Consider the following 56,372-nt stretch of genomic DNA (forward strand, 5'->3'; position numbering starts at 1 on the left):
GCGGCGCGGTTGGAACGCATTCACGCCTGTCGAAGGACCGGCATCGTCGGCGATGACCTGGTCATGGCCCATTGAGGGCTCCGCCGTCCGCGCGGGTCGACCGGGGAGCAAGGAGTCGTCTGCGGGCCGGGCGCCGGGCAGACATGTCCCCACGTACACACCGATGGCCGCCTTCGGGGCCGACGTGTCGCAGGCCGGCGGCTGGGCACTTGCACCAGGCGGCCGGAAGTCCGGCCGCAGCCGGTGGACGGGGCGGTCGGCGACGACCTGGGGAAGCCCTTGACCGTTCTGGAGGTGCACCGTATGACCGGTCCCGATGACCGGTCCCGCGACGCCACGACACGGCGCATCGACGGCCTGCGCAACACCCTGTGGTTCTGCCGGCTGCGCCGCCCGGCGCCCTCCGCGCTCCGCCGCACCCTGTTCCTCGCCCGTACGGTCCCCGCGACCGCACGTCGTTGCGCGCCGTCGGCGCAGCACTCACGGGCCCCCCGGGTGATCCGTGAAAGGCGCGTCGTACCACCGGCCATCGAGCAGCGGCTGACGCTTTTCGAGAAGGTGCAGCGGCACTCCACTGCCCGCCGGTACGTCGGCTGATCCGGCGAGACCCGACCCGGCACAGCGGCGGTCGTACCTCTTCGACGGAACGGGCTGCTGCGCCACAACGCGGAAAGGGGGCACGACGTGCGGCATCGAGGCCGGGGCGGTGCACTCGCCCACCCCCGCGAGGGCGGTGCGTTGTGGCGCAGCCCCCGGGGATCATCGCCGCAGCACGACCGGGACATCGGTGCGAGCCGCGGCGGTCTCGTTCGGACGGATCGGGAGGCGGGCCGGGTGGAGCGGCTACGACTCGTAGTCCTCCGGCTTGACCCCCGCCTCTTCCATCGCTTCGCGCATGGTGCGGCCCGAGGCGTCGGGGGTTTCCCTGCCCGTCTCCTTCTTGTTCCTGTTCTCGTCCTCGATCTTCTCCGGGCGGGTGATCACATCGTCGGTCGTGCTGGTCTTGCGCCGGTTCTCCTCGGGTACGGTCATCTCTCTCATTCCTCAGGTACGCAGGCGGTTCGTCGGCCGGGTACCCGGCCGACAAGGTGCCGAACACGCGAGGGGCGCCCGGCTCGGCGTGCGCACCGGCGGCCGCCGTACCACCCGTCGGCCCGTCGCGTACGGTCGGCACCACCACTGCGGCCGAGCCGACCGGGGCCGTGCCGAGGGGGTCGGAGATTGCGTCTTCCCCGGTGGGAAACCTCTGCACGTCCTGCCGCGAGAAGCGCCACCGGCCCTTGCGGACATCAACACCGGGGCGCAGACCGGCGGCAGCACCGCCCAGGGGGGCGACGCACCGGACCACGTCCGCGCTGCCGGCCGTCGCGTCCGACTCCCGTATGCCCGGCTCCAGACGGCCGGAGGCGGGCCTTTGCCCGGGCCGGACGCCCCCGGGCCGGGGCCGGTGGGTGTCAGGACCGGTTGTGCTCGACCTCGTGGCCGGATCGTTTCGCGGGTTCGTCCTTGTCGGCGGGGATTCCCGCGACGTCCTCGACGTGGAAGAGGCGGGCGATCGGGACGTCGGTACTGCTGTGGGCGATGATCGAGGCGGCGATGCAGACGGCGATCAGCGTGTACGCCTCCTGGCCCTGCGGGATGCCGGCCTGCAGTACGAGGAGTCCGTAGACGACCGAGGCGAAGCCCTTGGGCCCGAACCAGGCGGCGACGAGCCTCTCCCTGCGGTCGAACCCTGTCCCGAGCAGGGAGACCAGCATGGACGCGGGCCGGATCAGCACGATCGCCAGGAACACCACGACGTAGCCGCCGAAGGAGAGGTCGCCGAAGAGCTGCGGGGTCAGCAGTGCGCCGAAGACCAGGAGGGCCGCGAACTTGGCGAGTTCCGCGAGCTGCTCCCCGAGCGGTTCGAACGCGGTCTTCGCCTCGGCGGGCGCCACTGCGGTGAGGACGGCACCCGCCGAGAACGCGGCGAGGTAGGGGTTCGCGTGCGTGAGGTGGCACAGCCCGTACAGGATGATGCCGATGGCCAACGGCAGCAGCGGCTGGAGCTTGGGCTCCGCACCGAGCAGCCTGAACCGCAGCAGTCCGATGACGAGCAGCGGCAGCACGATGCCGAAGGCGAGGCCGAGACCGAGCTCGAGGCCGATCATGCCGAGTGACGACTCGGCGTGCCCGGCGGTGGGGCCGGCGGCGGCAATGAGGATCAGGACGATGGGCAGTGCGAGGCCGTCATTGATGCCGCTCTCCACGTTCAACAACTGGCGTAGCCTGGAGGGCACTTCCTTGCGACCGACGATCGCCGAAGCGAACACCGGGTCGGTGGGGGCCAGCACGGCGCCGACGAGGAACGATGTCGTCCAGTCCAGACCCACGAGGAAGTGCGTGATCAGCGCGACGCCGACCAGGGCGAGCGGCATGCCCAGCCCCAACGCACGCGCCGGGCTCTTCCAGTTGGCGCGCAGTTTCGGGAACGAGACGTGCATCCCGTCGGTGAAGAGCACCGCGAACAGGGCGAGGTCCGCCGTGACGGAGACGATGCCGCTGTCGGGCGTGATGTGGATCAGACCGAGGAATCCGTCACTGACGATCGCCCCGCCGACGAGGAAGAGAAACGAGGTGGAGAGGATCGTGCGGGCGGCGAGCCCGGACAGGAGTACGGCGATGAGCAGCGCGACTCCGAAGACGGCTACGAGCACCATGACGAGAATCCCCCGATCAGCTAAGACACTTGTCCCGAATTCGCCGACCAGGCTTCCCGGCACTCCGCCGCTGACTCTACATGGGTGCCGTACGGACTCCGGGAGCCCCGGATGCCGCCGTCATCCGGTCATCCTTGTTGCCGGGACTCGGCAGACGGCGCGGACGAACCTACGGCGCCGACAGCGTCCTGTCCATTGTGGGGTGCGGTCGTCCCGGACAGGCAGCCTGCCGGAAACGTGCGCAGAGGGAACCTGCGCCGGCCGACGGGGGCGGCGGGCGGCTCGACGTCAACGGGGCGCACGGCCCTCCCGGTTCACGTCGTGCCTTGCGTGTGCGTCAGCTGTCGGTCCGCCCGGCGCGGCCCCCGCTCGGCGTTGTGTCGGGTCGGGACCTCGATCATGCGTACGGGACACAACGCATCGACGGTGGAACCGTCTGGCGCGCGATGGGCGGCCGGGCGGCCCAAGTCGTCACAGGACTCGATGATTACGCACCCGCCGCACCATCCGGAGAGGGCCGTTCGTCCCAGGGTGTTCCTCGGCTGCCACGATGGACCCGCGATGTTCTCGCGCGGCCTTCCGCCCTGATGACAACGCACGGGCAGTACCGTTGCATCACAGCAACCTCATCCATCCGCGGGTGCCCCCGCGATTTCGGGAGACCGACATGACGTCCACGACCAACCCGGCAGGCAGCATCACCGAGGCGACCGCGCTGCTCCAGGCGGAGTTGCCGCAGTTGGAGGAGTACCAGCGGACACTCGAGAAGGAACTCGCCTCCGTCACCGAGCGACTCGAGTCGGTGCGCGGCGCCCTCACCGCTCTGCAGGCGCTGTCCGCCACCCCGATTCCGGCACCCCGCGAGGCGGAGAGTGGCAATGCCACCGTGACCGGCTCCTCGTCGGCGGTCGCGGAGGAGGCGGTGTCCGAGCCGCTGCCCTCGGTGGAAGCCGAAGAAGCCGTGGCAACTCCCGCACCCGAGGACTGGTCCGGGCAGAAGGCCGAGCCGGCGGCGCGCACCAGGGCGGCGGGCACGCGCCGGGCGAAGACGGCCCCGGCCGGGAAGCGGACGCAGGCCAAGAAGACCGGAAAGCAGACACCGGACGGGAAGCAGGCACCGGTGCGGGACAAGAAGGCACCGGCCGGGAAGCAGGCACCGGTGCGGGACAAGAAGGCACCGGCAAAGAGCCAGGACGCCGCGGCGAGCCCCGCCCTGGCGGACGCCTCCGGGTTGACCGACCAGGTGGTCGCCGTCCTGACCCGCAACGCCGACACACCGCTGCGTGCGCGTGACGTTGCCCAGGCCCTGGGCCGTGACGACTCCACCGGCAGCGTCAACACCGTACGCAGCACGCTCGACCGCCTCGTCGCCACGTCCCGCGCACACCGTGCCGGCCGTGGGCTGTACCAGGCACCCCGTAGCTGATCCGCCGCTGGAGCGGGCCGACTCCGCACCGGCGCCCGCCGCGCTGTGTCGGCGCTCCGCGGCGCAGCCGTCCGCCGGCCCTCACCATCCCGTGGGACCCGACACTGCGTCGAACACATCGCCGCCCACGTCGGCTCGGACTTCCCACCGCGCTACGCGACGCCTCCCACGACCACTGCGAACGCACCGCCGGGTGCCGACCCGCGCACCTGTCGCGACCGATTCCGGACCTGCGCATGTCGCGGCCGGGTGCCGGTCCGCGCACCTGCCGCCGCACCTTCGGCTGCGTGGTCGCTCAGCCAATGCGCGGCGGCAGGTCGGCGCGATCCTCCGGCGACGCGGCGGGAACCGGCGCGCGGCGGCCGTCAGGCGGCTCGGGTGAGTTCGGCGCGGCCGAAGAGCAGGCCGTATCCGCCCGGCAGTTGCGCGAGGATGCGGTCGATGAGGTGGGGGCCGGCGAGGTGGGTGACGACGTTGAGGACGGCTCCGGTGTCCCAGCGCGCTGTGGCCGGGGTGCCGCCGATGCGGGCGGCGAGGTCCTTGACGAAGCCCCAGCCGGTGAGGGGCTGCGTGGCGGGGACCTCGGAGGTGAAGGCGCGGGCGGCCTCGAGAGGGAGGCAGGCAGCGAGGTCGACGCGCTCGTCGCCTGTGATCTGGCGCCCGAGGGCGGCCAGCACGGCGCGGACGGTGTCCTCCGCCCGCTCACGCGTGGGATAGGCGCCTTCGTAGCGGACTCGCTCCAGCATCTGGTCGAACGTCATACCCGATACGGTCGGGCTCGGTGCCTGCTGGGTGAGCATGATCGGGTGTCTGCCTTTCTCGTCACGGGACTTGTCCGTCACGGAACTCATTCGTCGGTCTTGCGCGTCGGTCTTGACGCATCGGTCCTACGCGTCACGGGTGCGGGCCGCTGCCGGCCGGGTGCGTGTCCCCCGGCCGGCAGTCGGTCCTCGCCTGCACACCGCGTGTCGGTCATGTGCGCGTGGGGCGGCCGAAGAGAAGGTCGTACCCCGGGGGCAGTTGGAGCAGCACGCGGCGGGTCAGTTCGTCGCCCGCGGCGTCGGCGGTCACACTCAGCACGGCGCTGACGTCCCACGTCGCGGTCCTTTCGGTGGCACCTTCGATCCATGCCGCGGTGGCACGGACGAACCGTTCCGGTGAGAGCGGTTCAGCGGCCTGCAGCGGGTTGAGCAGGATCAGCGCGAAGGTTTCCGGGAGCCGGGAGGCCAGCCGGGCCCGCACGTCGCCCACCAGATGCGCGCCCAGCAGGGCGAGCACGGTGCGTGCCGCCCGCTCCGCCTCCTGAGGTGTGCCGTACTCGCCGCGTTCCTGCACCTCTTTGAGGAACGCGTCCCATCGCATCGTCATCGAAGCCCCTTCCTCTCCCGGCCGGAAGCGGAGGGCGGGACGGGAAGGGGAACCGGTTCCCGTCCTCCGCCGCGGCGCGGGCCGGTGCGGGTCAGCCGCTGATCTCCTTGCGGCCGGACTCTCCGCCGATGGTGATCTTGCGCGGCTTGGCTCGCTCGGCGATCGGGATCCGGAGCGTCAGGACGCCCGCCTCGTAGTCGGCCGTGATGTGCTCCGTATCCAGGGTGTCGGCCAGCACGACCTGGCGGGAGAACACACCCAGCGGCCGTTCGGACAGTTCCATCTGTCCATCGTCGGCCTTGGCGACGGGCCGGCGCTCGGCCTTGACGGTCAGCATGTTGCGTTCGACGTCGATGTCGATCGCCTCGCTCGTGACACCGGGAACGTCGAGGGCGATCACATACTCGTCGCCCTCCCGGTAGGCGTCCATCGGCATCGCCGAGGGCCTCGACCACGTGCCACTGGTCCCCAGGAGCTGCTGGGTGAGGCGGTCGATCTCGCGGAAGGGGTCGGTGCGCATCAACATCGCGAAAACACCTCCAGTCGGTTCAGGCAGAAACTGCCAATGCGCTGCACCTGACTCCGTTGTAACATGTCATCGAACCGATGACAAGCGAATCGTCATCAGTGCGATGACAGCGAGAAGTGTCATCAGTAGGACGACACAGTGAAGGGACTCCTGTGAACGCAGCCGAGCAGCCCCGCGAGCCCGGGCCGACCCCGGCCTCGTTCCTCGCCGCAGCAGCTGCGCTGACGGCCATCGACGAGGCCGTGCGCGCCGCCCAGGCCCCGCATCCCGAACAGGGATCCCCACCGGAGCAGGCCGGATCCCGGCAGGCGCTGGCAGCCCTCCTCCTGTTGCGGCAGGTGCGCGACCAACTCGCCGGATGGGAGCCGGGCCTCATCGAGAGGGCGCGCGAGGCGGGCGCGAGCTGGGCCGAGCTCGCGCAGCCCCTCGGCGTCGCCAGCCGCCAGGCCGCGGAGCGCCGCTATCTGCGTCTGCGCCCCGGTGACGCGGGAACCACCGGTGAACAACGCGTGCAGGCCACCAGGGACCGCCGCGCGGCCGACCGCACGGTCACCGCGTGGGCCCGGAGCAACGCGTCGGACCTGCGCCAGCTCGCCGGCCAGATCACCACGCTCGCGGACCTGCCCCCCGCCTCCCGTGCGCCCCTGGCGGAAGCGCTCGGCGACAACGACCCGGCCGCCCTCCTCCGCCCGCTGATCGACACGCACTCCCACCTCGAGAACCTCCACCCGGATCTCGCCGCCCGCGTCCATTCCGTCACCAGGCACACCGATCACCTGCGCCGGCGCAGCGGCGAGCGGCAGCGTCCCACCACGTGACGCCGCCCAGCCGCGCGCACCGGTGCTCCCGCCAGGGGGCGGCGGTGGGCGTCCCGGCGGACGTTTGCGCCACCCGGGCCCGGAGACCCGGTCGGATGTCGACATGCGTGGAGGCAGTCATGGCAGTGTCCGCACAGATCAGCGACGAGCTGTGGAACGAGTTCCACGCCGTGGTCAACATGACGTCACGGGAGTTGCGGGAATGGCTGAGCGTGGAAGCGGCCGGCGAGGAGACCGAGGAGGTTCCCGACCGAGCCGGAAAGCCCACCGGCCGGCGCGTCCTCGATGTCCTCGGCAAGCGTCGCACCGACCTCACGCAGACTGATGTGGAGGTGATGGCACGAGTCTGCGAGATCGTCCGTTCGCAACGGGACCCCTCGCTCGATCCGACGGCCGGCGGCACGGATTGGCGGCACAGCCTGATGGACATCGGCCACGACCCGCTGAAACCGGCGTGAGACCGCCCGGTCCCGAGCCCCGCGTCTTCCGCGTCATCGACCGCTGAAGAGAGGCGGAGCCGATGCGCTCCTCAATCACCGGCTTGCGGGGCCGGAGCCGGCGGCACCACGCGTCGTCCGGGCCGCGCACCGGGATCCGACCGATGTCCTCGTCCCGGCCCTGCCGCACGGCGGTGTGCCGGTCGCGGCCGAGGTCGCCCGTGCTCGCGGCGCCCCGCTGGACGTCGCGGTGGTCCGCACGATCGGCGCGCCGCCAGTCCGGAAACGGGGCTCGGCGCCGTCGCGGGCGACGATCCCCCGCTGCACGAACCTCCGCTGCACGACCGCCGGGCGCTTCGTCTGCCGGGCGTGTCGGAGGATGATCCCTTCTGGCCCGTCGGCGGGTGGTACGAGGAGTTCGCCCAGGTCTGTGACAACGAGGCGACCTCAGCCCTGCGCCGGCCCCCGTGCTCCCCCGAGGGCGGCAACCGGTAGTCACACGTGTCAGGTGGACGCGGAGGCCCCGCGGGCGGGGCCGGTCGGCGATACGGGAAGAAGGTGCGGTCTCTTGGCGGTGCGGCCGTCACCGGACGACCGGCCGCGCATGCGTCTGCGCAGCCACGGTCCGAGAAACGTGGCGGCCCACCGCAGTTCGGCGGTGACGGCGTGCCGTCCGGTGGGGACGGCGGTCCCCGCCGGGGGCAGGGGACGGGTCCAGGAGAGGTCGCTGCCCGGCACCTCGAGGGCGTGCGCGACCGCGGCGGCGATCCGCTGGTGGCCGAGGGGGCCGGCGTGCAGCCGGTCGGGGCTCCACAGGCGGGGGTCGGTGACGACGCGGTGGTGGCCGGTCTCGGCGACGGCCACCCCGTGCCGCCGGGCGGCCTGTCGTATGCGGTCGTTGAGAGCGGTGACGCGGGAGGCGAGCGGCCTCGCGAGCGGGGTGATCCGCGCCAGGTCGGGGAAGGTCAGGGTGGCGACTTGGGCGCCCTGGGCGGCGAGCGCGGCGAACATGGCTTCCAGGTGGCCGGCGACCTCACCGGCGTCGAACCTCGGGCGCAGCAGGTCGTTGACCCCGGCGACCACGGTGGCCAGATCCGGGTTCAGGGCGAGCGCGGGACCGAGCTGTTCGGCGCGGACCTGCCCGACCAGGCGTCCGCGGACGGCCAGGTTGGCGTAGCGCAGGCCGGGGTTGTGCGGTGCGAGGTGCTCGGCGAGCCGGTCGGCCCAGCCCCGCAGGCCGGTCGTGTCGTCGCCGTCCCCCATGCCCTCCGTCTGGCTGTCGCCGAGGGCCACGTACCGCAGGAATCGCGGATCAGTGCCGGTCATGGGCGGCCCGCCTCTCCCGCAGGACCCCGGCCGCGCGTTCACACCAGTCATGGTTGCCCTGCTCGAAGGCGAGACCGCGCAGACACGTCAGATAGGGGCCGACGGGCCTGCCGTGGCGCAGGAAATCACTCTCGGAGCGTTCACCCCGCATGGTGTGCAGCAGACGCTCGAACAGGTCGATCTTGGCCTGGGCGAAGGCGGCGCGTTCGGTGAGCTGCGCGATCAGGGGTCCGATGTCGACATGGTCGGCCGCCTGGACTTTCACCAGCAGGTCGTCGCGGATGTACGACGGCTTGGCGGCAGTGGCCGTGAACTGCTCCAACTCCGCCATGCCGGCGTCGGTGACCTTGAACAGGCGCTTGTTGGGCCGGTTGACCTGCACCACTTCGCGGCCCGCGACCAGCCCGGACTTCTCGAGCCGGGCCAGTTCTGCGTAGAGCTGCTGCGGCTGGGCGTGCCAGAAATTGGCCACGCCCAGGTCGAACGACTTGGCCAGCTGGTACCCGCTCAACTCCTCGTCGAGCAGCGCCGCCAGAACAGCGTGGCGCAGTGCCATCGGATCGCCTTCTCCCTGCCTCTGTCCATGAACCCAGCGAGGATGATACTCATGAATCTTACTAGTCTCATTTATGAGTATGAAGATCAAGTACTACGAAGGAGATGCCGTGACCTCGGCCGACCGTTTCCGTGCCGCCGTCGAAGACCGCGACCAGGCCGCACTGGACGACCTGTTCACCGACGACGTCCGGCTCTTCAGTCCCGTGAAGTTCACGCCCTTCGAGGGCAAGCCGGCAGTGCTGGGCCTCTTCGGGGTCCTGCTGCGCACCTTCGAGGACTTCCGTTACGTCGGGCACTGCGCCGGCACAGCCGAGACGAGCGCCGACGGCACCGAATCGCCGTCGGACGTCCTGCTCTTCCGCGCCACCGTGAACGGTCGGCAGATCCACGGCATGGACCTGCTGCAGTTCGACGACGACGGCCTGATCAAGGAGTTCACGGTGATGGTCCGTCCCCAGTCCGCCGTGCACGCCCTGGGCGAGGCGGTCCTCGCCGGCCTGGTCGCCGACGGCCTGGTCCCCGACCGGCCCGCGCCGGAACCCGGACCGCGTTCGGCGGCCGACGCGCCGGAGCGCTGACACCGGCGGCGACACGGACCGGAGGCCGTGATCGAACCGCTCCCCGGAAAAGTGACGCACGCCCTGGCTGCCCGGGCATCGTTCCTGGTAGCCAGGGCCCTACGCTGAGCGCAACGGAGCGTTCCCATGTCACAGCGGTCGCCCGGGCATCCGTGAGCGGCCACCACAGAGACGGAGCGAGATGTTCGGCAAACTACTGGTCGCCAACCGCGGTGAGATCGCGATCCGGGCCTTCCGAGCCGCTTTCGAGCTCGGTGTCTCGACGGTGGCCGTGTTCCCGCATGAAGACCGGAACTCGCTGCACAGAGCGAAGGCGGACGAGGCGTACCGGATCGGCGAACCCGGCCACCCGGTGCGCGCGTACCTCTCCGTCGAGGAGATCGTGAAGGCCGCCCGCCGGGCGGGGGCCGACGCGGTCTACCCCGGCTACGGATTCCTCTCGGAGAATCCGGAGCTGGCCGCCGCGTGCGAGGAGGCGGGCATCACCTTCGTGGGGCCGCCGGCCTCGGTACTGAACCTGACCGGCAACAAGGCCCGGGCCGTGGCGGCGGCGCGCGAGGCCGGCGTCCCGGTCCTGAAGTCGTCGGCCCCCACGGCCGACGTGGACGAACTGGTCCGCGCGGCCGACGACATCGGCTTCCCCGTGTTCGTCAAGGCCGTCGCGGGCGGCGGCGGACGCGGTATGCGGCGGGTCGAGCGACCCGGCGACCTGCGGGAGTCCGCCGAGGCCGCGATGCGCGAGGCGCGCTCGGCCTTCGGCGACGCGACGGTGTTCCTCGAGCAGGCCGTGATCGACGCCCGTCACATCGAGGTGCAGATCCTGGCCGACGCAGACGGCAACGTCGTGCATCTCTACGAGCGGGACTGCTCGGTGCAGCGGCGTCACCAGAAGGTCGTCGAGATCGCCCCTGCGCCCAACCTCGACCCCGACCTGCGGGACCGTATCTGCGCCGACGCCGTCGCGTTCGCCCGCCATATCGGCTACGTCAACGCCGGCACGGTCGAATTCCTCGTCGACGGGCGCGGCAACCACGTCTTCATCGAGATGAACCCGCGCATCCAGGTCGAGCACACGGTCACCGAAGAGGTCACCGGACGAGACCTCGTGATCGCCCAGCTGCGTATCGCGTCGGGCATGACGCTGCCCGAACTCAACCTGACGCAGGACAGCGTCACACTGACGGGTGCGGCGCTGCAGTGCCGGATCACGACCGAGGACCCGGCCAACGGCTTCCGGCCCGACACCGGGACCATCGCCGCCTACCGCTCCCCCGGCGGCCCCGGTGTGCGGCTCGACGGCGGCACGGTGCACACCGGCGCGTCGGTCTCGGCGCACTTCGACTCCCTGCTGGTCAAGCTGACCTGTGAGGGGCACGACCACGCGAACGCGGTGCGGCGGGCCCGGCGCGCCATCGCCGAGTTCCGTATCCGGGGTGTGTCGACGAACCTGCCGTTCCTCGGCGCCGTGCTGGACGACCCGGACTTCCAGGCCGGCCGGGTGACCACGTCCTTCATCGACGAGCGGCCGTATCTGCTGCGGACCCGGCCGCCGGCCGACCGGGGCAGCCGCATCCTCGGCCACCTCGCGGAGACGACCGTCAACCGCCCGCACGGACCGCGTCCTTCCGTCGTGGAACCGGCGGAGAAGCTGCCCGCCATCGACCTCACGGCCCCGCCGGCCGACGGCTCCCGCCAGCGGCTGGCCGCGCTCGGCCCCCAGCGGTTCGCCGAGGAGTTGCGGGCACAGTCCGCCGTCGCCGTCACGGACACCACCTTCCGCGACGCCCACCAGTCGCTGCTGGCGACCCGGGTACGTACCCGTGACCTGCTCGCAGTGGCGCCCCATGTGGCCCGTACCGCACCGCAGTTGCTCAGCCTCGAGTGCTGGGGCGGCGCCACCTTCGACGTGGCGCTGCGGTTCCTCGCGGAGGATCCGTGGGAGCGGCTCGCGGCGCTGCGCGAGGCCGTGCCCAACATCTGCACGCAGATGCTGCTGCGGGGCCGCAACACGGTGGGCTACACGCCGTATCCGACGGAGGTGACCGACGCGTTCGTGGCCGAGGCCGCCGCCACCGGCATGGACGTGTTCCGGATCTTCGACGCCCTCAACGACGTCTCGCAGATGCGTCCGGCGATCGACGCCGTACGGGCCACGGGGACGGCGCTGGCCGAGGTCGCGCTCTGCTACACCTCCGACCTGTCGAACCCGGCGGAGAAGCTCTACACCCTGGACTACTACCTGCGGCTGGCCGAGGAGATCGTGGAGGCCGGGGCCCACGTCCTGGCCATCAAGGACATGGCGGGCCTGCTGCGTCCGCACGCCGCGCGCACCCTGGTGACGGCGCTCCGGGAGCGGTTCGACCTGCCCGTGCACCTGCACACGCACGACACGGCGGGAGGCCAGCTCGCCACCCTGGTCGCGGCGATCGACGCCGGCGTCGACGCCGTGGACGCCGCGGTCGCGTCGATGGCGGGAACGACCAGTCAGCCGTCGTTGTCGGCACTGGTCGCGGCCACCGACCACACCGAGCGGGAGACGGGCCTGTCCCTGCAGGCCGTGGGCGACCTGGAGCCCTACTGGGAGGCGGTGCGGAAGGTGTACCGGCCGTTCGAGTCGGGGCTCGCGTCGCCGACCGGCCGCGTGTACCACCACGAGATCCCCGGCGGCCAGTTGTCGAACCTGCGGCAGCAGGCCATCGCGCTCGGACTGGGTGACCGGTTCGAGCTGGTCGAGGAGTACTACGCGGCGGCGGACCGCATGCTGGGCCGCCTGGTCAAGGTGACGCCGTCGTCGAAGGTCGTGGGCGATCTCGCCCTGCACCTCGTGGGTGCCGGTGTCTCGGCCGAGGACTTCGAGTCGTCGCCGGAGAAGTTCGACGTCCCGGACTCCGTCATCGGCTTCCTCCGCGGTGAACTGGGTGACCCTCCCGGCGGCTGGCCGGAGCCCTTCCGCAGCCGGGCGCTGGAGGCACGGCCGCCGCAGGCCGAGCCGCCACGGCTGTCCGAGGAGGACCTGCGGGGGCTGCGCGACGAGCGCCGGTCGACCCTCAACCGGCTGCTGTTCCCCGGCCCTGCCAAGTCGTTCGAGTCCCATCGGGAGCACTACGGCGACACCTCCGTGCTGTCGACGAAGGACTTCTTCTACGGGCTCGAGCCCGACGGCGAGCACACCGTCACCCTGGAGCCGGGTGTGACGCTGCTCATCGAGCTGGAGGCCATCTCGGAGGCGGACGAGCGCGGGTTCCGCACCGTGCTGACCCGTATGAACGGGCAGATGCGCCCGGTGTCGGTGCGTGACAACTCCGTCGCGACGACGGTGAAGGCGGCGGAGAAAGCGGACCGCGGCAACGACCGCCACGTCGCGGCGCCGTTCGCGGGCGTGGTCACCCTCCAGGTCACGGAGGGAGCGTCGGTGAGTGCGGGGCAGACCGTGGCGACCATCGAGGCCATGAAGATGGAGGCGTCCATCACCGCGCAGAGCACCGGTACCGTGCGGCGGGTCGCCATCGGCGAGGTCCAGCAGGTGGAGGCCGGTGACCTGCTGATCGAGATCGCGCCGTGACGCGGCGGGACCGGCCCCGCTGACCGGGAGGCAGGGCGCGCGGCGTCGCGGCGACGCTGCGCGCCTGCCGGTTCGCCCCGGTGGGCGGCGGCATGGCCGTCCGGCCGGATTCCACGCGCGGGCCGCGCCGGAGAGCGACGGCACGGCGGGGTGGTCCGCGAGCGGGAAGGGAGCCGCCGTGGGCGTCAGGCGTCCTTGGCGTTGGCCTCCGTGAGCAGGGCGTCGATCCGATCTTCGCTGCCTTGTTCGCATGGTCGCCCTCAGCCGGCACCGCGCCCGGCCGACGCGGCCGGCCGTCGCCGTGATCGGCATGGCGAAGGCCGTCCCCTGATCGCCGTCGCGAAGGCCGTCGCCGTGGGCACCGCCGCCGACCGCTCCCGCCGGAGGAGCACCCACCCGGCGAGGCCGGCGACAGACGTCGCGGTCGCCTCTTCGGGACGAACGGAATTGCGGTGCGCCGGCGATGCCCGCCCCGGTACCGTCGGCCCCCATGACACTGCCGCCCCGTACACGACCGCCGTTCACCGCCGACGAGCGGACCCAGCTCGTCGGATGGCTCGACCTGCAGCGCGCGATCATCCACTACAAGTGCGAAGGACTGTCCGAGGAGGACGCCCACCGTCCTCTTCTGCCGTCGTCGCCGCTGTTGACCATGGCCGGTGTGGTCTCCCACCTCCGCTGGGTTGAGAACACCTGGTTCGAGGTGCTCTTCCTGGGCGGCCCCGCAGAAGGACCGCGGTTCGTGGACGAGCCCGAGGATGCGGACATGCGGGTCAAGGGTGTCCCGTTGGCGCAGCTGCTCGACGAGTACGCGCGGCAGTGCGCGGTCTCGAACGAGATCATCGCCGCGCACTCTCTCGACGAGGCCGGACGGCACCCCGATTTCCGTTCCGGAGCCGCTTCGTTGCGCTGGATGCTGATCCACATGATCGAGGAGACGTCCCGGCACGCCGGTCACATGGACACCGTGCGGGAGCTGCTCGACGGGCAGAAGGGCTACTACTGAGCCCCTCGGCGGGTTCCGAGGTCCTGGACCCACCAGGGGCCGCCGGACGCGTGGTTCACGCCGATGCCCATGTCCTCGAAGCGGCAGTCCAGGACGGCGCCGCGGTGAGCGGGGCTCCGCATCCAGTCGGCGACGACCACCGAGGGGTCCATGGGGCCCCTGTGGATGTTCTCCGCCCACCGGCTCCAGGCGTAGCCGGCGGCTGTCAACCGGTCTCCGCCGTCACGGCCGCGCGGGCCGATGTGCCGGTAGTAGCCACGGGCGGCCATGTCGTCGGCGTGGGCGCGGGCCGCCTTCTCCAGCCGCGGGTCCACCGACAGACGGGCACAACCCGCCTTGACGCGTTCCGCGTTCACCAGGTCGGCGATCCTTGCCGCGTCGTTCCCGGCGGCGCGCCCGGCGGCCGGTGGCGGCGACGCCGTGGTGTCGGCGGGGCCCCGGCCGACGACCGCGCCGCCGCCCGCTCCCGTACCCTGCCGCCCGTCCCCCGCCTGCCACACGGTGAGCACGGCGGCGAGCAACACCGCCCCGCGCATCGGCAGCAGGACGACTCGGGACGGCCGAAGCCGCGTCGGGCGGCGCATGGGTTCTCCTCTTCCGCAGGAAGCGCAGAAGGGGGAGGTTGTCACACCGGCCCGTTCCGTCCGGCGCACCGCGCCCGCCGCTGGGCCCATCGAGGGACCGGTCCTTGACGGTGCGGACATGCGACGGTCACTGCGAGTGACGCTCCGGGATGCGGTTTCCGCCGGTCGCTGGTTCGCTGGTCGGGCCCGCTCTTCCGAGTGACCGCAAGGAGCGATGATCATGAGCGTTGCAGGTGAATCCGGCGGCCGTGCCCGTCAGATGCGTGAGAAGGCGCAGGAGCTGAAGCAGGCAGCGGAGCGCGCCACGGACCCGCAGGAGCGTCAGCGGCTGGAGGAGAAGGCCAAGCGGCTGCAGTCGCAGAGCGAGCAGGAAAGCAGCATGGGCGGCGGCGACATCTACCCGCCGAAGTAGCCCGGGCCGGACGCTGCCCGGCCGGTCGGTGCACTCCCCCGCGAGCGCCGACCGGCCGGGCAGCGTCGTGTCATGCCATACGGACGCGGCGGCGACCGAGGAGCAACCCGTGGACGGCTGCGACGCCGAGCACGGCCGCGGCCACGGCGAGAAGCAGCACGGCGGGGCTCACGGACGCTCTCAGCAGTGCCGCGCCGAGGAGCCCGCCGGCGAACATGGCGCCCACGGACGCGGCGCGGCGGCGCCGGCGCCCAGCGCCCGCCGAGGCACCGGCGCCGGTGGCGGAGGCGGTGCCACCGAGGACGAACCGAGCTTCTCCGAGCAGCCCCGTCATCGCCCGGGTGGCCAGGGTCGTGGGTACGTCCGGCACCGGCGCCTTCATCGCCGTCACGTTCTGCACCCCCATCGCGGCTGCGACGATCGCTGTGACCGCGTAGTGCCGCGCGGTCAGCGGTTGGCCGATTTCCACGATGCCCCATGCCAGCACCGCTCCCCCGCCGAGGAGCACCGCCTCGGCCACGAGCGCGGCGAAGAACCAGCGCGACCCGCGTGCCTGTACGGCCGCCTCGAACCTGCTGCCGACGACGACCCCTGCGGCGAACCCGGCGAGTGAGATTCCCGAGGCCGCCGGGGACAGGTCGTACTCCGTGCCGGCGATCGCGAACCCGAGGAAGAGCAGGTTGCCCGTCTGCACGGCGGTGAAGACCGGGCCCAGCACCAGGAAGCTGACGGCTTCGATCACGCCCGTGGTCATGGTGAGCGCGACCATGGTCGCCGTGAGGGCCGTTTCGGATGCCGGCGTCCGGACCCCGGCCTCCGTGGGCTGCCCCTCGGGCATGCGGCTTTCACCCGCCTTCGTCCGGTCCGGGTGGGTGGCGCCATCGTAAGCGGTGAGGTTGCCCGTGCCCCGGCGCGACCCGGTGGCGAGTCCGTCGGGGGCCTGCCCCCGCCACCGTGGTGCGGGGGCAGGCCCTCGGGACGCCAGGCGGGCGGCTCAGTAGAGCTTGGCGACGGCGGTACGGGTCGTCTTCTTGAAGCCCCTCAGCGGAGCGCCGTCGAGGTCGCCCAACTGACCCCATTCGACGACGGTCACGGTGCGGCCGTCGCGGCCGACCGCGTAGAGGCCGATGTCCGTCGAGCCGACCTCGGGATGGGCGGTGTCGATGCTGTAGACGTGGGCGCCCCCCTCGACGCCGATCCTGCCGTGGTGCAGGGTCTCCCCCTCGATGCCCGGGTACTCGGCCTTCAGCCGGTCCAGGCAGGTCTCGACCGCGCGGCGGAGCTGTGCGGCAAGCACCTTCGCCTTGGCGACCGTGGGTGCGACCGTGGTCGTCTGGCGGGCCGTGGTGTCCAGCTCGGTCCTGAACTCGCGGTGCCGGGTCCTGCCCTTCGAAACGACGCCCTCCGTACACATGGAGTACTCGGGCGGACCCGGCCGGACCGGGTCGGCGGACCACGGAGTCGAGGAGGCGGGCAGCTCCGACACGGAGAGGAACTCGGGTGCGGGGGCGGCGGCGGCCGCGGTCGTGGTCGTGAGCGACGCGACGGTCATGGCCACGGCCGCGGTCGTCACGGCAGCGGTGCGGATGTACTTCATGGCAGGTGTTTCCCCCTGGTCGGTCCGTTGCTGGTCGGTCCATCGCTGATGGATCGCCAGACTGCGCCGCCCGCCTGCCACTTGCAAGGACCGGCCGCCACCGGAGAACGATGGAACCATTCCACCCCCGTTGACGTGGGCTTTGTCGGGTGGGGTGAAACGCCTCCTGAAACGGGCGGACGAGAGGAGCGGGAGTGGTGGAAGGGCCGAGGGACACCGCGGGGCAGGCGTTCGCCCGGAAGCTGAGCGAACTGCGGGCGGCCTCAGGGCGGACGTACGGCTCGCTGTCGCGCCGGACGGGTGTCGGCGCGTCGACGCTGCACCGGTACTGCTCGGGGCGGACGCTTCCGATGGAGTTCGCGCCCGTCGAGCGCCTCGCCAGGCTCTGCGGATGCCGGGGCGATGATCTGGTGGCGCTGCACCGGCTGTGGGTCCTGGCCGACGCCGAACGCAGCAGTCGCCGACAGCTCGGGACGAGGGACGGCACGACAAGTGCCGAAGGGGCGGCCATTCATGACGCCGGCACGACGAGTCCCGGCGCGGCAGAGGCACGAGTGCCGGCAGCCGGCGCGGAGAGGGCGCCTGCCGCGGAGAAGGCACCTGCGCAGGACGCCGAGACGGAGGGGGCGCGTGGCCAGGACGCCGACGCGGGGACGGCGCGTGCGCACAACTCCGACGCGGAGGGGGCGCAGGCACCGGACAGCGGCGCGGAAGCGACCGGTGGAGCCCGGACCAGCCATGCGGAGGACATCGGCACGGCCGGAGGCGCCGGAGGCGGTGCGGCCCGCGGGGCGGCGGGCACCGCGGCCCGGGACGATCCGGCAGGGCCTCGGCCCGGGGAGACGGAAGCCGAGATGGCAGCGGAAGCGGGGACGGGGCGGGCCGGTCGCGGGGCCGTCACCGGGGCGTCGGCCCTGTCGCGGTGCGGACGCCGCCGCGCGTATGCCGCCGCCTTCGGTGCGGCCGTCGTCACGCTCGCCCTGCTGCTCGGCTTCGGGGGCTTCACCACCCCGGGCACTGAACGTGAGCCGTCCCCGAACCCGCCCGCCGAGGCGGCGCCCTTCACCTGGGTCACCGACGATCACGTCTGGCGGAACGGCTGCGGCCACACCTACATCGTCCGCCGCGGCCCGGCCCGAGTCCCGGCGCCGCCGCCCGCGGCCGACGCCGAACAGTGGGCCCGGTCGCTCGATGCGGAGCACGGCGCGGAGACCCAGGTCCGCATCACGCTGCAAGGGAGCGGACGGCAGGCGGTCGTACTCGAATCACTCCATGTACGCGTCACCACGCGCCGTGCCCCTCAGGAACGCCCGGTGTACCGCATGGACGCCGGGTGCGGCGGGTCGCTGACGCCCCGTCTGTTCGACGTGGATCTGGACAGGCCACGGCCCGTTGCCCGCCCGGAGGCAGGCAACGATGCCGGTGTGCCCATCCCCGCCGTCTCGTTCCCGTACCGGATCTCGGCCACCGACCCCGAGGTGCTGCTGGTCTCCGGCCGCACCGTCACGTGCGACTGCGACTGGTACCTGGAGCTGCGGTGGTCCGGCGGCGGGAGGACGGGCACCGTACGGATCGACGACAACGGCCGGCCGTTCCGTACGAGCGCGCCGGGAGGCGGTCCCGTGTACGAGTACGACTACGGTTCTCGCCGCTGGGTCTCGTCCTTGCCGACCTCGCGCAGACCCTGAGCCGTGTCCTGCCCTGCGCTGCGTGTCTCGTCCTTTGTGGTGCGCGCCGCGTCCTGCGCCGCCGACCTGACTTCCTCGACGGCCTCCTTGGCCGGGCCGCGCAGCCCTTCCTGTACGTCGTGGGCGCCCTGCTTGACCGGTTCGAGGAGCTCGTCGGAGTGCTCGCGCAGCTGCTCCCCGACACGTTCCTCCGCCTTCGACGGCGGCAGGAACGCCGCTGCCAGCATGCCCGCGCCGAAGGCCATGACACCGGCGGCCAGGGGGCTGCCCTGGGTGCGTTCTTTCATCCGGGCAGGCGCCTGCTGGGCGCTGCTGCCGAAGTGGCCGGCGGTGGCCTTGGCCTTGCCCGCCGTGGCCTTCGCCTTCTCACTCATCTGATCAGCGCCCTGTCCTGCGGTGTCCGCGACGTTGTGCGCGGTCGAGGACACGCCGCTCCTGGATTCCTTGGCCGAGCCCATGACGTGCTCCTTGATTCCCCTGAGTCGATGCTGCGCCGAGTCGGCCTTCCGGCGGGCGATCCTGCGGGGCGCCATCCGGTCGGCCAGGAGGTCCACATTGCGGGCCAGGTGGGCCCGCGTGTGTTCCACTTCGCTCCTCAGCTCGTCGGGTTGCGTACCCATCGGGCGTCCTCCTTCAGGGTTTCGACGGTCTGCTCGGGTTTGAGGTTCACCTTCCGCATCTGTTTGCGGCCGCGGACAAAGAGGACCGAGCCCACCACGGCCCAGACGGCGGTCACGATCAGTGCCGCCCAGGCCCAGTCCATGACGTTGGCGAGCGCGAAGACAACGGTCAGACTGCCCAGCAGGAGCACGAAGTGTCCCGCGTAGCCTGCGCCGGCGAGCATGCCCGACGCCTTACCCGCCTTCGTCGCCTCCTCCTTCATTTCCGCCTTGGCCAGCTGGATCTCTTCCTGGACGAGTCGGGACACGTCCTTGCTGATCTCACCGACCAGCTCACCGACCGACGGTTCGCCGGTCGACTGCTCGACCGACGCCGGTTCGACGGACCGGCCCGGCCGGGTCCGGCGATCCCGTACCGACGCCGCCCTGTCCGGATGGATGGTGGCCACGGCTCAACTCCCTTGCACTGGCGGGGCCCCGTCGTCCCGGCTGCGCGGGTACGCGGGCGGGGTGTGCGGTGTCACCGGCCCCGAGTCGCCGCCGGCGCTGCCGGGGGTGCGGTGCGGCGGCTGCGACTGCTCGTACGTGTCCAGTGGGTCCGGCTGCCCGAATCCGGCGCGGGACGATTCGGAACGCGTGTCGCCCGAGGCCACGCCGGCCGGTGCGAGGTGTTCCGCCGGGCGGTCGGCACCGGACGGCTCCGCGCCGGAGGCACTCCGGCCGCCGCCGTCGGAGCCGGAGCCTGCTGCTTGGACGCCCTTGCCGGCGCGGGCGACGGCGAAGCCTGCCAGTGCGGCCCCCGCCAGGAACACGCCGGGCCTGCGCCTGGCGAAGTCCCCGAGGTCGCTGAGCAGTCCCTCGGGGCCCCGGCTCTCGAGGCGGGAGGCCACTCGCCCGCTGCCGTCGGCCACCTGGCGCACGGCCTTGGCCGCCGCGGAGCCCGACCGGGCGTTGCTGCTCATCTCCTTCAGGTCGTCGGACACCTGCTGCAAATTGGCGGCCAGGCTGTGGGTCTGGGAATGCGCCTGGTCGCGGAGTTGACCGCGCACCTGGCCCGTCAGATCCCTGGCCTGGGAGCGAGCCTCGTCGGCCACTCCCGCCGCCTGCTGTTTGGCGGTGCCTGCCACGCTCGAGGCGTGCTCCGTGACCACCTCCGTACCCTGCGCCGCCTTCTCCTGTGCTGCGCTCGCTGCTGCCGCGGTCTTGTTCTGGTCCCTGCGGTCGGGGCCGTCGATGTCACTCAAGACTCCTCCTGCGTCAGACGATGCGGTTCTTGTCCCCGTGCGGGTACCCCTCACCCGGCACCGTATCTGCGCATATCGGGAAAAATAACCGTTCAAGAGCAAACCATCATGAACACCGTCTGTTACCGAGCGGGGCTTGAGAGCGACGGCTCCGGATACCCCCCGCCCCGAGGCGACCACGGGACGTATCGCAGAGAACGAACACTGCGCCGGGTGGAAACCGGGGAACTCACGGAGGACCAGGAGGAACGCATCGGCATGACGCTGATGCCGCTCGAGGACCGTAGGGACGTCCTGCGGGACAAGTCCGGCCTCGAGCCCGGCGATCTGAACATCGATCTCAGCCCGCTGGGCCCGCTGTCGCCCACGGGGAGCGACGAGTCCCTTTTGCCGTTTCCGCAACATCCTTTGCCGTGGCGCCTGCCATGGGCGGAGTATCTCCGGTGAACGGAGGTACACCACATGTCCACAGCAGCAGCAGAACACAAGGCGACCGGCGCGGGCGCACCGGAGCGCGGGCGTTACGACGTCGTGGTCGTCGGCGGTGGGGCCGCGGGGCTGAGCGGAGCCCTGACGCTGTCCCGGGCCCGGCGCTCGGTGCTGGTCGTCGACTCGGGCCGGCCGCGCAACGCTCCGGCCGGGCACGTACACGCGTATCTGTCGCAGGAAGGCGTGGCACCGGCAGAGCTCCTGGCGACCGGGCGCGCCGAAGTGAACCGCTACGGCGGCGAGTTCGTCACAGGCACCGTGGAGGCCGCCGAACGCCTGGAGAGCGGCCGGTTCCGCCTGGCGCTCTGCGGCGGGGCGACGGTCGAGGCGGACCGCCTGCTGGTGACGACCGGCCTGGTCGACGAGCTGCCCCCGGTGCCGGGTCTGGCGGAGCGGTGGGGACGGGAAGTGCTGCACTGTCCGTACTGCCACGGGTACGAAGTGCGCGACCGGGGCATCGGGGTGCTGTCCACCAGTCCGATGTCGGTCCACCAGGCCCTGATGTGGCGGCAGTGGAGCGACGACGTGACCCTGTTCCTGCACACGGGCCCCGAGCCGGGCGACGACGAGTACGAGCAGCTGGCCGCCCGTGGCATCGCCGTCGTGGACGGGCGGGTGGCGTCCGTGGAGAGGACGGACGGACGGCTCAGCGGAGTGGTCCTCGACAGCGGAAAGGTGATCGCGCGCCAGGCGCTCGTGGTCGCCCCCCGTTTCACCGCCCGCGCCGCCTTCCTCGCCGGGCTGGGACTCGAGGTCGCGCAGCAGGAGATGGGCGGCGTGGTGATCGGTACGCGGATCACCGCCGACCCGAACGGGGCGACCGCGGTACCGGGCGTCTGGGTGGCCGGGAACGTGGCCGACATGAGCCTCCAGGTGATCGGCGCCGCAGCCGCGGGAGTCCGCGCCGGAGCGATGATCAACGCCGACCTGATCTCGGAGGAGACCCGCCGGTCGGTCGAGGACCTCAGGCACCGTCGTGAGGCCCCTCCGGCGGGGTGAAACCGTCCGCGTGGCCCAGGGCCCGTCTACACGATGCGGCCCGGGCGAAACGGTCTCGGCGATGCGGTCGAGGTGAAGCGCTCTACGCGAACAGGAACGCCGCGGCGCCGCCGGCACCGAGCCCGGCGCCGGCGGCGGTCTGGGCGACCGAGTGGTAGCCGAGTGCGACGCGGGACCAGCACACCGCCAGGACGAGACCGTAGGCGGCGATCCACCACGGCGAATGGACACAGGCCAGCAGGGCCGTGACGGCGGAGGCGACCGCCGAGTCCACGCTGATCTTCCAGACGGTGTTCACGGCGAGGAGGACCACGGTCATCGCCCACAAGGCCGTCATCGCGAGCAGGATGCCGGTCGGAGCGTTCCCGAGGACCATCACCACGAAGCCCACAGCTATGGAGCCGAGGATCACGAAGAAGATGGGGGCGCGCTGTCGGCGGTCCACCACGTGCCGGTCGCCCCAGGTGCCGCGGCGGCGCTCCCTCTCGATGTAGGCGGCAGGCACGATGCCGGCGCACAGCGCGCCCAGCAGGCCCCACGGCAGGCCGGTCCAGCTGTCGGCGGCGGCCGCGCCGATGCCGAGCATGCCCGGCAGCAGCACGTTGCGGGGCTGGAGGAGATCGGTGACCGCGCGGGCCACCTCAGTGGTCCGCTGCGCGGCGCTGCGGGACATGCCGGGTCCTTCTCGGGTCTTGGCGGGCGCTCGACACGGCGGCCGGCCCGCACGGCCGGCCGCCATGATCGTATACGCCCGCCCGGACCGCCCGGCAGGCACTCGGGCCGCGAGCACGTCCGGCGCGATCCGCAGGTCCGAGAGCAGCCCGCGGTACGCCGCCTCACGGTCGTCGGCCCGCAACACCGCCGACGGGTGGAACGTGCCGACGACGCAGCCGTGGGCGGCGGCGTCCTCCGGCGGCAGCCCGCCGGCGCCGGAGATGTCGGCCCGGCCGAACTCGTCCCACGCGGGCAGGGGCAGCAGGAGCCCGCGCTGCTCGGTGACGCGGAAGGAGCCACCGAGCACGGCCCTGCCCGCGGTGGCCCCCAGCGCCATCACAAGGCCGGGCCCGATCGTGCGTGGGGGCAGGTTCGCCTGTGCGCACGCCGGGTACCCGGGCCGCCCGGCGGTACTCGTACCGCCGGTGTGCTGTGGCCGCGGCCTGCGAGGTACGCGGAACCGTCCGTACGCGATGGGAGGCCCGGATGACCGACGCCCTCGAGCTCGACGCCTTGTGGGAGGAGTTCCGCGGTGTCGTCAACATGACCTCGCAGGAGCTGAGCGCCCGGCTCCAGGCCCAGGACGCGGGCGAGGACACCGATCCCCCGCCGGACGGGCCCGGCTCCCCGACGCGGAGGAAGGTCCTGGCGGTGCCGCGCAAGCGTCGCACCGACCTCACCGACGACGACGTGCGCGTGATGTACCAGGTGGTGGACACGGTGCAGGCGCGGCGGGAGCAGAGCGCGGCGGGCACGGACGACACCCGCGGACGCCACCGGCTGATGGCGCTCGGGCACGACCCGCTGAAGGCGGGCCGACCGAACGGCTGGCCGGTGCGCGGCAGGGGACGAAATCCGGACTGTTGACTCGGGAGATTTCGGGCACCCGCCCGGTATGAACAGTCAAAGCCCCGATCCCGACCCCCGGAAGACTCCCGGCCTCCGGCCCGGTGGCACCGTGCCACCCGGAGAGACGCCGCCCGGCGAAGCGAGCACCGGTTCGGAGACCGGCCCGCGCGGGGACCAGTCGCGCGGCTGGGCCAAGGGTCCGATGATCGCCATCGGCATCGTCGTCGTGGTCTTCGCGGCCTTCTTCCTGACGTACGCGCTGGTCATGATCCTGTGACCGGTCGCCTGCCCGGTCACCGCACGCCGCCGACACGGTCGCGCCGCGGACTCGTGGTCCCGTGCGCCTTCGGCAACGCGGCCGGGTGAGCGCAGGCGGTACCGCGCCGCATCAGCCGCAGCCGCCACAGGAAGGAGACATGCCATGTCCGGCGAAGGAGTCCGGCGCGACCAGGCGCGGGGCGACGAGGTCTACCAGCCGCAGCACTCCGACGTGCAGAACCCTCCGAACAACGACCTCGACATGGAGAACGTGATCGGCGAGCGCGGACTCGACGACATGATGGTGGAGGGCTACTCCCCGCCCGAGCGACCGCTCGGCGTGGGCAAACACGGGACGACCGGTGAGGAGCAGCAGGAGGGCGAGAGCCTCGACCAGCGCCTCGCGCAGGAGCTTCCCGACGTGCAGGAGCCGCGGGGCGACGGCATCGGCGACCTCGAGGGCGGCGCAGGCGAGCCGGTCGACCAGGAGGCCGGCGTGACCCGCTCCGGGCGCCTCACGAGCGCCGAGGACCCCGCCCCCCGGCGGCCGAGCGACATGGTCGCCCGTGACGTGGGCATCGACGGCGGCGCCGCCGGGGCCGAGGAAGCCGCAGTGCACGTGACCGACGACGACCAACTGCGCGACGAGTAGCGCGAGGTACGGCGGCAGGCCCGCTTCCGGGTCCTCTTCCGGGTCGGCGACGAAAAACCGTCGTGATTCTGCGGGGGACGTACCGGCATCGGTTGACGGCCGTTCAGGCGGGCGCATGCCGGCGCCCCCGCCGGGGGGTGCGCCGGGGCACGTGTGGGCGCCCCGCCCGGGTGCGCCGCCGCGACCGTACCGGACGCGGGAATTCCGCTTCCCCGAATTCCGCAAGGACCTTGGTCACCGCCACCTCCATTGGCATGCTTGAGCCCCGCGCAGGGCGGGCATGGACCGTCCACGCCCGCCGTGCGCGGTTCGCCCAGCTCAAGGCGGAGGTGTAGAAAGAATCCATGGCCGGACACTACGGCCGCCCGCGCTCGGTTCTGAGGATGCGAACTGTCGCCGGTCAGGTCTTTCTCCTGCAGGTGGCGATCGTGGTGTTGCTCGTCGCCGCGGCCATGGCGGCACTCGTGTTCCAGTCCCGTGCGGGCAGTGAACGCGAGGCACGCAACCGGTCGGTCGCCGTCGCGGAGACCTTCGCCAACTCCCCCGGAATCGAGGAGGCACTGGCGAGTCCCGATCCCACCGCGCAGCTCCAGCCCGAGGCCGAGGCGGCCCGCAAGCGTTCCGGCGTCGACTTCATCGTCGTGATGAACCCCGAGGGCACCCGTTACACCCATCCGCTTCCGGACCGGATCGGTAAGAAGTTCGTCGGCGACCTGGACCATGCCCGCGCCGGCGAGGTGTTCACCGAGCGGATCACCGGCACCATCGGACCGCTCGTCCAGGCGACCGTCCCGGTCACCGACGACGACGGGACCGTGGTCGGCCTGGTCTCCGCCGGTATCACCATCGAGCACGTGAGTGGTGTCGTCGAGGAGCAGTTCCCCCTCCTCTTCGGCGCCGCGGGTGGCGTACTGCTGCTGACCACGGGCGGCACGGCCCTGGTCAGCCGCCGGCTGCGGCGTCAGACCCATGGGCTCGGCCCCGCCGAGATGACCCGGATGTACGAACATCACGACGCGGTTCTGCACGCAGTCCGCGAGGGAGTCCTGATCGTCAGCGGCGACGGCCGCCTGGTGCTCGCCAACGACGAGGCCCGCCGACTGCTCGGTCTGCCGGCGGAGGTGGACGGCATGCCGGTCACGGAGCTGGGCCTCGATCCGCTCGCCACACGTCTGCTGTCCTCCGGGCGCGTCGTGACCGACGAGGTGTTCCCCGTCGGTCAGCGGCTCATCGCCGTCAACCAGCGCTCGACGGACCAGCACGGCGGGCCGCCCGGCAGCGTCGCGACCCTGCGGGACACCACGGAGCTGCAGGCCCTCACGGGCCGGGCGGACCTGGCCAGAGGACGACTCAGGCTGCTCTACGACGCGGGCACGGAGATCGGCACCACGCTGGACGTGGTCCGCACGTGCGAGGAGCTCACCGAGTTCGCCGCGTCCCGGTTCGCCGACTTCGCCACCGTCGATCTGGTGGAGGCGGTGCTGCGTGGCGAGGAGCCCACCGCCACGGGCGCGGACACCGACATGCGGCGCACCGCCGTCAGCGGCTCCGGCGAGACGGCGCTCTACCCGTTGGGGCACACGATCCGGTTCGCACCCGTCACGCCGATGGGCAGGGGGCTCGGCCGGGGAGAGGCGGTGCTGCAGGCGGATCTGACCAGCCTGTCCGGCTGGCAGGAACAGGATCCGGAGCGGGCCCGGATGCTGCTCGAGCAGGGCATCCATTCGATGATCGCGGTTCCGCTGCGGGCACGGGGCGTGATCCTGGGCGTGGCCATGTTCTGGCGGGGGCCTGGCCATCCGGAGCCGTTCGAGGACGAGGATCTGTCGCTGGCAGAGGAACTGGTCGCCCGCGCGGCGGTCAGTGTCGACAACGCACGGCGCTACTCACGCGAGCACACGATGGCGGTCACGCTCCAGCGCAGCCTGCTGCCCCGCGTGCTGCCGGAGCAGACCGCCCTCGACGTCGCCTACCGCTACCGTCCCGCACTGGCCGGGCTCGGGGGGCTGGGGGGCGTGGGCGGCGACTGGTTCGACATCATTCCGCTGCCCGGCGCACGGGTGGCTCTCGTCGTCGGGGACGTCGTCGGCCACGGGCTCCACGCCGCCGCCACCATGGGGCGCCTGCGTACGGCAGTGCACAACTTCTCCAGCCTGGACCTGCCGCCCGACGAGCTGATGTTCCATCTGGACGAGTTGGTGGCCCGTATCGACCAGGACGAGACCGACGACGGCGCGGACGCCGGGGTCACCGGGGCCACCTGCATCTACGCGATCTACGACGCGGTGTCGGGGACCTGCAGCATGGCGCGGGCCGGGCATCTCCAGCCGGTGATCGTCCATCCGGACGGCACGGCGGAGTTCGCGGACGTGCCGGGCGGGCCGCCACTGGGGCTGGGCGGCCTGCCGTTCGAGACCCTCGAACTGCGGCTGCCGGAGGACAGCCGGCTGGTGCTCTACACGGACGGCCTGGTGGAGGACCGGGAACGGGAGATCGACGAAGGGCTGGAGCTGCTGCGCCGCACACTGGCCGACCACGCCGGGCAGGACCCCGAGGAAACCTGCGAGACGGTGCTGGCCGCACTGGTGCCCGAGCGGCCGCGTGACGACATCGCGCTGCTCGTGGGACGCACCCGAGTACTGGACTCCGGGCAGGTGGCGGAGTGGGACGTGCCGTCGGATCCGGCGGCGGTGGCCCGGGTGCGCGCGGCGGTGGCCGACAGGCTCGCGGCGTGGGGACTGGAGGACGAGGCGTTCACCACCGAGCTCATCCTCAGCGAGCTGGTCACCAATGCGATCCGCTACGCCACCGGGCCGATCCGGGTGCGGCTCATCCGGGAGCGCGCCCTGATCTGCGAGGTGTCCGACCACAGCAGCACCTCGCCCCATCTGCGGCAGGCCGCCATCACCGACGAGGGGGGACGCGGTCTGTTCCTGGTCGCGCAGTTCGCCGACCGCTGGGGGACGCGCTACACGGCGGACGGCAAGGTCATCTGGACCGAACAGCCCCTGCCGGGCGGTGCGGGCGTGTGAACGGCTCCACCGGGGACCGCGGGCGCGTGAACGGCTCCACCGGGACGGCCGGTGTGTGACGGGTCCACCGGGACGGCCGGTGTGTGACGGGTCCACCGGGACGGCCGGTGTGTGACGGGTCGCGGGCGCTCACCCGGGGACAAGAAACCCGGGACGCCTGCTGACGGGACGACAAGAAAAAGGGCCCCGGCGGCTCGGCCCGGTGAAGTTCGATTGCCGCTCTTGCCCGTGGGGTTACTCGTCCGTAGCGTCTGTCTCGCGCAACGGCCGGGGCGGCGTGAGCGACCGGTTCCACTTCTTGGCAGACGCCCCGGGTGCCCCTCCCCGGCGCCGGACATCGCTGCACCGTTCCGGTTCCCGTTTCCGTTTCCGTATCGCGTTCTCGTTCGTGTTCGTGTCCCCGTTCGTGTTCGTGTTCAGTCCCGTTCCTGTTCCCGCTTTCCCTGCGCCGCGTGCCCTGCTTGCGGCGCCGAATCCAGGAGCCCTGATGAATCGTCCGAAGTCCGCGCCGCTCCGAGGCCGAAGAGCCGTAGTCCGCGGGGCGGTAGCCCTCGCCGCGGGGCTGGGGCTGGTCGCCGCCACCTCCGGGTCCGCCCATGCGGTTCCCGTCCGCCTCGACTACCCGCTGACCGGCACCACGCACCTCCAGGGCACCGGCTCCGACCTCGAGCTGGGGCCCGGTGTGCTGGAGGTGACCGCGGACCTCAGAGCGGGAACGCTCTCGGCCAACACCCAACTGCCGCCCGCCCCAGGCTCGTTCAAAATGCTCGGCGCCATCCCCGTGAGCGTCACCACGGAGTTCGTCGAGACGGAGCCGACCACCGGCACGATCGATCTGAAGACCGGCGCCCTCAAGACCACCACGAAACTCACCCTGCGGCTCAAGAACCTGAAGGTCGCCGGAATTCCCACCCCGGTAGGCAGCTCGTGCCGGACGGAGGCACCGGCGGAACTCAACCTGACGTCCGATCCGGGATTCAACGCGCTCCGGGGCGGGACGCTATCCGGGACGTACAGCATTCCGAAGTTCGAACACTGCCTGCTGGCCACCCCGCTCATCAATCTGATCATTCCGGGCGACGGCAACACGGTCCGCCTGACGCTGGCGCAGCCGGCCCCGCCGCCTGCCGCCTGATCACACTCCCGCCCGGGCGGGGCCGGTGCCCCGGGTGCGCGCGCCCGGGGCCGCGGCCGATGTTCCCGGCGGCGGCCGTCCTCACCCCTTGGCGGCGACGTAGTAGACGTTGATCGGGTCACCCTCGACGGTCCGGATGCCGACATCGGTGAAACCGGCGTCCTTCAGCATCCGGACGGCCGTCTCCTGGCCCCAGACGGTGCCGAGGCCCGCCCCACCCGTGCTGAGCGAGGTCGTCATGCAGTAGAAGACGGAGAAGCCGAAGAGCGCGGGCCCGAAGGGGTGTCCGATGTTCTTCTCCAGCCTGCTGGACGCGGCCATGTCGGCCATGAGGAAGGTGCCGCCCTCCCGCAGCGCCCCGGCGATCGCCGCCAGTGTCGCGTCGGGCCTCGCCAGGTCGTGGATCACGTCGAACGCGGTGATCAGGTCGTACTCGCCACTGATCTCCGTCGAGTCGCCGACCGTCCACCGCACGTTGCCGAGCCCCAGCCGGGCCGCCTCCGCGCGGCCTGCGGCGATGCCCTCCTCGGAGCGGTCCAGACCGTGGAAGAGGCTGGCCGGATACGCCTTCGCGAGCACCACCGGGGCGTGGCCCTGTCCAGTGCCCACGTCGAGGGCGTGGATGCCCGTACGAAGCCGGTCGGGGAGACCGGGTGCGAGGGGGATGATGGTGTCCACGAGGGACCGGTCGTAGACGCGGGCCGTCTCCTCGGCCTGCAGTGCCTGGAACCTCGGATAGGCGGAGTACGGCACTCCCCCGCCTTCGCGGAAGCAGCGCACGATCTGCTGCTCGACCTCACCCATCAGCCCGATGTACTGCATCATGCCGGCGAGGTCGTCGGGGCCCGCCGCGGTCGTCAGGGAGGCGGCGTGCTCGGGCGGCAGGGTGTAGGTCTCGTCGTGCGGCTCGTACGAGACGATGCCGCCGACGACCATGCCGCCCAGCCACTCGCGCACGTAGCGCTCGTCGAGATCCGCCGCCTCCGCGATGCCGGCACTGGTCGAGGGCGGCAGGTCGGCGAGGGTGTCGAACAGCCTGGTCTGATGGCCGATGCTGATCAGCAGGGCCAGTGCGCCCTTGTTCAGCACGTCGACCATCTCACCGGCGAACGCCTCCTGCTCGGCGAGGTCGAGTGCCGCCTGCCCGGGTACCGTTTGCTGTGTGTCAGGCCCCGACATGACCGCTCCTTCCACAGAGGCTGCTGCCGCGCACCGGCGAGACCGGCCGCATTTTTCACATTACGCCCGAGTCGGGGTCGGAGACTTGGCAGAGCGGGAACGGCTTGGGACCCGGAACGCCGGGCGCGGCGAAGGTCCACGAGATCGACGTGCCGGATACCGCCGGAGCCACCTTCCCGGGACACTTCACCGCGCAGCCGGGCGCCTGACCGCGGAGGGGTCGGCCGCGCGCTCGACCGCCGGACGGCCGAGCCGTCGAGACGGCGGCGGCATCGGTGCCGGCTCCGTCAACCGTCATCCGTCAGGTGACAGGGAGCAGTAGTTCCGGGCGGTCCCACATGACGGCCGGGGGCCGGGCGTCGACGGTGCCGGTGCGCCGGGCACCCACGCTCAGGTAGAAGCCCTCCGCGGGCGGATGCGCCACGACGCGGACGGCGTCCAGTCCGGCCGACCGGGCCCGGCCGGCCATGTGCTCGATCATCAGGCGGCCGATGCCCAGCCCCTGCGCATCGTCGGCCACGAACATCAGATCCAGCTCGGGCGGCGACAGCACCAGGGAGTAGAAGCCGAGGACTCCGCCGCCGTCGGTGGCGACGAACACGTCGTGCGCCTCGATGTAGTCGGGGCCGACGCGGTATCCGGCGACCATCGGGGCGTAGTGGCCCCGGTAGGCACCGGAGCCCCGCACCAGCCGGGTGAGCCGCCTGGCGTCGGCAGCGGTCGCGCGGCGGATCGCCGAGGCTCCCGGGCGAGCGGCCCGCCGCCCGGCGGCGCCCTTCGCGGTCAGGGGTGACGTCATGGAACGAGTATGACGCGCCCCGGGGCCCGGCCCGGTCACGCCCGCCACGTGGTGGACCTCACCCGTGCACGGACCTCAGCCGTGTACGGGACCGCCCGCGCCGCGAGAACAGCCTGAGGCAGTCCGCCTCCGGTTCACTCCGCCGTGTCGAGGAAGTCGGCCACCATGGCGGCGCATTCGTCCGGCGCCGCGATCCGGGTGCCGAGTTGCTCCGCCTTGTCCCTCTTTGCCCCTGCGTTCCCTCCGGCGACCAGGAGGGAGGTCCGCTTGGACACGCCGGAGGACGACTTGGCCCCGGCGCGCTCGATGAGTTCGTCCATCTCGTTGCGCGGCGGGCCCGCCGCGCCGACGATCTCCATCAGCCAGGCGTAGGCGTCCCGCCGAAGAGACCATAGCCTTCGCGAGCCGGTCGACGAGGTGACGAGACTACGACTCCGCGCGATGCATCATCGCTGGACGGGCCCCGTGCCGATCAGCGGCCATCCCCGTCCGCGTGCCCCGTTCCGGACCGGGCCCCCGGCCGCACAGCGAAGGACCACGCCCATGCCCCGCTCGGGCGTCTCGGCACCCGCTGTGGGGCCGCAACGAGGAGGGCTGCTCGGAGGACCCCGGCTCACCTCCGCGATCGCCGTCGCCTACACGCGTGGCCTGCGCGGAGAGCATCCCGTCTACTGGCGCACCGCACCCGTGCTCAAGCACTGGCTGGCCCACAACAACGAAACCGACCGGGACACCTCCTCCTCGGTCCGCCCGCGGGTCCTGTACGAGTACGACCTACGAGCCTTCCGCCCCGCCGTGGAAGCGGGGGCGGTCGCGGGAGTGATGCCCTCCTGCAACCTCGTCAACGGCAGGCCGAACCGTCTCTCCCTCCTGCTGAACACCCATCTGCGCACGTGGACCGACCGGTCCCTGGTGGTCTGCTCGGACGCCGGCGCACCCTCCAACCTGGTGGACTTGGAGCACTACTACGGCACCCACGAGGACACCACGGCCGCCGCACTGCGCGCCGGCGTGGACAGCTTCACGGATCACGGCGAGGACTCCTCGGTCATTCGCGAACGGGTCAGCAAAGCACTCGACCTGGGGCTGCTCGAGGAGAAGGACATCGACGAGGCCGTGCGCCGACTCCTCAGGATGCGCTTCGACCTCGGGGAGTTCGACCCGAACTCGACCCGTACGCCGGGGCCGGGGCCTTCGACACACCCGAGCACCGGGCCCTCGCGCAGGAGGCCGCGGAGCAGGCGGTCGCACTGCTCAGGAACGACGGCCTGCTGCCGCTGGCCGCAGGAACGCGCATCGCGGTGGTCGGGTTGCTCGCCGACGAGTGCAAGCTCGACTGGTACAGCGGAACGCTGATCCACCGCTGCACGCCGGTGGACGGCCTGCGCGCCCGCTTCGGCGCTCAGAACGTCACGTTCACCGAGGGCGTCGACCGGGGCCGGCTGCGGACGGCGGCGGGCTGGGTGCACGTACCGTCCTCTTCAGGTACCGGCGGGCCGCGGGCGGCCGAGGGCGCTCTCGACCCTGCGCTGCTCCGGGGGCGCACAGGCCTTCCACCGCTGACCGTCGGCGATGAGCCCACGGTGTTCGCCATGGTGGAGTGGGGAGAGGGACTGTTCACCTTCCGCGCACCCGGCGGCGCCTACGTGTCGGTCGCAAAGGACGGTCTCGTGCGCGCTTCCGCCGACCAGCCCGGAGGCTGGGTGGTGCGGGAGACGTTCCGGCTCGAGGAACACGGTGACGGCCACCTCCTCGCACATGTGGCTACCGGACAGTACGTCTCAGTCACCGCTGGGCGCGGTCCGGTCAGCACTGGCCGGCGTTCCCGCCTCCGAGCACCCCGATGACATACCGCCGGCGCGCGGTCCTCGCGCCGACCACGCGGGACCGGACGTCGTCGGGCTGTTCGCCGACCGCGCCGCCGAGTACCGCGCCACGGTGGTCCGTGTCCCGGCGGCCGGTGCAGCGGCGGCCGTCGGCGACGCGCTGCTGCGCACGGGAGCACGGTCCCTGGTGGTGCCGCCCGGGCTCCCCGATGACCTGGTCCCGAAGGGACCCTGGTCGCGGCCGGCGGACGTCCCGCCCCTGACGGTAGGACAACTCGATGCGGCGGACGCCGTGGTCACCACCGTCGTCACCGCAATCGCCGTCACCGGCACCGTGACCCTCGACCACGGCCCCGGCCAGGGCCGCAGGGCCCTGACCCTGCTGCCGGACCAGCACATCTGTGTGGTCCGGGCACATCACCAGATCACTCCCGACGTGCCCGAGGCGCTGAGCCGGCTCGACCCGTTCCGCCCGCTCACGCTGATCTCCGGCCCCTCGGCCACCAGCGATATCGAACTGAACCGTGTCGAGGGCGTGCACGGCCCCAGGATCCTGGACCTCGCCGTGGTGACGGAAGCCTAAGGACCGGGCGCCGGGAGCGTGAGGGGGAGCAGCGCGGGCAGGTACCGCGCTGCTCCGGCATGCCCCTTCTTTCACCGCCGACCAGACGGCAACATACCTCCCACGTATTCATGAGGCCGGGTTCGGCAACAGGCAACTGAGCAGCGTCTTCTTGAAATCTTCGTCAGCCCTATGAACGGCCGGCCGGGCCGTTTGCACCTGGACACCCGACACGGCCGAGCTGAGCCCGACCCTGCCCACCGCGCCGTCCGCCGTCCTGCTCCGCATCACCCCCACGGACTCCGGCGCTCCCTGACCACCCCCACGTCTACATCACGAACCGACGAGAGGACCCATCGGGTGCCCCCTCTGCACCAGCCGGACGGACGCTTCACCAACCCCGTGATCCCCGGCTTCCACCCCGACCCGAGCGTCTGCCGCGTCGGCGACGACTACTACCTGGCCTGCTCGAGCTTCGAGTACTTCCCCGGCGTACCCCTGTTCCACAGCCGCGACCTGGTGAACTGGACGCAGATCGGCAACGCCCTGGACCGGCCGAGCCAGTTGCGGCTTCCGGCCGACATGCCGTCCTCCGGCGGAATCTACGCCCCCACCCTGCGCCACCACGACGGCCGCTTCTGGCTGGCCGTCACCAACTGCAGCGAAGGCGGCGGAAACCTGATCGTCACGGCGACCGACCCCGCCGGACCATGGTCGGATCCCGTCAGGGCACCGGGCGTGCCCGGCATCGATCCCGACCTTGTCTGGGACGAGGACGGCACCTGCTGGTGCACGGTCGCCGGGGTCTCGCAGGTCCGAATCGACCCGTCCACCGGGCAGACGTACGGGACTCCGCACAGCCTCTGGTCCGGCGCACCCGGTGCCAAGGCCCCGGAGGCGCCGCACCTGTACCGGATCGACGACTACTGGTACCTGCTCATCGCCGAGGGCGGCACCGAGCGCGGCCACGGTGTGTCGATCGCCCGAGGCCGTGCGCCCAGCGGCCCGTTCGAGCCGTGCCCGGCCAACCCGATCCTCACCCACCGCGGCACCGACCACCCCGTCCAGAACACCGGGCACGCGGACCTGGTCCAGGCGCCCGACGGATCCTGGTGGATGATCATGCTCGGGGTGCGGCCGGGCGGCGGCACCCCCGGCTGGCACGTGCTCGGCCGGGAGACCTTCCTGGCACCCGTGACCTGGGCGGACGGCTGGCCTGTCGTCGGCGAAGTCGCGCTGGACCTGCCGGAGTTCCCCTGGCCGCTTGCCCCCGGTCCCGTCGAGGAGCAGCGGGACGACTTCGAGCTGAGCGAACTGCGCCCGTCGTGGATTTCTCTGCGTGACCGCCCGGCCGGACACTTCACCACGAAGGAGCGTCCGGGCTGGCTGACGCTCCGCGCTCGGGGCGGCTCCCTGGACGAGGCCGACGTCGTCTTCGCCGGCCGGCGCCAGCAGCACCTGGCGTGCGGGGCACGCACCCTCATCGACGCCTCGCAGGGATCCGGCGGTCTGGCCGTACGGCTGGACGAGCGGCACCACTACGCGATCGAGGCGTCCGACACCGAGGTGCGGGTGATCGCGCGCGTCGGCACGTTGCGCAGCGTCGAGGCCACGGAGCCCCTGCCCGAAGGGCCGGTCGTACTCGGCATCACGATCGGCGACCCGCTTCCCCCGCACGACGCCCGCACCGGACCCGACGCCGTCTCCCTCGGCTTCGAACGGCCCGACGGCACCTTCACCACGCTCGCCACCCTCGACGGCCGCTACCTGTCGACCGAGGTCGCAGGCGGCTTCACCGGCCGCGTCATCGGCATGTACGCGGCGAGCGGCACCACCCACTTCGACTGGTTCGACTACGAGTCCCACAGCCGCTGAACCAGTCGCCTCAACGCGATCCCGCCGAGGGGCGCGTCGACTCCTCCCTCGGCGGGATCTACCTCGTGGAGAAGTCGAGCCGGATCACGGCCCAGTCGCTCACACTGAACCGGAACGGCACCAGGTTCCGGGGTCTGTGGCACGGCGACACCAAGCTGGCCTAGGGCCGGGACTACACCGTCTTCGAGGACCGGCTCACCCTCACGGCACCGGCCCTGACCCGGTTGACCGGCGATCGCGACTACGGGGTCAACACGTCGCTCCAGGCCCGGTTCTCCAAGGGGCTGCCCTGGCAGATCGGCATCCTCACCTACGACTCTCCGGTGCTGTCGAACGCCACGGGCACGGCCGAGAAGTTCACCATTCCCACGAAGTACCAGAGTGACCTGTTGGCGACCATGGAGGCCACGTACGCCGACGGCACCAACGCCGGCCCGACCGACCGGACTCCGTACCAGGAGTTCAACAAGGCATTCTCACCGGACTACCCGAACGGCACGATCATTCTGACCACCGAAACACTCACGTCACTGCGTGACGGCGAAGAGGCGACGCTGACCTTCCACTTCCACAGCGGCACCGAAATGCAGTACAAGGTCACGAAGTCCGGAGACTCTGTCACCGGTACGGCTGTCAAGGAATCCTGACCGACCGGCCCCACGCCCTGGTTGCCCACGTCACGTCCCGGGCAGCCAGGGCACCGGCGTCTTTGCGCGGCCTGGTGGAGGCCGCAGGAGGGCAACGACTCAGGGCCCGGAAGAACGCCGGCCCCGAGAAGGCCGTCCGCTGGACGGCGGCACGGATGACGAGCGCGCTCGCATCGACTACCGCAACGCCGTGACCAGCACGAACAGTGTCACACACAGCCGCCGTTGGGGTCCTCACCACCCGTAGCGTGCAGCTACGACCGTGCCGAGCCGTCCGTAATCGTCCTCTCACGAGGCTCGGCCACTTCCTGTGAAAAATCGTTGGCAACCTTTGCGCTTCCCGCGGTCACTCAGGAGTGCACCGTCGGCTCAATCTTACGAACGGACAGGAAATGATCACACCGAGGCAGGCCGCGCGGCAGCGCAGACACAGACGCAGGCTCATGCTGGGCGCCACATCGGCACTGATCGCCGCGGGCATTCTCACCCACCTGGTCATGACGTTGCTCCCCGATCGCAACACCGATCCAGAGCCTGCCGCGGCCGCGCCCCTCGCCACCACCCAAGTGGAGGCCACCGCCGCCCGCGAGACAGGCACCCCGACCGCGACGGCAAGCGCGACCGGCTCCCCCACCCCGACCCCGACGGCGAGCTCGACCGGCTCCCCCGCCCCGACGAGTGCCGCGACCACCACGTCAGCACGACCGGCACCCACTGACTCGCCGCGGACCAAGCGAGAGCCCGCCACGACCTCGCAGGCAGGACGGCTTCAGCCCAACACCACCTACAAGGGCGTCGCCACCGCCTACGAGGCCGGGGACGGAAACGGCGCCTGCCTGTTCGGCCCGAGCCCCGACCTCATGATCGCGGCCATGAACACCACCGACTACGAGACGTCCAAGGCGTGCGGCGCATATGTGCTCGTCCGCGCGGCCAACGGCAAATCCATCACGGTACGGATCACCAACGAATGCCCCCTGCCCTGCGCACCCGGGCAGATCGACCTCAGTCGGCAGGCATTCGCCGCACTCGCCGACCTCAAGGTCGGCCGAATCCCCATCACCTGGAGCCTGGTGAGCCCCAGCACCTCCGACACGATCTCCGTCCGGTACAAGACCGGCTCCAGCGCCCACTGGTGCGCTCTCCAGGCGATCGGCCACCGCAACCCACTCGCCAGGCTGGAAGTCAGCACCGCAAGCGGCTGGCGGCAGCTGTCCCGCACCGCCTACAACTACTTCATCTCCGCCGACGGCAGCGGTTGCGGCAGCGCGATCAGACTCACCGACATCTACGGCGAACGGCTGACCATCAACGGAATCACGGTGCGGCCCAACGTCGTGCAACCCGCCCGGGTCCAATTCGCCCGACACTGATCCTGCCGCCCGAGGCCGCCGAACTCGACCCCCTGCGGTGCAAGGCACGGGAGTGCGCCCGGAGGCCGGCGGTTCGCGTTGGGGTAGGACTTGATGCCGCCGGTGTTGGGGTGGTCGGCCCAGACGCCCCAGCCGGTCCCGGAGTTCGCCCAGGTGCACTGGCTGCCCGCGCCGGAGCCCCAGATGTTGTTGAAGAGCTTGTAGCCGTCCAGGCTGGTGTTGCCCCACTGGTCGCAGGAGTTCCAGACTGCTGCCGAAGCGGGAGCGGCGGCGAGACCGACGGTGACTTCGAGAGCCATCGCCGGCGCCAGCACCGCCATGCTGACCTTCCGTATCGCGTTCCTGACCATGGTGTCTCTTCCACGGGTGGGGGGAATGGTGGGTGCTACCACGCTCCTTGGCGTAGGACGTGGTCCTCTCCGGCGACGAGATCGATCGGCTGCGCGTCACCGGAAGAAGTCATGACTTCGACACGGACGGTGCGAGTCGGCTTCAGAACCGCCGTCGCCCCGTCGGGCGCCCAGGTCAAGTCGACCTCGGCGCCGAACCGCGTACGAACGCCCGTCAGCCGGCCCGCCGGGAGGGCGGGTGGCAGCGCGGGCAGGAGGACCAGTCGGTGGGGGGTCGACTGGAGAAGCATCTCGATCAGTACGGCGGGCAGGGTGTGGGCGGCGTCGGCGTTGTAGACGTCGCGGTTCGGGTAGTGGGTGCTCATCAGGGAAGCGTGGAAGAAGTCGCCGTCCAGGACCTGGCCGAGGGCGTGGCCGACGCGGTCACCGTCCCGCAGCCGGGCCGCGATGAGCGCGTGGTGCAGGTGGCCGTGCGCGGAGTCGTTCTCGGCGCCGCGCAGTTCGAGGGCGCGGTGGGCGGCGGCCGCGAGGGCGGGGGTGTCGTAGGGGGTGATCTCGTCGAGCGGCCAGACGCCGTAGAGGTGGCTGAGGTGGCGGTGGTCGTAGGAGTCCGCCAGGCCCGGCCACGCCCATTCGGCCAGGGCACCGTCGTCGTTGATCCGGTGCGGCGGGAGCCGGTCGGCGAGGGCGCGCCAGCGGTCGGCGTCCGGGGTGCCCGGGTGGTAGTCGGCCGCGGTGCGCAGTGCGTGACGGGCCGCCGAGAGGTCCATGGCGGCGTTGATCGTCACCCAGCTCGCGTTGGCGGGGCGGTTCTCGGGTGAGTAGGAGGGGACGACGACGAGGTGGCCTTCGCCGTCGGTGCGGGTGAGGAAGTCCTCGTAGAACAGGGCGACTTCGGAGAGGGCGGTGGCGGTGCGCGGGGAGCGGGTGCCGTGGGTCTGGTCGTGGTCGACGAGCGGCTTGAGCAGCCAGTCGGCACCCGCGGACCACAGGTGCAGGGGGTACTCGTGGCTGAAGTGGTACGAGTGGCCGGACTCGCCGTCGGTGTGGGCGGGGGCGACCACGCCCCGGGCTCCGAAGATCGCGCGGGCGTTGTCACGCCAGTCGGGCAGCTGGCGGTGGATCAGCGCGGCGTGGGCCTCGGTGACCTCGGGGAGGTCGGCGGCCGCGGCGGACGCGGTCTGGAGGTTGAGATTGGCGTCGTTGGTGAACGCCCCCGCCCAGGCCGTGTTCCAGTCGCCGGTCCACAGACCGGTCAGCCGGGGCGGGAAGAGGCCACTGGCGGACAGCAGGTGGTAGCGGCCGGCCGCGAACAGCCGCTCCAGCAGGGCGGGGTCACGCGGGCGCTTCAGCAGCTCCGAGCCCGGCAGGGCCCGTCCGGCCGGGTCGGCGGCGAGGTCGAGGGTGACGCGTTCGTAGGCGTGGCGGTGCAGGGCGGCATGACGGTCGAGGAGCTCGCCGTAGTCCATGGGCAGGTCGCGCAGGGCGCGGCGCTCCGCGGTCACGTCCAGTTCGCCGGTGTGCCGCCGGACGCGGGTGAGGAGCAGCACGGACCGGGCACCCTCGACGTGCACGCGGGGCGGGGCGAGGGTCGTCGTGCCGCCGTTGACGCCGACGAGCATGGCGCCGGTGAAGGCGCGGTCGCCCTCCGGATAGCGGGCGCGCAGGCTCAGCAGGGCACCCTCGGGGGCGACGACGGCGCCGTGGCCGACGGCCAGTCCGGCGGGGGCGCCGGGGAGCCGGTGGTCGAGGGAGATGTCGAGGGTGAGGTCCGGCGCCGTCACGTGCTGGACGATCACGTCGTCGGCGCGGGAGACGAAGACCCGGCTGGTCCAGCCGTCGCTGGTCGCCCGTACGACACCCGTCCGGAAGTCGACGTCGCGGCGGTGGTCGCCACCGGCGCCGGCGGGGCGGTCCAGACTGACCTGGAATGCAGGGTGGAAGGGCTGCGCCCACTGGTGCGGACGGGCGTCGGTGAAGCCCGCCGCGGCGGTACGGTCGCCTGCCAGGAGGCGGTCCTGGAGCCCGGGGAGTCCGGCGGCCAGCCGGGGTGGCCGCCGGTGCACGCCCTCGCTGCTCGGCCGTACCAGGGTGTGATGCGTGACGACGACCCGCTCCGCGTTCCGATCACCGAACACAAGGGCGCCGTGCCGGCCGTTGCCGCTCAGGAAGCCGTCCTCCCAGCGGGCGGCCGGCCGCGGCTCCCAGGTGCCGTGGACGGGCCCGTTGATCGCGGTCATGGCCGGAGCACCACCACGCCGTAGCGGCCGAGACTCACCCGGTCGGTGACGGCCTCGCCCGTCAGCAGGTCGTGGTGGGTGCCGGGCACCTCCACGGTGACCGGCTCGCGGCCGTGGTTGAGCACGAACAGCGCCTCGCCCCGGTGGACGGCCTCGACCTGCTCGGGGAGGCCGTCGAGCACCGGCCGGACGCCCGCGCCGGAGGCGATCCGGGCCAGCAGGTCGCGCAGCGCTTCCGGCTCCGGGAGCGTGGAGACGTACCAGGCCCGGCCCTTGCGCAGGACGGCGGGCAGTCCGTCGAGTTCACCGCCTTTGTACGGAAGGGTCTCGTCGGCCGTGCCGTCGGCCTCCAGCTCCTCCGACCACAGGGACGCCCTGAAACCCCCGCAGGAGACGGTCTCCCCGGCGTCCAGCGGCCACCACTCGTGCAGGGTGCGGATGCCGAACAGCTCCCGCAGCCGGGGGTCCATGCCGCCGGGGCGGACCCTGTCGTCCTCGTCGGCGACGCCGGTCTGGAAGCCGCAGACGAGGGTGCCACCCCGGCGGACATGGGCGAGGAGGTTGTCGATCGCCGCGTCGGTGAGCGCGTACAGCTGCGGCACGACGACCACCGAGTACGGTGTCAGGTCGTGCTCGGGGTGGGCGAAGTCGGTGGTGAGGTGGGCCTGCCAGAGGGCTCGGTGCCAGGCGCTCAGGACGTCCGGGTAGTCCACCTGGGTGGACAGGCGGCCGTCCTGGGCGCCGGCCCACCAGGCGTGCCAGTCGTGCAGGACCGCGATGTCCGCGGTGATGGTCCGGCCGGTCACCTCGGCGGCGATCCGTTCCAGCTCCGCGCCGAGCTGCTTGACCTCCTGGTACGTACGGCCCTCCTCCCCGGCATGGCTGACCATGCCGGAGTGGAACTTCTCGGCGCCCTGCCGGGACTGCCGCCACTGGAAGTAGCAGACTGCGTCGGCGCCCCGCGCGACGGCCTGCAGGGACCAGAGCCGGTTGAGGCCGCGTGGCTTGGGGTGGTTCACGCCCCGCCAGTTGACGGGCCCGGCGGCTTGTTCCATGAGCATCCACGGCCCGCGCGCCTGGGAGCGGGTCATGTCCTGGACCAGGGCGCCGCTCTGTGCGCCCAGCGGGTCGCGAGGGTCGGGGTAGATGTCGACGGAGACGACGTCCTCCTCCTCGGCCCAGCGCCAGGCGTCCTGGCCCATCCACAGCGGCATGAAGTTGCTGGTGACCGGCAGGTGCGGGGAGTGGCGGCGGACGATGTCCCGCTCGGCGACGTAGCACTCGAGGAGCATGTCGGAGGTGAAGCGGCGGAAGTCCAGCACCTGGCTGGGGTTGCGCATGTAGTGGGCCAGTCGGGGCGGCAGGATGCCGTGCCAGGTGTCGTAGCCCTGGCTCCAGAAGGCGGTGCCCCATGCCTCGTTGAGGGCGTCGAGGGTGCCGTACTTCTCGCGCAGCCAGCGGCGGAAGGCGGCCGCGGCCTCGCCGCCGTAGTCGAAGGTGCAGTACTCGTTGTTGATGTGCCACAACGTCAGGGCCGGATGTCCGCCGTAGCGGGCGGCAAGGTCCTCGGTGATGGCGGCCGCGTAGCGCCGGTAGGTGGCGCTGGAGTGCGAGAAGTGCTGCCGGCCGCCCCACCACTCGGTGCGGCCGCCCTCGGTGACGGGCAGGGTTTCCGGGTGCAGCCGGCCCATCCAGGGCGGGGGCGAGGAGGTGGGGGTGGCGAGGACGACGCCGATACCGTTCTCGTGCATCAGGTCCATCAGAGTGTCCAGCCAGCCGAACTCCCGTGCGCCGGGCTCCGGTTCCAGCATCGACCAGGAGAAGACGCCGAGGGTGACCGAGTTGACCCCGGCGGCCTTCATCAGCCGGACGTCCTCGTGCCAGGTCTCCTCGGGCCACTGCTCGGGGTTGTAGTCGCCGCCGAAGAGCAGACGGCCTCGTGTCGCGTCACTCAGGTCGGGCATCAGACCAGCTCCCCGTACTGCACGCCGCGTTCGTTGGTCGCGAGGTGGACTCGGCCGGACACGCGCGGATCGCCGGTGCCGGCCGCGCCGGTCCAGCCCCACCGGTGCTGGTCGTCGTTGATCCGCGTCGCCACCACTGACGCCTCCTCCAGCCCGCGGATCTGCGGTGCCCAGCGCTTGAGGTCGCGCGTGCCGTACGGGGTCGCGGCGGTGCCGTGGAGGACGTGCTCGGAGTCGAACGGATCGAGGCCGACGGCCCGGATCCACCAGCCGAACTCGGGCTTGTCGTTACCCCACTTGAGGTAAGGCGTCTCGGAAACGTCGAGGACGGCTTCGCCCTTCAGCGACTTCCAGGTGCGGCCGCCGTCGGTGGAACGGAAGACGGTGTCGGTATCGGCCCAGCGGTTGTCGGTGGACACGACGAGGGTCCCGGGCCGACAGGCGTCGACGGCGACACCGCCGTAGCCGAAGGCGTCGGTGGACCCGTCCGCCGCGGTGCCACCCGGCTGCACCGAGGTGGCCTCGGTCCACTTCCCTTTCGCCGTACGCAGCTTGTGCACGCTGCCGTCGGACCGGCCGTTGGGGCCGGGGGCGTTGGCGTACGTCACGTACAGCTCGCGGGTGAGGCGGTCGTACGCGGCTCGGATGGGCGCCTTGGCGGCGGTGCCGGTGGGCCGCCCGGGGACCGGCTCCCCGGTCTTTCCGTCGGACGTGCGGTGCAGGTCGGGGGTGTCGGCGGTGCCGTCGGTGTCGCCCCAGCCGGCGTAGACGCTGCGGCCTGCGGCGACGAGGAGGTTCCAGCCGTCCCGTCCGAGGTGGTCGGTCCGCGGGACCAAGCGGTCGGCCCTGTCGTCCCGGCGGTGGGCACCCCCGATGTCGGTCCGGGCGTAGGCGAGTCCTCGCACCGAAGGGTGGGACAGCCGCCGCCGCGGTCGTCTGACGGAAGCCCCGGTGCCGAGCTTCTCCGGGACCGATGCGACAAGGGCCGTGAGCTCGAACTCGCCGGTGCAGCCGGCCGACGAACCGTTCTTCGGCGGAATGTCCGGCTTGGCGACCGTGCCGGCCACGTATGTCGGGAGCAACCTGTCGGCGGCCTTGCCCGACGTGGCGCCCTCTCGCGACTTACCGTCCGAACCGCCGCAGGCGGTGAGCAGGGGCATTCCCCCGGCCACCACTGCGGTGGCGACCGTCGTGGAGGCGAGGGAGCTTCTCCGGCTCGGTCCGGAGGAGGCGGCATTCGGCGTCATGCGTCAACCCTTCATGGCGCACCTGGACACCCGGCGGTGGGCCGTCGGCTGCGGTGTCGTGAGTAGAACTGGCCGAGCTGAAGCAGACATCCGACCATTACGGGGAGATGCACAGTCGAAGCGCTTCAATGTTGCTGTGACATTAAGTGAACACTCCTGGGCGCACAAGGGTCGCTTCCAAGATTCCTCCGAAACATAGGAGGGGAGGCTCTCCAGACCTCTGTTCCCGATGTAGCGATGGCAGGCTCCCGCGCACCCGACTGCGAGCCGAACAGTGTCGAAGCGCTTCGAACAGTCCGTCGATCCATCTCAAGGGATCCCATGTGTCCGCACGCCTGCCGGGCGCACCGCTACCCCTGTCCGGATCTGCCTGTCGCAAAGCGCATCGACGACGACCTCCTGTCCCGCTCACCCTCGACGACAGGGCCGGATTCCTGCACCCGTTCGCGCCCGCGGTGCGACGGCTCGGCTTCGACGCGTTCGGCACCGGCCAGGAGTCCCTGCACGGCGTGGACTGGATGGGCCCGGCCACCGTCTTCCGACATGCCATCGGTCTCGACGCGACGTGCGCGGCCCGGGAGCACAGAATCTCGTATGCCTCGTGAGGCGCGCCGGCTTCGCATCCGGCTCGTGCCCCGCCGATGGCCGAGGTCCGTCCAGCGTCACATCCTGCGGGTAGTACATGAGCTGCACGTCGAACGCGTCGGTCCGTACGTCGATGATCGCGTCCCCGTGCAGCGGCTGTGCCGCGCCCTCGTGCGGCTCCCGGACGTGCACGAAGTGGTGGTCGATGGTCGGTTCGGGTCCGACGAGACTGCGCAGCGCGCCTGCGACCTCGGGCATTTTGACGAGGCGTCGCATGAAGGATCCCTCGGGATACGCCTCGGGGACCGGCGTGCCGTAGGGCAGCGGCGGAATGCCGGCCGCGAAGACCTCCATCGCCTCGGCGTTCATCTCCGCGGGCACCACGGCGTCCATACGCAGCGAGCCGTGGGCGACGAAGCGCGCCATCTGCACCGAGCTGAGCAGGTGCTCTCCGTTTGTCGTCATGTCCACCACGGTAGGGAGCGCGCCGCTTCTGGCGCGTGGGCCCGGCGGAACTCGGGGCTTCGCCCCGGGCGGTGCGCGGGGCACACGGTTCCCCCGAGATCGAGCACGGATAACGGAGCACCTGCCGCAGCCGCAGGCGCCGTCGGCAGTCGCGGTCATCACCGACGTCCTCGGCGAGTACGGCCTGCTCGGCTACGACCACGGCCCCGGTGCAGTGGAACGTGGCGAGATGCTGAAGTACTTCGAGGCTCTCGGTCACGCCGCCGCACCAACAAGGTCACCACCGTTGTATGGGACAACGGCTCCTTCTGTGACCACAGCAAGCACAAGTGGTGGTGTGGGCGCAGGGGCAGCAGTTCCAGGAAGCGTTCGAAGGGCAGCTCGCAGGCGCGGCAGCGCTCCAGCTTGTCCAGGACGCTGCGCCCGGCGGCGGCGACCTGCTCACTGAAGGCCCTCCGGTGCTGCCACCGCGAGTTCGGCCAGGGGCCGCTTCTCGGGCGGGCAGGCGGTGTGCTCGGCAAGCAGGCATTCCCTGCCCGGTCCTGTTGTCGCTGATCGCTCCGGCCACGGCGGCCGGGTCCGCCGCAACTTCGTCACCCTCAGGACCATGCGGCGTCCGAGGACATCGCGCTCCGTCCCCAGCTCCTTGTTCATCTTCTTCAACGCCGCGTTCTCCGCCGCCAGCCGGACGATACACGCGCCCTGATCCTCAGCGTCGCCTTCCCGGCCGCTTCGCAGCCGAGACCCGGCTCGTCGGCGTCGTCTCGCAGTTCCCCAGGTCCTCCGCGAACTCGGGGTCCGGCTTCCCGCTCTCCGCCACGACGCGTGCCGCCCCCTCACGAACTCCCGCGTGGACTTCCGACGCCTCTCCGCCGTGACAACCGACATCCCCTGCTGTCACAGACTCCACGCTACGAGGGGAACCTCACCTTCCGCACCTGCACCGAGGCCCGGATCCGCATTGCCACCTGGATCACCGACTTCTACAACACCCGCCGACTACACAGCGTGTGCGGGTTCAAGAGCCCGATCGACTACGAGAACGAGCACTGGGCCAGCTCACCATGGGGCTGGCTGCACAGGAAGGACTCCACAGTTCGAGGGGATTGACATCACTGCCTTTCGCCCGCTCGGCAGCGACTACGCCAACGCCCGGTCCACGGTTGCAGCCTCACCAGCCCAGAGTTCCGCCGGATGCCTCCTTGCGTTCAACCGGTGCCAACCGGCTCTGGTTTGCGACAACAAGAATCTGTAGTCACAACTGGTCTCGCCCATCCGGTCCAGCCCGAGGAGCTGCTCACGGGTAGGCCGAACAGGTCGGCGAAGTCGCGCACCAGGCGGGCGTACGCGTCGTCGTCCAGGGGGCTCTCGCCGTTCGCGTAGTACGCGGAGGCGCACGGGTCGCGGTCTCGACGGCCGCCTCGTACGCGGCGGAGTCGGCGACCACGGCGGCGGGCGCGGCAGTAGCGGCAGGTGAAGTCGTCATGTCGAACATACTGCCGCCCACCACTGACAACGGCCGTCCGCCCTGGAACCGGGCGCCTGTGGCACATGCCAGAGGCACCACCGGATCGAGTGTCGCCAAATGGCTTACGGCCCCCTGCCGGCTGTGCAACAGTCGTATCCGGTCCCTGTCCCAGACCCTGGCCGTGGCCGCGTTTGCATCGGAGTACGACATGCCGTCCCATCTGTTCGCGGACCGTACCGCTCAGCCGCCCGAGCGCGGAACCGTCGATGCGCTGATCTCGCGAACGCGCAGACTCCGCGGAGACGTCGACGCGGTGCGCCCCGACAGCGCCTCGGCTCAGGACGATCCCCGCGGCCGCTGGCAGCGCGCCCTGTGCGACCTGGCGCTCCATCATCTCGATGATCTGGGGGCGCACTTGGGGCAGCTCAAGGAAGGGCTTCCAGAGCGGGCCGCCGACGAACTCGCCCGTGAACTCGCCGAGTACGAGACGCACGGCACGCCCGGCGCCGGCACGCTGCTCAGCCGGGTCGGCAGCGCCGAGTGGAACCTTCTCACCGACGAAGTGAGCTGGTCCGACGAGCTGTACCGGATTCTCGGGCGCGATCCCCGCAACGGCCCCATGTCGCTGGACGAGTTGCCGTCCGTCGTGTTCGCCGAGGACCAGCCGCTGCTGACCGCGATGGTGACCGACTGCCTCGTCGACGGCCGGCCCATCGACGGCGAGTTCCGTCTCGTACTGCCCGACGGCCGGGTACGCACCGTGCACATGATGGGTGAGCCGGTGCTCGACCCGGACGGGTGCACCGCGTCGATGTGGGCCGTACTGCGGGACGTCAGCGAACTGCGCCGCAGCCAGCGGGCCGTGCGGGAGACCCGTGACTGGCTGCGGCGGCAGCAACACATGGAGCAGACGGAACGCCGCCTGGCCGCCGAGATGCAGGAGGCCGTACTGCCTCGGCGCAGCGGCTTCCCCGTCCCCGGCACCACGTCGCTGGATGTCGCGGCGCGCTGCCTCCCCTCCTCGACCGGCGCGCTCGCCGGCGGCGACTGGTACGACACCCTGCCGCTGCCGACCGGAGAGACGCTCCTGAGCGTCGGCGAGCTGACCGGTCATGGCGTGAGTGCCGCATCCTCCATGGCGATGCTGCTGGGAGCGCTGCGGGGCATGGCGGTGGCGGGCATCCGGCCGGGACCGCTGATGACGCACCTCAACCACCTACTGGACACCTCCGCACAGCCGGCCCTCGGGACCGCGGTGTGCTGCAGCTACGACCCTGGCACCAGGACCCTCTCGTGGTCCCGGGCGGGACACCCCGCTCCACTGCTGTTCCGTGACGGGTCGGGGCAGGCACTGGCGGCGCCGGACGGTGTACTGCTCGGTGCGACCGCCGGGGCGGTGTACGGGCAGGCCGAAGTCGCCCTCCGGCCGGGCGACCTGCTGGTGCTGCACACCGACGCTCTGACCCGCAGGAACGCTGCGTCACAGGCCGACGCGGACCGGCTGACGGCGATGGCAGCGCGGTTCGCCCGGGCCGAGAACGCTCAGGAATGCGTCCGCGCGATCGTCGAGGAGTTCGGTGAGCAGGAGCGTGAGGGCGACGCCTGTGTGATCGTGGCCAGGGTCGTCGCCTGAGGCGTGCCGCCGCGGCGGCCGGATGCCCAACCCCTGGCCGGGGGCGGGATCATCGCGGAGCGTCGATCAGTGTCGCGACCGGCGAGGTCCGGCCGGTGGGCGGCGTCCAGTGCGTGCGATCGTCAGGCGGCCGGAAGTCCGTGCAGCGGAGCTACCGGGGCGTACGGCCGACGCAGCCTTGGGGGCATCTCCCCTGCCCGAAGGGCCACGGGAGTACGTGCGGGGCGGTGCGACGGGACTGAGCTTGCCGGGAGGGGCGCTAGATCCCCGTACTCCGCGGCTTCGCCGAGGACTTCGCCGCGGGACCGGTGCCCGGCAGCGCGATCTCGATCTCCTCCCGCAGGTCCTCGATCTTCGAGTATCCCGAGTACTGCCCGGTCAGGCGGTACATCTCGCGCAGCCTGTCCCATGTGCGGTGCGAGGAGGTCTCCCCCATCGACACCAGTGCGAGCCGGGCGTAGCGGTCGGCCTGCTCGGGGTCGTCCGCGATGAAGCAGGCAGAGGCGAGCGAGATGTAGTCGAAGATCTTCGAGCGCTGCCGACCGCCTTCCCGCAACTGCAGGGCCTGCTTGGCATGCTTCTGCGCGATGCCCGCCGCCGAGGGGTCGTGCTCGGCGAGGGTGCGGTACGCCAGTGCCTGCATGCCGTGGAGGTCGGCCTCGTCGAACATCTGCATCCAACTGGGCGGCGGTACGTCGCCCTTGTCGGAGACGAACAGCTCCTCGGCCTCTCCGAGGGTGCGGCGCATCGCCTGTCCCTTGCCCATGGACGCCTGCGCCCATGCCTCGATGGTGTGCAGCATCGCGCGGGTGCGCGGCAGGGTCTGCTCCCCGGAGCCGGACTTGGCGAGCTTCATCAAATCGAGCGCGTCGTCGGGACGGCCCAGATGGACCATCTGGCGCGCGGCACGGGACAGGGCCTCACCGGCGCGGGGGCGGTCGCCGCCCTCGCGGGCCGCGTGGGCGGCGATCACGAAGTACTTCTGGGCGGTGGGTTCGAGGCCGACGTCGTGGGACATCCAGCCCGCCAGCACCGCCAGGTTGGCGGCGACGCCCCACAGGCGCCGCTGGAGATGGTCGGGGTGGTGATAGGCGAGCATGCCGCCCACCTCGTTGAGCTGTCCGACCACCGCCTTGCGCTGCAGGCCGCCGCCGCGGGCGGCGTCCCAGGCGCGGAACACCTCGACGGAACGCTCCAGGGCCTCGATCTCCTGCGACCCGATCGGGGCGGCCTCGTACCGGTCGTACCCGGCGGGGTCGGCGTGAAGGACGTCGGAGGTGTGTGCGGCGCCCCGGGAGGCCGCCGGATCGGTCTTGAGCCAGTCGTGCATGGCGCTGCTGAGTGCGGAGCCCGCGGCAAGTGCCGCGCCGGCGCCCACCAGGCCGCGTCGGTTGAGCATGAGGTCCATTCCCGTGAATTCGGTGAGGACCGCCGCCGTACGGTCGGGCGCCCAGGGCAGACCGTCAGGGTTGTCGGTGCCCTGGACGTCCCGCCGCTTACCCACTCGCCCGCTTCGTGCGAACCCGAGGTCCTCGATGGTCACGACACGACCGAGTCGCTCGGTGAACAGAGCTGCCAGCACCTTGGGCACGGGATCGCGCGGGGTCTCCCCCATGTCGATCCAGCGCCGGACCCGCGAAGTATCGGTCGCCAGCTGCGGATGGCCCATGGCGGCCGCCTGCCGGTTCACAAGTCTTGCGAGCTCGCCCTTGGACCAGCCGGTCAGGCCGAACAGGTCGCACAGGCGGGCGTTGGGTTCTCTGCTCACGTCAAGCCCCCAGGTTCTCGGCTGAGTTGACAGTAACCCGCTGTCATGGGGCGGGCGAGTATTCGCCAGGGTTCGCCAGGGTTCGCCAGATGGTGTGCCACCCGCGCCCCGGTGTCAGGTAGGAAAGCGCCACCCCGCCCCGGCTGCCGGGGCACATTCCCCAGGGTGTTGTCCCTGGCATATGGGGCGGGGCGCGCACGCCACTGTCGGCACACGAAGGGATCTGTATCTCCCATGTACACAGCATCGTCCTCCGTGTCCGCCCCGCCCCGGCTCCAGCAGCGCAGCGCCTTCACCGCCGGCACCGGACCGTATTCCGAGCCCGCCGCCGGCCGTGCCCGCAGGCAGGCCGGTACCACCGGCCGCCCTCTCAGCGGGAGAATCGACCTGTCCGGCCCTCAGGGCGCGCAGCTGCGCAAGGCCGTCGCGTCGGTGCACCGGATCTGTCCGGAGTTCAATCCCGTGCAGGTGCTGCGCCGCAGCGGACGGTCCGTACTGATCGTCGGAACGACGGGGCGTACCACGGCGGTCGCCAAGTGCTTACTGGACCACTCGCCGGCATGGGCCGAGCGACTGCGGCACGAAATAGCTTCGTACCGCGCCTTCGTGCGCCACCGGCCGCCGGTGCGGGCCCCACGGCTGATCGCCGCCGACCCGGAGAACTGCACCCTGGTGATCGAGCGGATGCCGGGGCGGCCGGCGGCGCTGACCCGCCACCCCGTGGAGGCCCCGCCGCGTGCGGACGTGCGCGCCGTGCTGGGCGCGGTCGCGCGGCTGAACAGCTGGCGCCCGCCGGCCGGGATGTTCGACACGCCACTGGACTACGGGTCGCGCATCTCGCGCCACCACGAGCTGGGGCTGTTCACCGACCGGGACCTGGGGGACCTGCAGAAGCTGCTGCGCGGTCTGGCCCAGGCCGGGGGCAGGCAGGGGATGGGGCAGTTCTGTCACGGCGATGCCCTGCTTTCCAACATCCTCCTGTCGCCGACCGGTCCGGTGCTGGTCGACTGGGAGCACGCCGGCTGGTATCTGCCCGGGTACGACCTGGCGACGCTGTGGGCGGTGCTGGGTGATGCCCCCGCGGCGCGCCGTCAGATCAGCCAGCTCGCGCAGCAGTCGGGCACCGCGGCACGAGACGCGTTCCTGGTGAACCTGATGCTGGTGCTGACGCGGGAGATCCGTACCTACGAGACGGCGGTGCAGCGCACCATGCGCGAGGCACCGCCGGTCCCGGCCGGCCAGGCGCAGCCCGGTCCGACGGCCGGGGAGGAGCAGCGGCTGCTGCTGCGGCGGCTGCACGACGACTGCGCGATGGCCCGCAGGGCCGTGCGTGCGGCGGTCGGCACGCGCTGACCACCGCCGCAGAGGGGGAAGTGCGCTGCGCGCCCGGTGCCGACACACCGGGCGCGCAGCGCACCGTGTTCTGGGCCGCGAAACGGCCGGTCCGAACGGACAGGCGTGTACGGAAGGGCGTATCCGGAGGCGTCGGCCTGTCCGACGGGCGTTCCCGTGCAGGTTCCGTCGCCGCTGTCGTACAAGCTGATCGCCGGGCAGAGAAACGTGGTCGGTGACCGGGTGCCCGGCGAGTATCTGTACGCGACCACGTTCGACACCGCGGGCCACCGGGTGGTGCGGGGTGAGGAGAGGTGCTACGAGATCCGGTTCGGGCGCCGGCGGCCTTTGTGAAGGAGGCCGACGTGCGAGTGCTCGGGCAGACCGCGGGGCGCCATCTGCTGTGAGGTCGGATGGCGCCCCACCCAACCTGACCTATTGTCCGACTAATCGCCGGAATGCGTGGGCCGTACGGGCGAAGGGTAGGGCTGGGCCGTCATGACCGGTCCGCGCCTTGTGCGCGGCTGCTTCCGAAAGGCCCTTGCGCACATGGCACAGCCCTTCGTACTGCCGGACTTCTATGTTCCGTATCCGGCCCGCCTCAACCCGCATGTCGAGGAGGCACAACGGCACACCAAGACGTGGGCACGCCGGATGGGGATGCTGGAGGGGTCCGGCATCTGGGAGGAGAGCGACCTCGACGCACACGACTACGCCCTGCTGTGCGCGTACACCCACCCCGACTGCGATGCCGAGGCCCTCGGCCTCGTCACCGACTGGTACGTGTGGGTCTTCTTCTTCGACGACCACTTCCTGGAGGTCTACAAGCGAAGCCAGGACCTGGCGGGCGGCAAGGAGTATCTGGACCGGCTGCCGGCCTTCATGCCGATGGACCTGTCGCAGGGCACGCCGGAGCCGACGAACCCGGTCGAGGCCGGGCTCGCCGACCTGTGGCAGCGCACGGTGCCGAGCATGTCCACAGCGTGGCGGGCCCGGTTCGCCGAGGCCACGGAACATCTGCTCAACGAGTCGATGTGGGAGCTCGTCAACATCGACGCCGGCCGGGTCGCCAATCCGTTGGAGTACATCGAGATGCGCCGGAAGGTCGGCGGCGCTCCCTGGTCCGCCGGTCTGGTCGAGTACGCGGCGCGCGCCGAGGTCCCCGAGGCGGTCGCCGATTCCCGTCCGCTGCGGGTGCTGCGCGACTCCTTCTCCGACGCGGTGCATCTGCGCAACGACCTCTTCTCGTACCAGCGCGAGGTCGAGGACGAGGGCGAGAACAGCAACGGCGTGCTGGTGCTGGAGCGGTTCCTCGGCTGCGGTACTCAGGAGGCGGCGGAGACGGTGAACGACCTGCTGACCTCACGGGTCCAGCAGTTCGAGAACACCGCGCTCACCGAGGTGCCCGCCCTGTGCGTCCACGAGGGTCTCTCCCCGGCGGACTGCGCGGCGATCGCCGCCTACACCAAGGGACTGCAGGACTGGCAGTCCGGCGGTCACGAGTGGCACATGCGCTCGAGCCGCTACATGAACGAGGGCGTGGAGAGCGGGCGTTCGCTTTTCGACGGGGTACTGGGCACGTCTGCGCTGGACATCCGGACGCTGTTCGGCCGTCCCGCCGCGGCACGGCTGCGGACACTGACCCACCGGCCGCAGCAGGTGGGGCCTTCGTGGCTGCCGGAGTTCGATCTGCCGTTCCCGCTCACGCTCAGCCCTCATCTGGAGCATGCGCGTGCCGCGTCCATCGCCTGGGCGGGCCGGATGGGTCTGCTGCAGGACGTCTGGGACGAGGCGAAGCTGACCGGCTTCGACCTCGCGCTGTGCTCCGCGGGTCTCGACCCGGACGCCACACCGGAGGAACTGGAACTCAGCGCCGAGTGGCTGACCTGGGGGACGTACGGCGACGACTACTACCCCGTGGTCTTCGGACGGTCCCGTGACCTTGAAGGCGCCCGGCTCAGCAACGAACGGCTCAAGTCCTGTATGCCGGTGGAGGAACCGGCCGCCGGCGCCGCCCTCGCGCTCTCTCCCTTGGAACGCAGCCTGGCGGATCTGTGGGCGCGTACCGCCGGGCCGATGTCCCCACAGGCGAGGCAGTCGCTGCGGAACGCGGTCGACGTGATGCTGGACAGCTGGCTGTGGGAACTGCACAACCAGGCGCAGCACCGGGTGCCCGACCCGGTCGACTACATCGAGATGCGCCGGTTCACCTTCGGCTCGGACATGACCATGAGTCTGTGCCGTCTGCGGCACGAGGGCGAACTGCCGCCCGAGCTGTACGCGAGCGGGCCCGTGAGGGGCATGGAGAACGCGGCCATGGACTACGCCTGCCTCCTCAACGACCTCTTCTCCTACCAGAAGGAGATCGAGTACGAGGGTGAGATCCACAACATGGTGCTGGTGGTGCAGACCTTCTTCGACTGCGACCGTGGCACGGCCGCCGCGATGACGGACGCTCTCATGCGGTCCCGGCTGGAGCAGTTCCTGCACAGCAAGGAGCACGGGCTGCCGGTGGTGTGCGAGGAGTTCGCACTGGACGACAAGGGGAGGGCGGCCCTCGACTCCTATGTGAGGGAGCTCGAGGACTGGCTGGCGGGCATCCTCAACTGGCATCGGAAGGTGCGGCGTTACAAGGAGGAGGATCTGCGGGGCGGTGCGTCGCCGTGGCGGCTGGGCGCGCCGACGGGGCTCGGCACGTCGGCGGCCCGGCTGTCGCTGCCGGCTCAGCGGTCGGCGGTGAGGGTGTAACTCGCCCTGCCGGCGACGCGCTCACGCTGCGGGGGCCAGGACGACCGGGGCCCGCGCGGCCCGGTCGTGCCCATGGCGCGTCGGGCCGCGCCGCCCCGTGCGCCGGTGGTCCGGCGAAGGTTTCGGCAAGGACCACAGCAAAAGGGAGCACGACTAAACTGCCCGGGGCGTCCCGGGCAGCGGATCGGACTTCGGAAGGGGCGGCTCAGCCTTGCTGGAACAGCTCCGCGGGCAGCGGCTTGAGCAGCGCGTAGAGATCGTCGGTGATGGGCCGGTCCCAGCTGGCGATCGTGACGAGCACATTGTCGCTGCGGTCGAACTGCACGCAGGAGATACGGCTTTCCGAGAGCTTCAGCCGGCGCACGATCAGCAGATTGTCCCCCTGCATGACCGGTGTGTCCTCGACGCCGGTGACATGGACGGGCTCCTCGTTCTCCAGCGCGACGAGCAGCTGGCCCACCTCGAAGGGGATCTCCCCCTCCGCCACCTTCCGGGCGGGTGAGCCCTCCGGAAGGTTACCGATGATCATCGCGGGACCCCGGCCGCCGAAAAGGTCGTAGCGCAGGAAGACGCCCTGGCAGCTTCCGTCCGGGGCGGGCAGCAGTCCGGCGCCGAGATTTCCGGGCCAGTCCCCCGGGTCCATGGCCAGGACGTCGAAGTCCGGGCCCGCGGGTGTGGCGGCGCTGCGGCGGCGGAGGAAGGACATAACCGCAATGGTACGGGTACGGGCGGCCTCGGCCGAGCCGGGGCCGGGCGCCTGTTGAACGCAGCCGTCGCCTGAACGCAGCCGTCGCCGCCGTCGTATCCCTGTACGCAAGGATGCCCGCGCGTACCGGGCCGCGCAGGCGGCACGTGTGGAACGACGAGCTGTGAGGAGAAGTGTTCCCGCCGAGTCCCGCCGAGTTTCCGTACCGACGTGAGGATCAGTCCATGAACGACCGCACCACTCCTCCCCTGCAAGCCCTGCCCGACGGCGAGGCGGAACTGCGACTGGTGGTCCGCCTCCACTGGGAGGACGTCGCCGCACTCGGGCAGGAGGCCGGTCGGCTGGCCGCTCAGATGCAGCGGCCGGTGGGCCTCGACGAGGCCGCCAGTCACCGGCTGCGCAGCCGTTCCGCCGGCCACGCGAGGCCGACGACGACAACGACGGGGGCGGGGACGACCACCACGGCTCCGGCGGCTGCGCCCGCCGGCGGTCAGCATCTGCCGCCGGCGACGTCGGTCTCCTCACTGACCGCCCGTAGCCCTGCGGACCACGCCCGGCAGGCCATCGAGAAGATCAACGGCACGGCGGGGCCCGGCCGGGACATGACGCCCACCTCCGCCTGAGCGGGCCGTCCGCCCCCCGACCGCGCCGAGGGCAGGGGGCGGGCCCCGGTGGGCGCGCCGCGTCAGGTGAGGTCGAACTCGCCGTCACGCGCGTTCAGCACGAAGGCGCGCCACTCCGCAGGAGTGAAGATCAGCGACGGGTTCTCCGGGCGGCCGCCGTTGCGCATCGCGATGAAGCCTTCGACGAACGCGATCTGCACGTCGCCGGTGCCCTGAGTGCCCGAACGCCAGTCCGCGTTGCTCAGGTCGAGGTCCGGCTTCCGGTCCGGCCTGTCCCATCCGGAAAACGTGTGCGTGGTTGTGGTGGTGGTGCTCTCGGCCACGTCCCTGCTCCTCCCGCGTCGTCTCCCGGGTCAGCGTAGCGACGACAGCCGGTCACGGACAGGGTGCCGCACGTGACGGTGGTGTGGCGGTCAGGCGGCATGTGGCGGTGGCGCGGCGGTCAGGTGACGGGCGGCTCGGCACCGACCAGCCACATGGAGAAGAACTGCGCCCCGCCTCCGTAGGCGTGGCCGAGTGCCCTGCGCGCTCCGTCCACCTGGTGCTCGCCCGCCTGCCCGCGCACCTGGAGCGCGGCCTCAGCGAAGCGGATCATGCCGGACGCCCCGATGGGGTTGGTCGAGAGCACCCCGCCGGAGGGATTCACGGGCAGATCCCCGTCGAGTCCGGTCGCGCCGGACTCGGTGAGTTTCCAGCCCTCGCCCTCCGCGGCGAAGCCCAGGTTCTCCAGCCACATCGGCTCGTACCAGGAGAACGGCACATACATCTCGACCGCGTCGATCTCGCGGCGCGGGTCGGTGACACCGGCCTGCCGGTAGACGTCGGCGGCGCAGTCCTTGCCCGCCTGCGGAGACACGAAGTCCTTGCCCGCGAACATGGTCGGTTCGCTGCGCATCGCCCCGCCGTGCATCCATGCGGGCCGGTGGGGCGAACGGGCGGCGCCCGCCCGGCCGGTGAGGACCATCGCGCACGCCCCGTCGGAGGAGGGGCAGGTCTCCGAGTAGCGGATCGGGTCCCAGAGCATGGGGGACGCCTGCACCTTCTCGAGGGTGATGCCGTGCTCGTGGAGGTGCGCGTACGGATTCTTCAGCGCGTTGCGCCGGTCCTTGTACGCGACGAGGGAGCCGACCGTGTCGGGCGCGCCGGTGCGGCGCATGTAGGCGCGTACGTGCGGGGCGAAGAAGCCGCCGGCACCGGCGAGCAGCGGCTGCTGGAAGGGGACCGGCAGGGACAGGCCCCACATGGCGTTGGACTCGGACTGCTTCTCGAAGGCCAGGGTGAGCACGGTCGCGTGCACGCGTGCCGCCACCAGGTTCGCGGCGACGAGGGCGGTGGAGCCGCCGACGGAGCCCGCGGTGTGGACGCGGAGCATGGGTTTGCCGACCGCGCCGAGGGCGTCGGCCAGATACAGCTCCGGCATCATCACGCCCTCGAAGAAGTCCGGGGCCTTGCCGATGACGACGGCGTCGATGTCGGCCCAGGTCAGATGGGCGTCGTCGAGGGCCCGCCGGGCGGCCTCGCGGACCAGTCCGGCGAGGGAGACGTCCCGGCGGGCGGCGACGTGCTTCGTCTGGCCGATGCCGACGACGGCCACGGGCTCAGCAGGCATGGGCCTCTCCTTCGAGGACGGCGACGAGGTTCTGCTGGAGGCAGGGGCCGGAGGTGGCGTGGGCGAGGGCCCGGTCCGACTCGCCGCGGTGGATCCGGGCCGCGGCTTCGCCGATCCTGATGAGGCCGGTGGCCATCACCGGGTTGGCGGCGAGTGCTCCACCGGACGGGTTGACTCTCACCCTGGCGTCGAGGTCGAGACTGCGGCGCAGGACGAGCTCCTGCGAGGTGAAGGGGGCGTGCAGCTCCGCCGTGTCGACGGGGCGTTCGAAAGCTCCGGCCCGCTCGGCGGCGAGCCGGGTGGAGGGCGATCGGGTGAGGTCGCGCACGCCGAGGGAGTGCGCCTCGATGCGGTGGTCCATGCCGCGGATCCAGGCCGGCCGGTCGCACAGCTCGCGCGCCCGGTCACCGGCGGCCAGGATCACGGCGGCCGCGCCGTCGCCGATGGGTGGGCAGTCGGAGACCCTCAAGGGCCGGACGAGGTACTCGCCGCGCGGGAACTCTCCCTGGAGCTGAGCGTGCGGGTTGGCCGAGGCGTCCTGGCGGCTGCGGGCCGCGACCGCGGCGAGCTGCGGTTCCCCGGCCTCTCCCGCGTCGATCAGCGCCTGCGCCTGGAGGGCGGCGAGGGCGACAGAGTCAGGCCACAGCGGTGCCGCGTAGTACGGGTCGAGCTGGCGGGTGAGCACGTCGCGGACCGCACCGGGCGACGACTTGCCGTACGCGTAGACGAGTGCGGTGTCGGCCTGGCCGGTCAGCAGCTTCACCCACGCCTCGTACAGCGCCCAGGCCCCGTC

General features: G+C 71.4%; 48 protein-coding genes and 9 pseudogenes (1 of these 57 only partly in view). 28 read left to right on the top strand and 29 right to left on the bottom strand.

Going from position 1 to position 56,372, the window contains the following annotated elements; translation table 11 throughout:
• Positions 1–303 precede the first annotated feature (303 nt).
• Positions 304–597: a hypothetical protein gene (locus AB0903_RS13270; protein ID WP_366702102.1), complete on the top strand. Its 294-nt coding sequence runs from the start codon at positions 304–306 to the stop codon at positions 595–597.
• Between the two features lie 246 nt (positions 598–843).
• On the opposite strand, the gene AB0903_RS13275 is transcribed toward AB0903_RS13270, so the two are convergent.
• Both AB0903_RS13275 and AB0903_RS13280 read right to left on the bottom strand, forming a co-directional pair.
• Positions 844–1,032 (bottom strand): hypothetical protein, encoded by a 189-nt coding sequence (locus tag AB0903_RS13275; RefSeq protein ID WP_366702104.1) that lies wholly within the window; start codon positions 1,030–1,032, stop codon positions 844–846.
• 422 nt (positions 1,033–1,454) lie between these two features.
• Positions 1,455–2,699 (bottom strand): cation:proton antiporter, encoded by a 1,245-nt coding sequence (locus AB0903_RS13280; RefSeq protein ID WP_366702106.1) that lies wholly within the window; start codon positions 2,697–2,699, stop codon positions 1,455–1,457.
• A gap of 667 nt (positions 2,700–3,366) precedes the next feature.
• Between AB0903_RS13280 and AB0903_RS13285 the strand changes: the two genes are divergently transcribed.
• Positions 3,367–4,125 carry a hypothetical protein gene (locus AB0903_RS13285; protein ID WP_366702108.1) on the top strand — a complete coding sequence of 253 codons (759 nt, stop codon included), beginning with the start codon at positions 3,367–3,369 and terminating at the stop codon, positions 4,123–4,125.
• Positions 4,126–4,490: 365 nt separating this feature from the next.
• Here the strand turns inward: AB0903_RS13285 and AB0903_RS13290 are convergent, their stop codons facing one another.
• The 3 genes from AB0903_RS13290 to AB0903_RS13300 form a co-directional block, all read right to left on the bottom strand.
• Positions 4,491–4,886 (bottom strand): DUF2267 domain-containing protein, encoded by a 396-nt coding sequence (locus tag AB0903_RS13290; protein WP_366702229.1) that lies wholly within the window; start codon positions 4,884–4,886, stop codon positions 4,491–4,493.
• Between the two features lie 211 nt (positions 4,887–5,097).
• Positions 5,098–5,493, bottom strand: coding sequence for a DUF2267 domain-containing protein (locus AB0903_RS13295; RefSeq protein WP_366702110.1), 396 nt, complete (start codon positions 5,491–5,493; stop codon positions 5,098–5,100).
• A 91-nt stretch (positions 5,494–5,584) separates the two neighbouring features.
• Positions 5,585–6,019 (bottom strand): Hsp20/alpha crystallin family protein, encoded by a 435-nt coding sequence (locus AB0903_RS13300; protein WP_366702112.1) that lies wholly within the window; start codon positions 6,017–6,019, stop codon positions 5,585–5,587.
• Positions 6,020–6,174: 155 nt separating this feature from the next.
• Between AB0903_RS13300 and AB0903_RS13305 the strand changes: the two genes are divergently transcribed.
• From AB0903_RS13305 to AB0903_RS13315, 3 genes and pseudogenes are all read left to right on the top strand, one after another.
• Entirely contained in the window at positions 6,175–6,840 is a 666-nt protein-coding gene (locus AB0903_RS13305) for a type III effector protein (RefSeq protein WP_366702114.1), read from the top strand.
• A 119-nt stretch (positions 6,841–6,959) separates the two neighbouring features.
• On the top strand, positions 6,960–7,298 hold the full coding sequence (locus AB0903_RS13310) for a DUF3140 domain-containing protein (RefSeq protein ID WP_366702116.1): 339 nt from the start codon (positions 6,960–6,962) through the stop codon (positions 7,296–7,298).
• A gap of 145 nt (positions 7,299–7,443) precedes the next feature.
• A pseudogene (locus tag AB0903_RS13315) lies at positions 7,444–7,610 on the top strand (phosphoribosyltransferase); the annotation flags it as partial.
• 171 nt (positions 7,611–7,781) lie between these two features.
• Here the strand turns inward: AB0903_RS13315 and AB0903_RS13320 are convergent.
• Together AB0903_RS13320 and AB0903_RS13325 are read right to left on the bottom strand one after the other, a co-directional pair.
• On the bottom strand, positions 7,782–8,603 hold the full coding sequence (locus AB0903_RS13320; protein ID WP_366702118.1) for an SGNH/GDSL hydrolase family protein: 822 nt from the start codon (positions 8,601–8,603) through the stop codon (positions 7,782–7,784).
• Positions 8,590–9,159 (bottom strand): PadR family transcriptional regulator, encoded by a 570-nt coding sequence (locus AB0903_RS13325; protein WP_366702120.1) that lies wholly within the window; start codon positions 9,157–9,159, stop codon positions 8,590–8,592. The genes AB0903_RS13320 and AB0903_RS13325 overlap by 14 nt, the downstream gene beginning before the upstream one ends.
• Positions 9,160–9,232: 73 nt before the next feature.
• Here AB0903_RS13325 and AB0903_RS13330 point away from each other — a divergent pair, with 73 nt between their 5' ends.
• The 3 genes from AB0903_RS13330 to AB0903_RS13340 all read left to right on the top strand — a co-directional run bounded on the left by AB0903_RS13330 (position 9,233) and on the right by AB0903_RS13340 (position 14,307).
• Entirely contained in the window at positions 9,233–9,739 is a 507-nt protein-coding gene (locus AB0903_RS13330; protein WP_366702122.1) for a nuclear transport factor 2 family protein, read from the top strand.
• Positions 9,740–9,920: 181 nt separating this feature from the next.
• Entirely contained in the window at positions 9,921–13,301 is a 3,381-nt protein-coding gene (locus AB0903_RS13335) for a pyruvate carboxylase (RefSeq protein ID WP_366702124.1), read from the top strand.
• 490 nt (positions 13,302–13,791) lie between these two features.
• The gene (locus tag AB0903_RS13340) at positions 13,792–14,307 is read left to right on the top strand and encodes a DinB family protein (protein WP_366702126.1); all 516 of its coding nucleotides are present in this window, start codon (positions 13,792–13,794) and stop codon (positions 14,305–14,307) included.
• Here the strand turns inward: AB0903_RS13340 and AB0903_RS13345 are convergent.
• Positions 14,301–14,891, bottom strand: coding sequence for a CAP domain-containing protein (locus AB0903_RS13345; protein WP_366702128.1), 591 nt, complete (start codon positions 14,889–14,891; stop codon positions 14,301–14,303). The genes AB0903_RS13340 and AB0903_RS13345 overlap by 7 nt on opposite strands.
• A gap of 220 nt (positions 14,892–15,111) precedes the next feature.
• Between AB0903_RS13345 and AB0903_RS13350 the strand changes: the two genes are divergently transcribed.
• Positions 15,112–15,303, top strand: coding sequence for a DUF6381 family protein (locus tag AB0903_RS13350; protein WP_366702130.1), 192 nt, complete (start codon positions 15,112–15,114; stop codon positions 15,301–15,303).
• Positions 15,304–15,373: 70 nt separating this feature from the next.
• Here AB0903_RS13350 and AB0903_RS13355 read toward each other — a convergent pair whose 3' ends face one another.
• Positions 15,374–16,141 carry a YoaK family protein gene (locus AB0903_RS13355; RefSeq protein ID WP_366702132.1) on the bottom strand — a complete coding sequence of 256 codons (768 nt, stop codon included), beginning with the start codon at positions 16,139–16,141 and terminating at the stop codon, positions 15,374–15,376.
• A gap of 156 nt (positions 16,142–16,297) precedes the next feature.
• Entirely contained in the window at positions 16,298–16,900 is a 603-nt protein-coding gene (locus AB0903_RS13360; protein ID WP_366702134.1) for a hypothetical protein, read from the bottom strand.
• Between the two features lie 197 nt (positions 16,901–17,097).
• On the opposite strand from AB0903_RS13360, the gene AB0903_RS13365 reads away from it, so the two are divergent.
• Positions 17,098–18,588, top strand: coding sequence for a helix-turn-helix transcriptional regulator (locus AB0903_RS13365; RefSeq protein ID WP_366702136.1), 1,491 nt, complete (start codon positions 17,098–17,100; stop codon positions 18,586–18,588).
• Here AB0903_RS13365 and AB0903_RS13370 read toward each other — a convergent pair.
• From AB0903_RS13370 to AB0903_RS13380, 3 genes are read right to left on the bottom strand one after another with little or no spacing between them, the layout of a single operon-like run.
• Entirely contained in the window at positions 18,537–19,208 is a 672-nt protein-coding gene (locus tag AB0903_RS13370; protein ID WP_366702138.1) for a DUF3618 domain-containing protein, read from the bottom strand. The two genes, AB0903_RS13365 and AB0903_RS13370, sit on opposite strands and share 52 nt — an antisense overlap.
• Positions 19,184–19,657: a phage holin family protein gene (locus AB0903_RS13375; RefSeq protein ID WP_366702140.1), complete on the bottom strand. Its 474-nt coding sequence runs from the start codon at positions 19,655–19,657 to the stop codon at positions 19,184–19,186. The genes AB0903_RS13370 and AB0903_RS13375 overlap by 25 nt, the downstream gene beginning before the upstream one ends.
• Before the next feature lie 3 nt (positions 19,658–19,660).
• Entirely contained in the window at positions 19,661–20,452 is a 792-nt protein-coding gene (locus tag AB0903_RS13380; protein ID WP_366702142.1) for a hypothetical protein, read from the bottom strand.
• A 198-nt stretch (positions 20,453–20,650) separates the two neighbouring features.
• On the opposite strand from AB0903_RS13380, the pseudogene gvpK reads away from it, so the two are divergent.
• A pseudogene (gvpK, locus tag AB0903_RS13385) lies at positions 20,651–20,818 on the top strand (gas vesicle protein GvpK); the annotation flags it as partial.
• Between the two features lie 96 nt (positions 20,819–20,914).
• Positions 20,915–21,940: an NAD(P)/FAD-dependent oxidoreductase gene (locus AB0903_RS13390; protein WP_366702144.1), complete on the top strand. Its 1,026-nt coding sequence runs from the start codon at positions 20,915–20,917 to the stop codon at positions 21,938–21,940.
• 82 nt (positions 21,941–22,022) lie between these two features.
• On the opposite strand, the gene AB0903_RS13395 is transcribed toward AB0903_RS13390, so the two are convergent.
• Complete coding sequence (locus AB0903_RS13395; protein WP_366702231.1) at positions 22,023–22,613, bottom strand: hypothetical protein; 591 nt, start codon at positions 22,611–22,613, stop codon at positions 22,023–22,025.
• Positions 22,614–23,140: 527 nt separating this feature from the next.
• Between AB0903_RS13395 and AB0903_RS13400 the strand changes: the two genes are divergently transcribed.
• The 5 genes from AB0903_RS13400 (at position 23,141) to AB0903_RS13420 (ending at position 28,580) form a co-directional block, all read left to right on the top strand.
• The gene (locus tag AB0903_RS13400) at positions 23,141–23,521 is read left to right on the top strand and encodes a DUF3140 domain-containing protein (protein WP_366702146.1); all 381 of its coding nucleotides are present in this window, start codon (positions 23,141–23,143) and stop codon (positions 23,519–23,521) included.
• A 28-nt stretch (positions 23,522–23,549) separates the two neighbouring features.
• The gene (locus AB0903_RS13405; protein ID WP_366702148.1) at positions 23,550–23,780 is read left to right on the top strand and encodes a DUF6480 family protein; all 231 of its coding nucleotides are present in this window, start codon (positions 23,550–23,552) and stop codon (positions 23,778–23,780) included.
• 144 nt (positions 23,781–23,924) lie between these two features.
• Positions 23,925–24,413, top strand: coding sequence for a DUF5709 domain-containing protein (locus AB0903_RS13410; protein ID WP_366702150.1), 489 nt, complete (start codon positions 23,925–23,927; stop codon positions 24,411–24,413).
• A 344-nt stretch (positions 24,414–24,757) separates the two neighbouring features.
• Positions 24,758–27,445 carry a SpoIIE family protein phosphatase gene (locus AB0903_RS13415; RefSeq protein ID WP_366702152.1) on the top strand — a complete coding sequence of 896 codons (2,688 nt, stop codon included), beginning with the start codon at positions 24,758–24,760 and terminating at the stop codon, positions 27,443–27,445.
• Between the two features lie 487 nt (positions 27,446–27,932).
• Complete coding sequence (locus tag AB0903_RS13420; RefSeq protein WP_366702154.1) at positions 27,933–28,580, top strand: hypothetical protein; 648 nt, start codon at positions 27,933–27,935, stop codon at positions 28,578–28,580.
• A gap of 81 nt (positions 28,581–28,661) precedes the next feature.
• Here AB0903_RS13420 and AB0903_RS13425 read toward each other — a convergent pair whose 3' ends face one another.
• From AB0903_RS13425 to AB0903_RS13435, 3 genes and pseudogenes are all read right to left on the bottom strand, one after another.
• A complete protein-coding gene (locus AB0903_RS13425) occupies positions 28,662–29,759 on the bottom strand; it encodes a class I SAM-dependent methyltransferase (protein ID WP_366702155.1) in 1,098 nt (365 codons plus the stop codon).
• 301 nt (positions 29,760–30,060) lie between these two features.
• Positions 30,061–30,558, bottom strand: a complete 498-nt coding sequence (locus AB0903_RS13430; RefSeq protein WP_366702157.1) for a GNAT family N-acetyltransferase — start codon at positions 30,556–30,558, stop codon at positions 30,061–30,063.
• A gap of 134 nt (positions 30,559–30,692) precedes the next feature.
• A pseudogene (locus AB0903_RS13435) lies at positions 30,693–30,887 on the bottom strand (BRCT domain-containing protein); the annotation flags it as partial.
• A gap of 233 nt (positions 30,888–31,120) precedes the next feature.
• Between AB0903_RS13435 and AB0903_RS13440 the strand changes: the two are divergent.
• The 5 genes and pseudogenes from AB0903_RS13440 to AB0903_RS13460 form a co-directional block, all read left to right on the top strand.
• Positions 31,121–32,351 (top strand): annotated as a pseudogene (locus tag AB0903_RS13440) (glycoside hydrolase family 3 N-terminal domain-containing protein); the annotation flags it as partial.
• Complete coding sequence (locus AB0903_RS13445; RefSeq protein ID WP_366702159.1) at positions 32,317–32,967, top strand: LUD domain-containing protein; 651 nt, start codon at positions 32,317–32,319, stop codon at positions 32,965–32,967. The pseudogene AB0903_RS13440 and the gene AB0903_RS13445, both read left to right, overlap by 35 nt.
• 339 nt (positions 32,968–33,306) lie before the next feature.
• Complete coding sequence (locus AB0903_RS13450; RefSeq protein ID WP_366702161.1) at positions 33,307–34,821, top strand: glycoside hydrolase family 43 protein; 1,515 nt, start codon at positions 33,307–33,309, stop codon at positions 34,819–34,821.
• A gap of 224 nt (positions 34,822–35,045) precedes the next feature.
• Entirely contained in the window at positions 35,046–35,468 is a 423-nt protein-coding gene (locus AB0903_RS13455; RefSeq protein ID WP_366702163.1) for a hypothetical protein, read from the top strand.
• A gap of 392 nt (positions 35,469–35,860) precedes the next feature.
• Positions 35,861–36,841, top strand: coding sequence for an expansin EXLX1 family cellulose-binding protein (locus tag AB0903_RS13460; protein ID WP_366702165.1), 981 nt, complete (start codon positions 35,861–35,863; stop codon positions 36,839–36,841).
• A gap of 74 nt (positions 36,842–36,915) precedes the next feature.
• On the opposite strand, the pseudogene AB0903_RS13465 reads toward AB0903_RS13460, so the two are convergent.
• The 5 genes and pseudogenes from AB0903_RS13465 to AB0903_RS13485 all read right to left on the bottom strand — a co-directional run.
• Positions 36,916–37,191, bottom strand: a pseudogene (locus AB0903_RS13465) (hypothetical protein); the annotation flags it as partial.
• A gap of 35 nt (positions 37,192–37,226) precedes the next feature.
• The gene (locus AB0903_RS13470) at positions 37,227–39,431 is read right to left on the bottom strand and encodes a glycoside hydrolase N-terminal domain-containing protein (protein WP_366702167.1); all 2,205 of its coding nucleotides are present in this window, start codon (positions 39,429–39,431) and stop codon (positions 37,227–37,229) included.
• Positions 39,428–41,395 carry a beta-galactosidase gene (locus AB0903_RS13475; protein ID WP_366702169.1) on the bottom strand — a complete coding sequence of 656 codons (1,968 nt, stop codon included), beginning with the start codon at positions 41,393–41,395 and terminating at the stop codon, positions 39,428–39,430. The genes AB0903_RS13470 and AB0903_RS13475 overlap by 4 nt, the downstream gene beginning before the upstream one ends.
• A gap of 134 nt (positions 41,396–41,529) precedes the next feature.
• A pseudogene (locus AB0903_RS13480) lies at positions 41,530–42,315 on the bottom strand (hypothetical protein); the annotation flags it as partial.
• A 24-nt stretch (positions 42,316–42,339) separates the two neighbouring features.
• A pseudogene (locus tag AB0903_RS13485) lies at positions 42,340–42,642 on the bottom strand (Tat pathway signal sequence domain protein); the annotation flags it as partial.
• Between the two features lie 321 nt (positions 42,643–42,963).
• Here AB0903_RS13485 and AB0903_RS13490 point away from each other — a divergent pair.
• A pseudogene (locus AB0903_RS13490) lies at positions 42,964–43,208 on the top strand (hypothetical protein); the annotation flags it as partial.
• Between the two features lie 94 nt (positions 43,209–43,302).
• Here the strand turns inward: AB0903_RS13490 and AB0903_RS13495 are convergent.
• Together AB0903_RS13495 and AB0903_RS13500 are read right to left on the bottom strand one after the other, a co-directional pair.
• A pseudogene (locus tag AB0903_RS13495) lies at positions 43,303–43,692 on the bottom strand (phytanoyl-CoA dioxygenase); the annotation flags it as partial.
• Between the two features lie 441 nt (positions 43,693–44,133).
• Entirely contained in the window at positions 44,134–44,355 is a 222-nt protein-coding gene (locus AB0903_RS13500) for a hypothetical protein (protein WP_366702171.1), read from the bottom strand.
• Between the two features lie 1,013 nt (positions 44,356–45,368).
• On the opposite strand from AB0903_RS13500, the gene AB0903_RS13505 reads away from it, so the two are divergent.
• Entirely contained in the window at positions 45,369–46,793 is a 1,425-nt protein-coding gene (locus AB0903_RS13505; RefSeq protein WP_366702233.1) for a SpoIIE family protein phosphatase, read from the top strand.
• A gap of 259 nt (positions 46,794–47,052) precedes the next feature.
• On the opposite strand, the gene AB0903_RS13510 is transcribed toward AB0903_RS13505, so the two are convergent.
• Positions 47,053–48,561, bottom strand: coding sequence for a hypothetical protein (locus tag AB0903_RS13510; protein WP_366702173.1), 1,509 nt, complete (start codon positions 48,559–48,561; stop codon positions 47,053–47,055).
• 234 nt (positions 48,562–48,795) lie between these two features.
• Between AB0903_RS13510 and AB0903_RS13515 the strand changes: the two genes are divergently transcribed.
• From AB0903_RS13515 to AB0903_RS13525, 3 genes are all read left to right on the top strand, one after another.
• Complete coding sequence (locus AB0903_RS13515; RefSeq protein ID WP_366702175.1) at positions 48,796–49,914, top strand: aminoglycoside phosphotransferase family protein; 1,119 nt, start codon at positions 48,796–48,798, stop codon at positions 49,912–49,914.
• A 156-nt stretch (positions 49,915–50,070) separates the two neighbouring features.
• Positions 50,071–50,247 (top strand): hypothetical protein, encoded by a 177-nt coding sequence (locus AB0903_RS13520; RefSeq protein WP_366702177.1) that lies wholly within the window; start codon positions 50,071–50,073, stop codon positions 50,245–50,247.
• Positions 50,248–50,442: 195 nt separating this feature from the next.
• Positions 50,443–52,641, top strand: coding sequence for a terpene synthase family protein (locus AB0903_RS13525; protein ID WP_366702179.1), 2,199 nt, complete (start codon positions 50,443–50,445; stop codon positions 52,639–52,641).
• A 205-nt stretch (positions 52,642–52,846) separates the two neighbouring features.
• Here the strand turns inward: AB0903_RS13525 and AB0903_RS13530 are convergent, their stop codons facing one another.
• Positions 52,847–53,347, bottom strand: a complete 501-nt coding sequence (locus tag AB0903_RS13530; RefSeq protein WP_366702181.1) for a hypothetical protein — start codon at positions 53,345–53,347, stop codon at positions 52,847–52,849.
• Between the two features lie 224 nt (positions 53,348–53,571).
• Here AB0903_RS13530 and AB0903_RS13535 point away from each other — a divergent pair, with 224 nt between their 5' ends.
• Positions 53,572–53,970, top strand: coding sequence for a hypothetical protein (locus tag AB0903_RS13535; protein ID WP_366702183.1), 399 nt, complete (start codon positions 53,572–53,574; stop codon positions 53,968–53,970).
• Positions 53,971–54,032: 62 nt separating this feature from the next.
• Here the strand turns inward: AB0903_RS13535 and AB0903_RS13540 are convergent, their stop codons facing one another.
• From AB0903_RS13540 to AB0903_RS13550, 3 genes are all read right to left on the bottom strand, one after another.
• Positions 54,033–54,293, bottom strand: a complete 261-nt coding sequence (locus AB0903_RS13540; RefSeq protein WP_366702185.1) for a DUF397 domain-containing protein — start codon at positions 54,291–54,293, stop codon at positions 54,033–54,035.
• 119 nt (positions 54,294–54,412) lie between these two features.
• The gene (locus tag AB0903_RS13545; RefSeq protein WP_366702187.1) at positions 54,413–55,579 is read right to left on the bottom strand and encodes a thiolase domain-containing protein; all 1,167 of its coding nucleotides are present in this window, start codon (positions 55,577–55,579) and stop codon (positions 54,413–54,415) included.
• Positions 55,569–56,372, bottom strand: the 3' portion of a protein-coding gene (locus tag AB0903_RS13550) for a thiolase domain-containing protein (RefSeq protein ID WP_366702189.1). Its footprint extends 297 nt past the window's final position; only the last 804 of its 1,101 coding nucleotides appear in the window; the start codon falls outside the window, past its right edge; its stop codon occupies positions 55,569–55,571. The genes AB0903_RS13545 and AB0903_RS13550 overlap by 11 nt, the downstream gene beginning before the upstream one ends.

Source organism: Streptomyces sp. NPDC048389, from assembly GCF_040706335.1.
Lineage (GTDB): Bacteria > Actinomycetota > Actinomycetes > Streptomycetales > Streptomycetaceae > Streptomyces.

Coding starts and splice junctions, on each gene's coding strand:
- AB0903_RS13270 (WP_366702102.1), top strand. CDS start 304: ATGACCGGTCCCGATGACCGGTCCCGCGACGCCACGACACGGCGCATC.
- AB0903_RS13275 (WP_366702104.1), bottom strand. CDS start 1,032: ATGACCGTACCCGAGGAGAACCGGCGCAAGACCAGCACGACCGACGAT.
- AB0903_RS13280 (WP_366702106.1), bottom strand. CDS start 2,699: ATGGTGCTCGTAGCCGTCTTCGGAGTCGCGCTGCTCATCGCCGTACTC.
- AB0903_RS13285 (WP_366702108.1), top strand. CDS start 3,367: ATGACGTCCACGACCAACCCGGCAGGCAGCATCACCGAGGCGACCGCG.
- AB0903_RS13290 (WP_366702229.1), bottom strand. CDS start 4,886: ATGACGTTCGACCAGATGCTGGAGCGAGTCCGCTACGAAGGCGCCTAT.
- AB0903_RS13295 (WP_366702110.1), bottom strand. CDS start 5,493: ATGACGATGCGATGGGACGCGTTCCTCAAAGAGGTGCAGGAACGCGGC.
- AB0903_RS13300 (WP_366702112.1), bottom strand. CDS start 6,019: ATGTTGATGCGCACCGACCCCTTCCGCGAGATCGACCGCCTCACCCAG.
- AB0903_RS13310 (WP_366702116.1), top strand. CDS start 6,960: ATGGCAGTGTCCGCACAGATCAGCGACGAGCTGTGGAACGAGTTCCAC.
- AB0903_RS13320 (WP_366702118.1), bottom strand. CDS start 8,603: ATGACCGGCACTGATCCGCGATTCCTGCGGTACGTGGCCCTCGGCGAC.
- AB0903_RS13325 (WP_366702120.1), bottom strand. CDS start 9,159: ATGGCACTGCGCCACGCTGTTCTGGCGGCGCTGCTCGACGAGGAGTTG.
- AB0903_RS13330 (WP_366702122.1), top strand. CDS start 9,233: ATGAGTATGAAGATCAAGTACTACGAAGGAGATGCCGTGACCTCGGCC.
- AB0903_RS13335 (WP_366702124.1), top strand. CDS start 9,921: ATGTTCGGCAAACTACTGGTCGCCAACCGCGGTGAGATCGCGATCCGG.
- AB0903_RS13340 (WP_366702126.1), top strand. CDS start 13,792: ATGACACTGCCGCCCCGTACACGACCGCCGTTCACCGCCGACGAGCGG.
- AB0903_RS13345 (WP_366702128.1), bottom strand. CDS start 14,891: ATGCGCCGCCCGACGCGGCTTCGGCCGTCCCGAGTCGTCCTGCTGCCG.
- AB0903_RS13350 (WP_366702130.1), top strand. CDS start 15,112: ATGAGCGTTGCAGGTGAATCCGGCGGCCGTGCCCGTCAGATGCGTGAG.
- AB0903_RS13355 (WP_366702132.1), bottom strand. CDS start 16,141: ATGCCCGAGGGGCAGCCCACGGAGGCCGGGGTCCGGACGCCGGCATCC.
- AB0903_RS13360 (WP_366702134.1), bottom strand. CDS start 16,900: ATGAAGTACATCCGCACCGCTGCCGTGACGACCGCGGCCGTGGCCATG.
- AB0903_RS13370 (WP_366702138.1), bottom strand. CDS start 19,208: ATGGGTACGCAACCCGACGAGCTGAGGAGCGAAGTGGAACACACGCGG.
- AB0903_RS13390 (WP_366702144.1), top strand. CDS start 20,915: ATGTCCACAGCAGCAGCAGAACACAAGGCGACCGGCGCGGGCGCACCG.
- AB0903_RS13395 (WP_366702231.1), bottom strand. CDS start 22,613: ATGTCCCGCAGCGCCGCGCAGCGGACCACTGAGGTGGCCCGCGCGGTC.
- AB0903_RS13400 (WP_366702146.1), top strand. CDS start 23,141: ATGACCGACGCCCTCGAGCTCGACGCCTTGTGGGAGGAGTTCCGCGGT.
- AB0903_RS13405 (WP_366702148.1), top strand. CDS start 23,550: ATGAACAGTCAAAGCCCCGATCCCGACCCCCGGAAGACTCCCGGCCTC.
- AB0903_RS13410 (WP_366702150.1), top strand. CDS start 23,925: ATGTCCGGCGAAGGAGTCCGGCGCGACCAGGCGCGGGGCGACGAGGTC.
- AB0903_RS13415 (WP_366702152.1), top strand. CDS start 24,758: ATGGCCGGACACTACGGCCGCCCGCGCTCGGTTCTGAGGATGCGAACT.
- AB0903_RS13420 (WP_366702154.1), top strand. CDS start 27,933: ATGAATCGTCCGAAGTCCGCGCCGCTCCGAGGCCGAAGAGCCGTAGTC.
- AB0903_RS13425 (WP_366702155.1), bottom strand. CDS start 29,759: ATGTCGGGGCCTGACACACAGCAAACGGTACCCGGGCAGGCGGCACTC.
- AB0903_RS13430 (WP_366702157.1), bottom strand. CDS start 30,558: ATGACGTCACCCCTGACCGCGAAGGGCGCCGCCGGGCGGCGGGCCGCT.
- AB0903_RS13445 (WP_366702159.1), top strand. CDS start 32,317: ATGTGGCTACCGGACAGTACGTCTCAGTCACCGCTGGGCGCGGTCCGG.
- AB0903_RS13460 (WP_366702165.1), top strand. CDS start 35,861: ATGATCACACCGAGGCAGGCCGCGCGGCAGCGCAGACACAGACGCAGG.
- AB0903_RS13470 (WP_366702167.1), bottom strand. CDS start 39,431: ATGACCGCGATCAACGGGCCCGTCCACGGCACCTGGGAGCCGCGGCCG.
- AB0903_RS13475 (WP_366702169.1), bottom strand. CDS start 41,395: ATGCCCGACCTGAGTGACGCGACACGAGGCCGTCTGCTCTTCGGCGGC.
- AB0903_RS13505 (WP_366702233.1), top strand. CDS start 45,369: ATGCCGTCCCATCTGTTCGCGGACCGTACCGCTCAGCCGCCCGAGCGC.
- AB0903_RS13515 (WP_366702175.1), top strand. CDS start 48,796: ATGTACACAGCATCGTCCTCCGTGTCCGCCCCGCCCCGGCTCCAGCAG.
- AB0903_RS13525 (WP_366702179.1), top strand. CDS start 50,443: ATGGCACAGCCCTTCGTACTGCCGGACTTCTATGTTCCGTATCCGGCC.
- AB0903_RS13530 (WP_366702181.1), bottom strand. CDS start 53,347: ATGTCCTTCCTCCGCCGCCGCAGCGCCGCCACACCCGCGGGCCCGGAC.
- AB0903_RS13535 (WP_366702183.1), top strand. CDS start 53,572: ATGAACGACCGCACCACTCCTCCCCTGCAAGCCCTGCCCGACGGCGAG.
- AB0903_RS13545 (WP_366702187.1), bottom strand. CDS start 55,579: ATGCCTGCTGAGCCCGTGGCCGTCGTCGGCATCGGCCAGACGAAGCAC.